Annotated in this window: 67 protein-coding genes (2 of these 67 only partly in view); 9 read left to right on the top strand and 58 right to left on the bottom strand. The window is 36.4% G+C overall.

Annotation, left to right across the window (positions count from 1 at the left end; translation table 11 throughout):
• On the bottom strand, nt 1–782 hold the 5' portion of the coding sequence (locus HY04AAS1_RS01635) for an aspartate/ornithine carbamoyltransferase (RefSeq protein ID WP_012513367.1). The gene continues 85 nt to the left of window position 1, outside the view; the window shows 782 of its 867 coding nt (coding positions 1–782); the start codon lies at nt 780–782; its stop codon lies beyond the left edge, outside the window.
• Nucleotide 783: 1 nt separating this feature from the next.
• Nucleotides 784–1,095, bottom strand: a complete 312-nt coding sequence (locus HY04AAS1_RS01630) for a rhodanese-like domain-containing protein (protein WP_012513366.1) — start codon at nt 1,093–1,095, stop codon at nt 784–786.
• A 315-nt stretch (nt 1,096–1,410) separates the two neighbouring features.
• On the opposite strand from HY04AAS1_RS01630, the gene HY04AAS1_RS01625 reads away from it, so the two are divergent.
• Entirely contained in the window at nt 1,411–2,892 is a 1,482-nt protein-coding gene (locus tag HY04AAS1_RS01625; protein WP_012513365.1) for a hypothetical protein, read from the top strand.
• Nucleotides 2,893–3,048: 156 nt separating this feature from the next.
• Here the strand turns inward: HY04AAS1_RS01625 and HY04AAS1_RS01620 are convergent, their stop codons facing one another.
• Complete coding sequence (locus HY04AAS1_RS01620) at nt 3,049–3,393, bottom strand: c-type cytochrome (protein WP_012513364.1); 345 nt, start codon at nt 3,391–3,393, stop codon at nt 3,049–3,051.
• Nucleotides 3,394–3,568: 175 nt separating this feature from the next.
• On the opposite strand from HY04AAS1_RS01620, the gene HY04AAS1_RS01615 reads away from it, so the two are divergent.
• The 5 genes from HY04AAS1_RS01615 (at nt 3,569) to rlmB (ending at nt 7,462) form a co-directional block, all read left to right on the top strand.
• On the top strand, nt 3,569–4,237 hold the full coding sequence (locus tag HY04AAS1_RS01615) for a hypothetical protein (protein ID WP_012513363.1): 669 nt from the start codon (nt 3,569–3,571) through the stop codon (nt 4,235–4,237).
• Between the two features lie 70 nt (nt 4,238–4,307).
• Complete coding sequence (locus HY04AAS1_RS01610; RefSeq protein ID WP_012513362.1) at nt 4,308–5,642, top strand: MATE family efflux transporter; 1,335 nt, start codon at nt 4,308–4,310, stop codon at nt 5,640–5,642.
• On the top strand, nt 5,635–5,985 hold the full coding sequence (locus HY04AAS1_RS01605; RefSeq protein WP_012513361.1) for a hypothetical protein: 351 nt from the start codon (nt 5,635–5,637) through the stop codon (nt 5,983–5,985). The genes HY04AAS1_RS01610 and HY04AAS1_RS01605 overlap by 8 nt, the downstream gene beginning before the upstream one ends.
• Nucleotides 5,982–6,713, top strand: a complete 732-nt coding sequence (kdsB, locus tag HY04AAS1_RS01600; protein ID WP_012513360.1) for a 3-deoxy-manno-octulosonate cytidylyltransferase — start codon at nt 5,982–5,984, stop codon at nt 6,711–6,713. The genes HY04AAS1_RS01605 and kdsB overlap by 4 nt, the downstream gene beginning before the upstream one ends.
• Nucleotides 6,707–7,462, top strand: coding sequence for a 23S rRNA (guanosine(2251)-2'-O)-methyltransferase RlmB (gene rlmB, locus HY04AAS1_RS01595; protein WP_012513359.1), 756 nt, complete (start codon nt 6,707–6,709; stop codon nt 7,460–7,462). Before kdsB ends, rlmB begins: the two co-directional genes overlap by 7 nt.
• Here rlmB and HY04AAS1_RS01590 read toward each other — a convergent pair.
• The 10 genes from HY04AAS1_RS01590 to HY04AAS1_RS01545 form a co-directional block, all read right to left on the bottom strand.
• The gene (locus HY04AAS1_RS01590; RefSeq protein ID WP_012513358.1) at nt 7,432–8,322 is read right to left on the bottom strand and encodes a hypothetical protein; all 891 of its coding nucleotides are present in this window, start codon (nt 8,320–8,322) and stop codon (nt 7,432–7,434) included. The genes rlmB and HY04AAS1_RS01590 overlap by 31 nt on opposite strands.
• Nucleotides 8,319–9,980, bottom strand: coding sequence for a methyl-accepting chemotaxis protein (locus tag HY04AAS1_RS01585; protein ID WP_012513357.1), 1,662 nt, complete (start codon nt 9,978–9,980; stop codon nt 8,319–8,321). The genes HY04AAS1_RS01590 and HY04AAS1_RS01585 overlap by 4 nt, the downstream gene beginning before the upstream one ends.
• Before the next feature lie 62 nt (nt 9,981–10,042).
• The gene (locus tag HY04AAS1_RS01580) at nt 10,043–11,008 is read right to left on the bottom strand and encodes a 4Fe-4S binding protein (protein WP_012513356.1); all 966 of its coding nucleotides are present in this window, start codon (nt 11,006–11,008) and stop codon (nt 10,043–10,045) included.
• Entirely contained in the window at nt 11,002–11,901 is a 900-nt protein-coding gene (gene nrfD / locus HY04AAS1_RS01575; RefSeq protein WP_012513355.1) for an NrfD/PsrC family molybdoenzyme membrane anchor subunit, read from the bottom strand. Before nrfD ends, HY04AAS1_RS01580 begins: the two co-directional genes overlap by 7 nt.
• A gap of 12 nt (nt 11,902–11,913) precedes the next feature.
• Nucleotides 11,914–12,585 carry a 4Fe-4S dicluster domain-containing protein gene (locus HY04AAS1_RS01570; protein WP_012513354.1) on the bottom strand — a complete coding sequence of 224 codons (672 nt, stop codon included), beginning with the start codon at nt 12,583–12,585 and terminating at the stop codon, nt 11,914–11,916.
• 18 nt (nt 12,586–12,603) lie between these two features.
• Complete coding sequence (locus tag HY04AAS1_RS01565) at nt 12,604–15,420, bottom strand: molybdopterin-dependent oxidoreductase (RefSeq protein WP_012513353.1); 2,817 nt, start codon at nt 15,418–15,420, stop codon at nt 12,604–12,606.
• A 126-nt stretch (nt 15,421–15,546) separates the two neighbouring features.
• Nucleotides 15,547–16,020, bottom strand: coding sequence for a pantetheine-phosphate adenylyltransferase (gene coaD, locus HY04AAS1_RS01560; protein ID WP_012513352.1), 474 nt, complete (start codon nt 16,018–16,020; stop codon nt 15,547–15,549).
• On the bottom strand, nt 16,017–16,667 hold the full coding sequence (locus tag HY04AAS1_RS01555) for a succinate dehydrogenase/fumarate reductase iron-sulfur subunit (protein WP_012513351.1): 651 nt from the start codon (nt 16,665–16,667) through the stop codon (nt 16,017–16,019). The genes coaD and HY04AAS1_RS01555 overlap by 4 nt, the downstream gene beginning before the upstream one ends.
• Nucleotides 16,664–18,877, bottom strand: a complete 2,214-nt coding sequence (locus tag HY04AAS1_RS01550; protein ID WP_012513350.1) for a methyltransferase domain-containing protein — start codon at nt 18,875–18,877, stop codon at nt 16,664–16,666. Before HY04AAS1_RS01550 ends, HY04AAS1_RS01555 begins: the two co-directional genes overlap by 4 nt.
• A 1-nt stretch (nt 18,878) precedes the next feature.
• Complete coding sequence (locus HY04AAS1_RS01545; RefSeq protein WP_012513349.1) at nt 18,879–19,583, bottom strand: SapC family protein; 705 nt, start codon at nt 19,581–19,583, stop codon at nt 18,879–18,881.
• A gap of 67 nt (nt 19,584–19,650) precedes the next feature.
• Here HY04AAS1_RS01545 and HY04AAS1_RS01540 point away from each other — a divergent pair, with 67 nt between their 5' ends.
• From HY04AAS1_RS01540 to thiD, 3 genes are read left to right on the top strand one after another with little or no spacing between them, the layout of a single operon-like run.
• On the top strand, nt 19,651–20,214 hold the full coding sequence (locus HY04AAS1_RS01540; protein WP_012513348.1) for a nitrous oxide reductase accessory protein NosL: 564 nt from the start codon (nt 19,651–19,653) through the stop codon (nt 20,212–20,214).
• A gap of 5 nt (nt 20,215–20,219) precedes the next feature.
• The gene (gene lptB, locus HY04AAS1_RS01535; protein ID WP_012513347.1) at nt 20,220–20,936 is read left to right on the top strand and encodes an LPS export ABC transporter ATP-binding protein; all 717 of its coding nucleotides are present in this window, start codon (nt 20,220–20,222) and stop codon (nt 20,934–20,936) included.
• A complete protein-coding gene (thiD, locus tag HY04AAS1_RS01530; protein ID WP_012513346.1) occupies nt 20,933–21,712 on the top strand; it encodes a bifunctional hydroxymethylpyrimidine kinase/phosphomethylpyrimidine kinase in 780 nt (259 codons plus the stop codon). Before lptB ends, thiD begins: the two co-directional genes overlap by 4 nt.
• A gap of 132 nt (nt 21,713–21,844) precedes the next feature.
• On the opposite strand, the gene HY04AAS1_RS01525 is transcribed toward thiD, so the two are convergent.
• From HY04AAS1_RS01525 to rplA, 45 genes are all read right to left on the bottom strand, one after another.
• Nucleotides 21,845–22,939 (bottom strand): DEAD/DEAH box helicase, encoded by a 1,095-nt coding sequence (locus tag HY04AAS1_RS01525; RefSeq protein WP_012513345.1) that lies wholly within the window; start codon nt 22,937–22,939, stop codon nt 21,845–21,847.
• A 123-nt stretch (nt 22,940–23,062) separates the two neighbouring features.
• A complete protein-coding gene (locus tag HY04AAS1_RS01520; protein ID WP_012513344.1) occupies nt 23,063–23,302 on the bottom strand; it encodes a KH domain-containing protein in 240 nt (79 codons plus the stop codon).
• A 13-nt stretch (nt 23,303–23,315) separates the two neighbouring features.
• Nucleotides 23,316–23,567: a 30S ribosomal protein S16 gene (rpsP, locus tag HY04AAS1_RS01515; RefSeq protein ID WP_041307968.1), complete on the bottom strand. Its 252-nt coding sequence runs from the start codon at nt 23,565–23,567 to the stop codon at nt 23,316–23,318.
• Between the two features lie 102 nt (nt 23,568–23,669).
• A complete protein-coding gene (ffh, locus tag HY04AAS1_RS01510; protein ID WP_012513342.1) occupies nt 23,670–24,977 on the bottom strand; it encodes a signal recognition particle protein in 1,308 nt (435 codons plus the stop codon).
• A gap of 26 nt (nt 24,978–25,003) precedes the next feature.
• On the bottom strand, nt 25,004–25,240 hold the full coding sequence (locus HY04AAS1_RS01505) for a YggT family protein (protein ID WP_012513341.1): 237 nt from the start codon (nt 25,238–25,240) through the stop codon (nt 25,004–25,006).
• Nucleotides 25,237–25,593 carry a 50S ribosomal protein L17 gene (gene rplQ, locus HY04AAS1_RS01500; protein ID WP_012513340.1) on the bottom strand — a complete coding sequence of 119 codons (357 nt, stop codon included), beginning with the start codon at nt 25,591–25,593 and terminating at the stop codon, nt 25,237–25,239. Before rplQ ends, HY04AAS1_RS01505 begins: the two co-directional genes overlap by 4 nt.
• A gap of 4 nt (nt 25,594–25,597) precedes the next feature.
• The gene (locus HY04AAS1_RS01495) at nt 25,598–26,557 is read right to left on the bottom strand and encodes a DNA-directed RNA polymerase subunit alpha (protein WP_012513339.1); all 960 of its coding nucleotides are present in this window, start codon (nt 26,555–26,557) and stop codon (nt 25,598–25,600) included.
• Between the two features lie 10 nt (nt 26,558–26,567).
• Complete coding sequence (rpsD, locus tag HY04AAS1_RS01490) at nt 26,568–27,191, bottom strand: 30S ribosomal protein S4 (RefSeq protein ID WP_012513338.1); 624 nt, start codon at nt 27,189–27,191, stop codon at nt 26,568–26,570.
• Between the two features lie 3 nt (nt 27,192–27,194).
• A complete protein-coding gene (rpsK, locus tag HY04AAS1_RS01485; protein ID WP_012513337.1) occupies nt 27,195–27,587 on the bottom strand; it encodes a 30S ribosomal protein S11 in 393 nt (130 codons plus the stop codon).
• A 12-nt stretch (nt 27,588–27,599) separates the two neighbouring features.
• Nucleotides 27,600–27,980 carry a 30S ribosomal protein S13 gene (rpsM, locus tag HY04AAS1_RS01480; protein ID WP_012513336.1) on the bottom strand — a complete coding sequence of 127 codons (381 nt, stop codon included), beginning with the start codon at nt 27,978–27,980 and terminating at the stop codon, nt 27,600–27,602.
• A gap of 14 nt (nt 27,981–27,994) precedes the next feature.
• A complete protein-coding gene (gene rpmJ / locus HY04AAS1_RS01475) occupies nt 27,995–28,108 on the bottom strand; it encodes a 50S ribosomal protein L36 (RefSeq protein ID WP_012513335.1) in 114 nt (37 codons plus the stop codon).
• Between the two features lie 9 nt (nt 28,109–28,117).
• Nucleotides 28,118–28,360 carry a translation initiation factor IF-1 gene (infA, locus tag HY04AAS1_RS01470; protein WP_012513334.1) on the bottom strand — a complete coding sequence of 81 codons (243 nt, stop codon included), beginning with the start codon at nt 28,358–28,360 and terminating at the stop codon, nt 28,118–28,120.
• Nucleotide 28,361: 1 nt separating this feature from the next.
• The gene (gene map / locus HY04AAS1_RS01465) at nt 28,362–29,135 is read right to left on the bottom strand and encodes a type I methionyl aminopeptidase (protein ID WP_012513333.1); all 774 of its coding nucleotides are present in this window, start codon (nt 29,133–29,135) and stop codon (nt 28,362–28,364) included.
• Nucleotides 29,132–29,767, bottom strand: a complete 636-nt coding sequence (locus HY04AAS1_RS01460) for an adenylate kinase (protein WP_012513332.1) — start codon at nt 29,765–29,767, stop codon at nt 29,132–29,134. The genes map and HY04AAS1_RS01460 overlap by 4 nt, the downstream gene beginning before the upstream one ends.
• The gene (secY, locus tag HY04AAS1_RS01455; RefSeq protein WP_012513331.1) at nt 29,767–31,059 is read right to left on the bottom strand and encodes a preprotein translocase subunit SecY; all 1,293 of its coding nucleotides are present in this window, start codon (nt 31,057–31,059) and stop codon (nt 29,767–29,769) included. Before secY ends, HY04AAS1_RS01460 begins: the two co-directional genes overlap by 1 nt.
• A complete protein-coding gene (gene rplO, locus HY04AAS1_RS01450; protein ID WP_012513330.1) occupies nt 31,052–31,510 on the bottom strand; it encodes a 50S ribosomal protein L15 in 459 nt (152 codons plus the stop codon). The genes secY and rplO overlap by 8 nt, the downstream gene beginning before the upstream one ends.
• Nucleotides 31,507–31,686, bottom strand: coding sequence for a 50S ribosomal protein L30 (gene rpmD, locus HY04AAS1_RS01445; RefSeq protein ID WP_012513329.1), 180 nt, complete (start codon nt 31,684–31,686; stop codon nt 31,507–31,509). The genes rplO and rpmD overlap by 4 nt, the downstream gene beginning before the upstream one ends.
• A 3-nt stretch (nt 31,687–31,689) precedes the next feature.
• Nucleotides 31,690–32,259, bottom strand: a complete 570-nt coding sequence (gene rpsE, locus HY04AAS1_RS01440) for a 30S ribosomal protein S5 (RefSeq protein WP_012513328.1) — start codon at nt 32,257–32,259, stop codon at nt 31,690–31,692.
• Between the two features lie 9 nt (nt 32,260–32,268).
• On the bottom strand, nt 32,269–32,637 hold the full coding sequence (gene rplR, locus HY04AAS1_RS01435; protein WP_012513327.1) for a 50S ribosomal protein L18: 369 nt from the start codon (nt 32,635–32,637) through the stop codon (nt 32,269–32,271).
• A gap of 11 nt (nt 32,638–32,648) precedes the next feature.
• Nucleotides 32,649–33,194 carry a 50S ribosomal protein L6 gene (gene rplF, locus HY04AAS1_RS01430; RefSeq protein ID WP_012513326.1) on the bottom strand — a complete coding sequence of 182 codons (546 nt, stop codon included), beginning with the start codon at nt 33,192–33,194 and terminating at the stop codon, nt 32,649–32,651.
• Nucleotides 33,195–33,206: 12 nt separating this feature from the next.
• Nucleotides 33,207–33,617, bottom strand: a complete 411-nt coding sequence (gene rpsH, locus HY04AAS1_RS01425) for a 30S ribosomal protein S8 (protein ID WP_012513325.1) — start codon at nt 33,615–33,617, stop codon at nt 33,207–33,209.
• Nucleotides 33,618–33,628: 11 nt separating this feature from the next.
• Nucleotides 33,629–33,817 carry a type Z 30S ribosomal protein S14 gene (locus HY04AAS1_RS01420; protein WP_012513324.1) on the bottom strand — a complete coding sequence of 63 codons (189 nt, stop codon included), beginning with the start codon at nt 33,815–33,817 and terminating at the stop codon, nt 33,629–33,631.
• Between the two features lie 9 nt (nt 33,818–33,826).
• A complete protein-coding gene (gene rplE / locus HY04AAS1_RS01415; protein WP_012513323.1) occupies nt 33,827–34,390 on the bottom strand; it encodes a 50S ribosomal protein L5 in 564 nt (187 codons plus the stop codon).
• A gap of 5 nt (nt 34,391–34,395) precedes the next feature.
• A complete protein-coding gene (rplX, locus tag HY04AAS1_RS01410) occupies nt 34,396–34,752 on the bottom strand; it encodes a 50S ribosomal protein L24 (protein ID WP_012513322.1) in 357 nt (118 codons plus the stop codon).
• Entirely contained in the window at nt 34,752–35,117 is a 366-nt protein-coding gene (gene rplN / locus HY04AAS1_RS01405; RefSeq protein WP_012513321.1) for a 50S ribosomal protein L14, read from the bottom strand. The genes rplX and rplN overlap by 1 nt, the downstream gene beginning before the upstream one ends.
• A 52-nt stretch (nt 35,118–35,169) precedes the next feature.
• Complete coding sequence (rpsQ, locus tag HY04AAS1_RS01400; protein WP_012513320.1) at nt 35,170–35,448, bottom strand: 30S ribosomal protein S17; 279 nt, start codon at nt 35,446–35,448, stop codon at nt 35,170–35,172.
• Nucleotides 35,445–35,645, bottom strand: a complete 201-nt coding sequence (rpmC, locus tag HY04AAS1_RS01395) for a 50S ribosomal protein L29 (protein ID WP_012513319.1) — start codon at nt 35,643–35,645, stop codon at nt 35,445–35,447. Before rpmC ends, rpsQ begins: the two co-directional genes overlap by 4 nt.
• A complete protein-coding gene (gene rplP, locus HY04AAS1_RS01390; RefSeq protein ID WP_012513318.1) occupies nt 35,642–36,067 on the bottom strand; it encodes a 50S ribosomal protein L16 in 426 nt (141 codons plus the stop codon). The genes rpmC and rplP overlap by 4 nt, the downstream gene beginning before the upstream one ends.
• A gap of 4 nt (nt 36,068–36,071) precedes the next feature.
• Nucleotides 36,072–36,767, bottom strand: a complete 696-nt coding sequence (gene rpsC / locus HY04AAS1_RS01385; protein WP_012513317.1) for a 30S ribosomal protein S3 — start codon at nt 36,765–36,767, stop codon at nt 36,072–36,074.
• Complete coding sequence (gene rplV / locus HY04AAS1_RS01380; RefSeq protein ID WP_012513316.1) at nt 36,767–37,132, bottom strand: 50S ribosomal protein L22; 366 nt, start codon at nt 37,130–37,132, stop codon at nt 36,767–36,769. The genes rpsC and rplV overlap by 1 nt, the downstream gene beginning before the upstream one ends.
• 9 nt (nt 37,133–37,141) lie before the next feature.
• A complete protein-coding gene (gene rpsS / locus HY04AAS1_RS08470; protein WP_198002731.1) occupies nt 37,142–37,438 on the bottom strand; it encodes a 30S ribosomal protein S19 in 297 nt (98 codons plus the stop codon).
• Between the two features lie 164 nt (nt 37,439–37,602).
• Nucleotides 37,603–38,469 carry a 50S ribosomal protein L2 gene (rplB, locus tag HY04AAS1_RS01370; RefSeq protein ID WP_012513314.1) on the bottom strand — a complete coding sequence of 289 codons (867 nt, stop codon included), beginning with the start codon at nt 38,467–38,469 and terminating at the stop codon, nt 37,603–37,605.
• A 10-nt stretch (nt 38,470–38,479) separates the two neighbouring features.
• Entirely contained in the window at nt 38,480–38,779 is a 300-nt protein-coding gene (gene rplW / locus HY04AAS1_RS01365) for a 50S ribosomal protein L23 (RefSeq protein WP_012513313.1), read from the bottom strand.
• Complete coding sequence (rplD, locus tag HY04AAS1_RS01360) at nt 38,776–39,378, bottom strand: 50S ribosomal protein L4 (protein ID WP_012513312.1); 603 nt, start codon at nt 39,376–39,378, stop codon at nt 38,776–38,778. The genes rplW and rplD overlap by 4 nt, the downstream gene beginning before the upstream one ends.
• A gap of 1 nt (nt 39,379) precedes the next feature.
• The gene (rplC, locus tag HY04AAS1_RS01355; protein WP_012513311.1) at nt 39,380–40,078 is read right to left on the bottom strand and encodes a 50S ribosomal protein L3; all 699 of its coding nucleotides are present in this window, start codon (nt 40,076–40,078) and stop codon (nt 39,380–39,382) included.
• 4 nt (nt 40,079–40,082) lie between these two features.
• Nucleotides 40,083–40,397: a 30S ribosomal protein S10 gene (gene rpsJ, locus HY04AAS1_RS01350; protein WP_012513310.1), complete on the bottom strand. Its 315-nt coding sequence runs from the start codon at nt 40,395–40,397 to the stop codon at nt 40,083–40,085.
• A gap of 10 nt (nt 40,398–40,407) precedes the next feature.
• A complete protein-coding gene (tuf, locus tag HY04AAS1_RS01345) occupies nt 40,408–41,625 on the bottom strand; it encodes an elongation factor Tu (protein ID WP_012513297.1) in 1,218 nt (405 codons plus the stop codon).
• Nucleotides 41,626–41,638: 13 nt separating this feature from the next.
• Nucleotides 41,639–43,717 (bottom strand): elongation factor G, encoded by a 2,079-nt coding sequence (gene fusA, locus HY04AAS1_RS01340; protein ID WP_012513309.1) that lies wholly within the window; start codon nt 43,715–43,717, stop codon nt 41,639–41,641.
• 14 nt (nt 43,718–43,731) lie between these two features.
• Nucleotides 43,732–44,214, bottom strand: coding sequence for a 30S ribosomal protein S7 (rpsG, locus tag HY04AAS1_RS01335; RefSeq protein WP_012513308.1), 483 nt, complete (start codon nt 44,212–44,214; stop codon nt 43,732–43,734).
• Nucleotides 44,214–44,621, bottom strand: a complete 408-nt coding sequence (gene rpsL / locus HY04AAS1_RS01330) for a 30S ribosomal protein S12 (RefSeq protein ID WP_012513307.1) — start codon at nt 44,619–44,621, stop codon at nt 44,214–44,216. Before rpsL ends, rpsG begins: the two co-directional genes overlap by 1 nt.
• Before the next feature lie 64 nt (nt 44,622–44,685).
• Complete coding sequence (gene rpoC, locus HY04AAS1_RS01325; protein ID WP_012513306.1) at nt 44,686–49,377, bottom strand: DNA-directed RNA polymerase subunit beta'; 4,692 nt, start codon at nt 49,375–49,377, stop codon at nt 44,686–44,688.
• Complete coding sequence (locus HY04AAS1_RS01320; RefSeq protein ID WP_012513305.1) at nt 49,377–53,789, bottom strand: DNA-directed RNA polymerase subunit beta; 4,413 nt, start codon at nt 53,787–53,789, stop codon at nt 49,377–49,379. The genes rpoC and HY04AAS1_RS01320 overlap by 1 nt, the downstream gene beginning before the upstream one ends.
• 109 nt (nt 53,790–53,898) lie before the next feature.
• Entirely contained in the window at nt 53,899–54,282 is a 384-nt protein-coding gene (rplL, locus tag HY04AAS1_RS01315; RefSeq protein WP_012513304.1) for a 50S ribosomal protein L7/L12, read from the bottom strand.
• Between the two features lie 26 nt (nt 54,283–54,308).
• A complete protein-coding gene (rplJ, locus tag HY04AAS1_RS01310; protein ID WP_012513303.1) occupies nt 54,309–54,845 on the bottom strand; it encodes a 50S ribosomal protein L10 in 537 nt (178 codons plus the stop codon).
• Between the two features lie 13 nt (nt 54,846–54,858).
• Nucleotides 54,859–55,334, bottom strand: the 3' portion of a protein-coding gene (gene rplA, locus HY04AAS1_RS01305; RefSeq protein WP_012513302.1) for a 50S ribosomal protein L1. Its footprint extends 250 nt past the window's final position; the window shows 476 of its 726 coding nt (coding positions 251–726); the start codon falls outside the window, past its right edge — the gene reads right to left on this strand; its stop codon occupies nt 54,859–54,861.

The raw sequence follows: 55,334 nt of genomic DNA, 5'->3' as shown, positions 1-55,334 counted from the left end.
AACAAATCACCATCTATATCAACATCCCTATTTACAGGGCCAGGATGCATCAAAAATCCTCTTATCTTATTATACCTTTCTTTTGTTATACCATACATGTCAAAATAACTTTCTAAATTGTAAGCTTCTTTGTGTCTTTCTTTTTGAATGCGTAGAGCTATCACATGATGAGCCCAATCAATCGCCTCATCCAAATTTGTAAAAGCTTTGTCCATAAAAGGATAATCTTTTGGTATAAAGCTTGGATATCCACAAACACCTATATTTGCCCCTTCTAACTTGAAAAAGTAAGCTCCTGACCTAAACACTCTACTGTGGTAAACATCTCCTACGTATAGTATATTTTGATTTTCCAAACTATTTACTTTTTCTAAAAGCGTAAAAACATCAAGAAGACCCTGAGACGGATGCTCGTGCGTACCATCTCCAGCATTTATAAGGCCTATATCTATATTTAGAAGTGGCTCATAATCAAATACGATATCAGATGTACGAAAAACAACGATATCTATGTCAATCTTTTTAAAAGATAAAAGCGTATCAAAAAAACTTTCACCCTTTACAGCCGATGAAAAATTACCTTGTATATAATAAGTCTCACAACCCAAATTCTTGGCGGCTTTTTCAAAAGAAAGCCTTGTTCTTGTGGATGGTTCTTCAAAAAAAAGAGCACAAGATGCTTTGTAAGTGGGATATATCCTTTTTTCCTTAAACTCTTTAGCCCTATTTAATATAGTTTTGTATGTATCTTTTATGTTTTGGGCTTCTATTATATATTTCATATTAGCCTCTTTCTGTTTCGTAAGGCCAATTTAATATACCACCTATCATATTAAAAGCATCAAAACCAAGCTGTCTCAAAGCGTAAGTGGCAAAAGCGCTTCTGTTTCCACTTCTACACATTACAATATACTTCTTGTTCTTATCAAGCTCTTTAAACTTAAACCTAAGATCATCCACCGGTATTAGCACACTACCCGGTACCCTTATCTGTCTATACTCTTGAGGCGTCCTTACATCCAAAAGTACAGCGTTTGGATCTGATTCCAATATCTTCTTAGCTTCTTCAGGTGTAATCTCTGGTATATTAAACATCCACATTAAACCTCCAATTTCAAATATTATAATATACCTAAAGCCACAATAAATCAATCTGATAAATAAAATATTTTAAACCAAAATATGCAGATTTCATAGGTTTTAAAGATTAAATCCATCAAGCATAGATTTTTAGTTAGTAAATATAAACTTTTTTAAAATGAGAAACATAAGTAATAATTGTTATTAATTAATATCTGTTAGAAATTACAATAAAAGTAAATATACATTTACATGAAATATATAAATTTTATACTTTTTTTATAATTTAAGAGTAAAATGAAGTTATAGTGAACTTCAAAGGAGGTAGTTATGGATGGCAAAAAGTTGAAAAAACGGATGGTTTACGGGGCCTTGGGCCTTCTCTCGCTGGCGGTATTTGCGCCAAAATCAAGCTTTGCGATACCATCTTTTGCAAGACAGACAGGGCTTGCTTGCGATGTATGCCATACAGTATTCCCACACCTTACCCCATTTGGTAGAGAATTTAAACTCCACGGCTTCACCTACGATTACTCAGATCTTATCAAAATGGTAAGACAAGCTGCCAAAAAAAGAGCTGCAGAAGAGGGTGGTATGCCAAACCTAGTAATAAACAAGATACCTATGATAGCTGTTAGAATAGCTGGTATGTGGGCAAACCAAGATGGTGGTTCTGTGGTTCCTCACGGTAGAATAACTGATGGACAAGGTGCGTTTTCACAACCAGCTGGATATCCAACAAATGATACATTTAATCTTGTAAAAGATGACTCTTTGTATATAGCCGGTGAAATAACACCTCATCTTGGTGCATGGGTGGAAATAGGTGGATGGAACGATCACGGGGATGCTGCATCATTGGCAGGATATGACGCAATATTGAATGGTGGTGATCATACCGTTGATAACAAAAATTTTACTTACGGACTAAGCTTTGAAAACGTAGTAGGATTTGATGATGTAGGCCAAGCTGGACCCGGAAACTGGGGCGTACCGCTCATGAATCCTTTATCCACACACGGTACACTTTTTGATCCATTTAATGGTACGCCCATAGAAGGTGTCGAAGCTTACGCTATGCTTGGAGATTTTACAAACGGTGGTATATATGGCAACATAGGATTGTATGCTCCATCAACTGGAAATGATGAGGGAACAAACCCAGTTGCAACCGCAGGTAGTCTTCCTGCAAGCACTAGCTACAGCTGGGCCGGAGCAAAACATGTTGATGCTTATGTAAATGCAGAGTATTGGCTACCAGGGTTTAAAAACATATATTCTATGGTAGGTGCTTTTGGATACTTTGGTCAGGAAAAGATGGAAGGAGGCACAAATCCTTATGAATATAGCGATAACGTAAATGATTATGGCTTGGAAGCTCAGGCTCAGTATATAGGTGGTAAAAACCTTGTGGAGTTTTTTGGTGAAGTGCAAAAACAACACGATAGCGAATTTTATGGTGAGGATTATTGGACTGGCCAATTATATTCTACAGACGGCACTTCTGTAAATAGAACTGGTATAGCGTTAAAAGCTGATTATTACTACAAAAGAACATACGGTGTATATGTAAAGTATATGTATGCTAATTCAAGCCAAGTTCAAGACGTAGATTATTCAGGATATATAGTAGGTGTGTCTTGGTATCCATGGCAAAATGTAAGTGTCAAAGTTGAACGTATGATGTGGTCTAAATACCATCCAGGACAAGCAAATCCACAGTATAACAATGGAAATGTGCCATCTAATGGAAGTGCGCCATCTGCATCTGATTTTGATGTAACAGCTGTAAAAGTAGAGTATCTATTTTAACGTTGTTAGGGCTCTCAAAAGAGAGCCTTTTGTCTTTTCATAGCTTTATCCTCCTTGTAAAAGCCCTGTCCCATAGGGGGCTTTTGCAGCTTTTATACAACGTTATTGATATATATTAATATTATTATAAACCCCCAAAAAGGGGGCTCTTGGTGATTAATGAAGAGATAAGATAAATCTTGCAAGCTCTTCAGCTTGGGCTTGGGTAACGTTTTGAGGTGGCATAGGCACTGGACCCCATATGCCAGCATTTCCATTTTTAATCTTTTTTGCAAGGTCTGGGACGTATTTTAGGTTGTGGTGATATTTGGCTGCCACATCTTTCCAAGCGGGTCCTACTACTTTGTGGTCAATGGCATGACAGGCAAAACATCCCTTTTCCTGAGCCAGAGCTTGTGGGCTTATAGACCGTGGCAGACTTGTAGCCATTGCGCTTACCTGAGTTAATACTACTCCGGCCAAAGCCAGCAAACCCATCTTGGGTCTTAAAAGATTTTTCATAACATCTACCTCCTTTACTGGATATATAAATTATTTTATACCAAAATCATGAAAAAATGATGAAGATTTTAGAAAACGCATATGTGAATATTTACATATCACACTATAATTAGTATGTCATGTATCATTTATAATTTAGTAAATTAAGATTTATAATATGTGAAGGAGGTTTATTATGAAAAAAATATTAGCCTTATCATCTATCGTAGTTTTAGGGTCTTTGATAAGCTCTTGTGCCAGCACGGATGTGCAAAGTTTAGAATCAAGTGGATTTTTGTATCCTCATTCACAATCTAAATATATCATGGGAGCTCCAGCAAAAGCTTATAGCCCCAATCAAACCAAAATGGCTTCAACGACAAAACCCACATCCATAAACCCAAACGCTATAAACAACACAAAAACAGCCTCCACAAACAACAAACAAACACCGGTTCATTTAAAAAGAGAAATAGCTATTATAAATGCACCTTATCAAAGGGTATTTCAAGAGCTAATAAAGTTTTGCTCTTTAAACAACTATCATATACTAAAACAAAGCTATAAAGAGGGTCTTATAAAGTGTGATATCACTACAAACACAGCGCAGTTTTATGAAAATCAAACACCAAAAGAGGTATCGAAGTTTGTCTTAAATGCGCCTTCTTTGGGTGGTTTGGCAGCTTGGACACTCACTATGGATATGTTTATAACACCCGGCAACAATAAGACGATGATAGAGTTTGTACCAAAGTATTATGCAGTTAGCATGAATTCAAAAGGTAAACTTGTCTTGACATCAAACGGATATTTTGAAAACAGCGCTATAAGTTTTATAAATCAAGATTTAAAAAATTTCCCTTAGGTTTATAAGCTTTTAGAAAAAGCTAAATTCCAATATACTAAAAACGTTGCTATGCTATACTATTAAAATCTTGGAAGCAAACCTTATTGTTGATGAGTCTAAAAAATCAAGAGATATATTAAAGGCGGTGCTTAATGTCGCCACACCGGTAATTATCTCAAATTTACTTTACACCGTTGAAACGCTTGTATCGCTTCTTTTGGTGTCTCATCTTGGTAAAAGCGCTATAGCCGGTGTTGGTTATTCGATATCCATGATGTGGTTTGTTTATTCTTTGATGGCTCTAACTTACAACGGTACATCTATTATGGTGTCCCACAGAGTAGGAGCTGGTAAGCCGTTTTTTGATGTATTTTTAAGCGGTATGGTTTTATCGCTTTTATTATCAATACCAATTGCTCTTTTTGGCACAAAGTTTATACCAGAGCTTATGCTTTTGTTTGGGGCTAAAAAAGACATAGCAAACATAGCCACGATATACTTAAAACCCATATTTTTAGCGGCTTTTATACAGTTTGCCACAGAGGTGTTTTACGCTACATACAGCGGTATGGGTCAAACAAAATTTCCCTTTAAAGTATCTGTAATTATGAATATAACCAATATAGCAAGCTCTTATGTCCTTATAAACGGCAAGCTTGGTTTTAAGGCTTTTGGCATAGAAGGTGCTGCTTTTGGTATTGTGATATCTGAAGTGGTTGGATTTTTTATTTACGCTTATGTGCTCTTTGTTAATAAACCTTTTGGTAAACTTTCTTTTAAAAGCCTAAAAACTATTTTAGAGATGTTAAAACTTGGGATACCTGTTACAGTAGATAGGGGTCTTACAAGTTTGTCCTTCAATCTTTTTGTAGGGTTTGTAGCAAGATTTGGCAATACCATTTTGGCAGCCTATCAAATAGGCCTTAGATTAGAAAGCATATCTTTTATGATAGGTTATGCTTTAAGTATATCGGCAAGTGTATTGACTGGACAAAATTTTGGCGCTGGCAACATAAAAGGAGCTTTTAGAGGAGCTAAGGTAATTGCAAATTTTAGTGCTTTGGCAATGGGTATAGTTGGTCTTATGGTGATTATTTTATCAAAATATATGGCTATGATATTTACAAGCGATAAAAACATAATACACTATGCCGAAATATATCTTATTATGGTAGGTTTAACACAGGTGTTTTTGTCTTATAGCTTTGTTTTATCTGGGGCTATAAAAGGCTTAGGCAAAACTTACATACCTATGATTGTCAATATAGTATCGTTTTGGGTTTTTAGAATAATACCTATAGTTGTTATGTTAAAATATATCTTTAATCCATTCGTACCTTGGGTGTTTATGAGTGTTGAAACCGTAGCAAGGGCTATTTGTTTTTTGGTAGTATTTAAATATTTGGAGAAAAACTATGGATAATACACCAAAGATAAATGCAGAATTGGCGAAATTAACACAAACAATAGAAGAACAAAAGAAAATCATAGAAGGAAAAGACAAAACCATAGAAACGTTGAATAGAGAGCTTGTAAAGTGCAAGACTGAATATGAGCTTTTAGAAAAAAGATACAAAGAGACAAAACAAGAGCTCGACAACATACTAAAGATAGTAGAAGATGTAAAAGCTCTTATAAAATCAAAAGACCAATATATAAAATCTTTGGAAGAAGAGAAGAAAGGGCTTACTATCTTAAACATTGGGTTTTTTATCGCGGTACTTATCTTAATAGCCATCTTTATAGTCTTTTCTTTAAAATCATGAAAACGCTTATAGTAGTACCGGCTCGTATAAAATCCACAAGACTTAAAGATAAACCCCTTTTGAATATATGTGGTAAACCCCTTATAAGATGGGTGATTGAGCATCTCAAAAAAACAGGATTTGATATACTTCTTACATCAGACAGTGAAGAGGTTTACAACGCAGTAAAAGATTTGGATATAAACTTTGTAAAAACAAAAGAAGATTTACCCTCTGGAAGCGATAGGGTTTATGAGGCTTCAAAAGATTTTGATGTGGATTTTATTATCAATCATCAAGGGGATGAGATATTTTCATACAAAGAGGATATAGAAGCTCTTCTTAAAAGCCTACAAAACGCTCCTGTTTCAAGCTTATACACAAAGCTTGATATAGACTCACCAGCCAATGTAAAGCTTGTGCTTGATAAAGACTCAAACGCCCTTTATTTTTCAAGGGCTTTGATACCTTACAAAAGAAACGATATAACATCTATTTATCCACTCAAACATATAGGTATCTATGCTTTTAGAAAGAACATATTAGAAATGTTTGTAAAATTACCCCAAAGCACGTTGGAACAAATAGAGGGCTTGGAACAGCTTAGACTCTTAGAAAACAATATACCCATAAAAATGATTTATACAAAAAACTTTTACCACGGGATAGATGTAGAAGAAGACATAAATATTGTAAAGGAGATGTTAGAGTGTTTCAACGTGTTTCGGAAGGAGGTTGAAAAATGCTAAAGCACACTATGCAAAGTTATGTAATATGGGGAAGAAATCCAGTCATAGAAGCCCTTGTAGCTGGTCAATCTATGGAAAAAATACTTATAGCGCATGATTCAAAAGCACCAAAAGAGCTTTTAGACCTTGCCAAAGAAAGAGGTATAAAAGTCCAGATTGCACCAAGGCAAAAACTAGAGGAGCTTGCAAACACCAAAAAAACTCAGGGAGTTGTAGCCATACTAAGCCCTATCACCTATGTGCCAGAAGAAGAGCTTTTTAGAAAAACGATAGAAGAAAAAGGCTTTTTTGTAGTGCTTGATCATATAACAGACCCACAAAACGTAGGTTCTATAGCAAGGACTGTTGAAGTGTTTGGAGGTATAGGGCTTTTAATACCAAAAGATAGAAGTGCTCCTATAAATGCCGTTGTTGTAAAGTCTTCATCTGGTGCTATATTTCATCTTAAAATCTCAAAAACCCCAAGTATCAGCAAAGCTATAAAAACCTTTAAAGAGATGGGCGGATGGGTTTACGCTCTTGAAAAAGGCGGAAAAGATATAACGAAAGTAGATTTTGCATATCCTATGTGTATAGTGCTAGGTTCTGAAGGTGAAGGCGTATCAAAAAATGTATTAGAGCATTCGGATGTTAGAGTCTCCATACCCATGAAAGGCAAAGTAACATCTCTTAATGTAAGTGCAGCTGGAGCTATATGTTTATGGGAAGTTTATAAAAATCAAGAAAACACCGGAGCATCGAAAAAGTAATATCCAAGATAAGCTCTAAGATAGCGTTCCAAAGCGCTTATGGGGGCTAAATTTTGAGGAGCTCTTTGTTCATACAATGGACTTGATGCAAACTTTCTTAAAATAACACAAATTGCGTTAGCCAAATAAGAGGCTTCTTTTATATCCATACTTGCCAGCGTCTCAATTCTAACAAGCCCAGTTATATCGTTGTTTAATGTGGTATACCAAGTGTAGTAAAAGTTTTTTTGGTCTTGACTTGTGTAGTGTATAATAGGTGTTCTTTGAAAAGCCTTTATTTCATACAAAAGCTCCAAGTTTTGAGGATTTACAAAATATTTTCTGTGAGATTTAATAAACCCAAACACCAGCTCATTGCCCAAGCCTGAAAATGTAATAGGTAACGAGCCATCCCATATTATAAATCTTGTATGTGAATGCTTTATATAATCTATTAAAGTTTCGTATTCTAATTGTTTTAACAAAATAAGATGGTCCTGGTCTTTAGATACCAAATCGTATCTTGCGTTTTTTACAATGATTTGGTTTTTTGGTATTTCTTTGTCTGGTATTGCTATTTTCTTTGTTTTTATGCTTTTAAAAGCCTCAAAATCGTTATAAAAATTGGGCTTCATCTCACATATACCACTTGCCAAACTAAACAACCTACACCTAGCCTTGTTTTCTTTATAAAAAATTTCACTATCAAGTCTTACTATACCATCAAGAAAAGCTATGTCATCGGAAATATCAAAATCTTTAACCTCTATAAGAGTCCAATGAGAGGTCTCTATATATTCATCTATACCTTGCGCTGTCTCTTCCCATTGGTTTTCGTTTATTTTATCGCTGTCCCAAGAAGAGTTAAAAGCATCAATCATAGCTTAAATCTGTTAATAAATTGCTTTGAGCTATCTACAATGTTTTTTACAAACTCTGATTTGGTTTTTATATTTAAAATCTTTGCGGTGTTTCTTTCCGAAGATTCCTTTATGTTAAATACAGCATTTACTATTGCATTTAAAGCCACGTTTTGCTGCTCTATAGCTTTCGCTATCTGGCTTATGAGAATAGACATACTTTCAAAACCAGTTATTATAGTTTTAAACTCTTCTGTAGATTCTTGTGTAGCTTTTACCGTATCTTCGATAGCTTTTATAACTTCGTTTACCATAGAGCTTATTTCAGAAGCAGCTTCTTGAGTGTTGTTTGCTAGTTTTCTCACCTCATCGGCTACTACCGCAAACCCTCTTCCTTGTTCACCAGCACGGGCAGCCTCTATTGCAGCGTTTAAGGCTAAAAGATTTGTTTGCTCTGAGATATCTATTATTTTTTCTATAAATTCGGATATCCTTTTACCAGAATACATAATCTTTGAAGAAGCTTGACTTAAGGTTTCCATCTTTTCTTTGCTAGAAGCTATAGAATCATTCATAGATTTTGTAGAATTATCAAGTTTTTCTGTGTTATTTGATATATCCTTTAAAGTAGCGGAAAACTCCTCTATCATAGAGGATATAGCGTTAATCTCTTGGTTTTGTAAAGATATGTTTTCTGTTATATCTTTTATATCCCCTTCAAAAGACTCTACATGTGAAGCTATTTCATTAAAACTATCAACAGCTTTCTTTAAGCTTTTAGAAAGTTCATCTATGGCACTGTTTAGATTGTTTTTGATATTTTCAAATTCACCAGAGAAGTTTGACGATATTCTATATCTTAGATCACCTTGAGACAGATGTTTAGCTAAATCAAAAAGTTCACCAAAAATAGTTTTTAGCACGTTAGCCAAATTTCTATATGAAGATATAATGTTGCCTATTTCATCTTTAAAGTTAACATTTTTCAAGGCTTCAAGAGCCCCTGAAGAATCAGAAAAATCGCCATTAGACAAATGTGTTATAGAAGTGTCCATTTTAGAAAAAACATAAATATATTTTGAAAAGAACCTACTCATTATAAAAAATACCAAAACTATTACAATTAAATAGAGCGATGAAATAATGGCACCCAGAAAAAGACCTACGTTTCTAAATTTGTTCATATCCAATTTTAAAGTTATAGCTCCCAACACCGTGCCTTCTTTGACCTGATGGCACTGCAAACAGTTTATACCTTTATAAGGTCTTGCTATATAAGGTATTGTGATTCTAAAAGATGCGTTTTTTAGATTTTCGTCAAAAACATACATTGGCTTTCCCGCTTTAAGCACTTCATCATCTATTCTATCTCTTGGATTCTCGTTTTTAAAGCCGGGTCCAAACTGCTTGTCTACAGCTTCTCCTCTTATTACATAAACATCTTTTATACCCTTTATATATTTTGTCTCTTTTAATATAAACTCTCTATTTGCCATAGTTCCGTTTAGCATTTCAGAGTTTAAACCTATCCTTACAGTGTTTGCAGCTATGTTGGCAGTTTGTTTTGCAGCTTTTATAGATAATACTCTAGTGCTGTAAAGTGAAGCCACCGTGCTAGCTATCCATAAGAAAAGAAGCGCCAAGACTATCCTTATGTTTACTTTCGTCTTAAATTTCATAGAGATAATTTTACACTAAAAATTTGATTATTGTCAATGATTTGATTATTGTCAATGACAATTTATTTCAATAAATCAAGTATCATATTTTGAAGGTTTTTCTCTTTTTGACAGATTATACATAAGCTTTGATCATCTTCCTTTGTATAAAATACTTTGCCACAGTTTTCACATGTATGTTTGTGAGATATGGATATCGGTTCATAATCTTTTGTATATTTTGATGGTATAACAGCTTTTCTTAAAGTTAGAGGTCTTGAAGAATGGCTTAAACCGCAAGCGTATTCACACAAGCCACATGCTATACAAAGTCCATGAGAAAAGTTTATAAAAGCGTTTTCTATCTTTATAGCTTTTTGGGGGCATATGGCCTCGCAAGCTCCGCAAAGATCGCAACCTTCAGATATTTCTATGTGGCCAAACTTCCCTTCAAAAGGTATTTTATTAGAACATAGTTCTTCTTTGTTTAATACTGAAAATTCTTCTTTTTGTTTGTTTTTAAAAGAAGTATGTCTAAACTTTGGCTTATAATCTTCTTCCGCAAAAGAAGGTATATTGCCTATTCTAAATACTTTTGATAGGTATATGGCTTTTGATACCAAATTTTTAATATCTTCTGAAAAGCCATAAACACAGCTCTCACAAGGGCTTATATCAAAATAAACCTTTTTCTTTGTAGATATATTTAAAATATCTTTTTCGTTAAGATTTGCTATACATGGCAATATAACCTCGGCTTTATCTGATCTTACACACCCTATACATATTTCTTTAGCTTCAAAATCCTTTATAGCCCCTGCATAATCTATTTCAACGCTTATAGCCTCAGTAGGGCATACTAAAGAACATGCACCGCAAAGGGTGCATGAAGAGGCTTCTACGGAAGCATTTTGTAAATCAATAGCGTTTGTTGGACATATCTTCTCACAAGCATCACACTCTTTTTTTGATTTTATCACATTGATACACTTTTTTTCGTCAAAAACAATAGGAAATTTTAGTTCTAAAAGCCCAAAAACATTTACCATGGGTATGTGTAATATCCAAATTTTAGAATGTAAAATCTAAGCAAAAACCCGCCCATCAAAACGAGTAAAGAAGCCAATATTACTAAAGATTTTGAGTGCTTTTTGATGGCATAAATTTCAAGCAAAAACGGCACCAAAAGACCAAGTGTTACAAAAAACCCCATGAAACCAATAGAAGAAAGCATTTTGGAGATTATAAATTTACCAGCGGCACTTGATATAAATAGGTAGTTAAAGAAAGCGGATATTATGATAATCTCTAATGCAAGTAAAGCTATATCAAGTTTTTCATTTTCATGAGCTATATGAGAAGGAGATACCAGCATAAAATAAGCTGTAGCAGTAGAAAGAGCAGATACCATAAAAAGTACCGGTAAGCCAGGATTTGACCAAAGCGTTATGGCTGGTGCAGTAGAAAGCAAAAGCCCAGTATAAACAGCCGTTAAAAGTCCCATAACACCGCTTATATACCCAAGTTTATCCACTAAAGAAGTGTTTAGGTTTTTAAGCTTTTGAGAAAAAGGAAAGTTAATATGAGCTGATATAAGCGAAAGTCCCCAAATGGCACCTGTGATAGTGTATATCATAATAAAGGATGCACCCCAAAATATCCAGCTGGTAGGATGAGTCCATACAAAAAACGCAAACCAAGGTTTGAGCATATGTATAAGCAAAAATATACCACCAAAGTTTACAAGACCTATACCAAGAAGTGTAGAAAGCCCAAATAGCACCGGGTTATTTTCTTTTTTTATAAGGTAAAAATAAGAAGACAAAGCACCCATGGCACCACCAAGGCCACCTAAGAAAAGATAAACAGCTATCATCCATCCCCAAGCTGTTTGATGCACAAAGTGCTGATAGTTACCAAAATACATAGTAAGTCCGTCCATGTTTTACCTCCTTTAAATAGTTTGTTTGTATGGTGGTTCATCAAGGTGATGAGAGGCAACGCCTATTGGTGTTTCTTTTGAGGTTACATAAAACACTTTTGGCTCTGTACCAAGCTGAGGGCTTAACGGTATAGCCTTACCTTCTAATACAAGCCTAGATACGTAAGAATCTACGTTTAAATCTCCAAACATACGGCAGTTGGTAGGACATGTTTCTACACAAGCTGGTTCTAAACCTTCTTTTAGCCTATGATAACACCATGTGCATTTGTCTATGTGAGGTGTGGTATGCCTTGCCTCTTCACCGTACAACTTTTCACATTCGTCTACATCATCAGATTCATAAGGATATCTTGCTCCATAAGGACAAGCTATTACACAAGCCTCACAGCCTATACATCTTTCGTGGTTTACAAGCACAATACCCTCTTCGGTTTTGTAAGTGGCACCAGTAGGACAAGCGTAATAGCAAGGAGTGTTTTGGCACTGCATACAAAGATGTGGGAAAAATACACGTTTTGTCTCCGGAAACTCGCCTATTTCTATTTGCTCTACTTTTGTTCTCCACTTTTCTGACCAATAAGGCGTTTGATTTTCTTGGGCGCAAGCTGCCATACAAGCATTGCATCCTACACAAGAGTTTAAATCCACCACGAACACCCATTTTGGTATAACCTTTTCCATAAAAGCCTCCTAAAACATTTAAGCCTTCACAACTTTTACAGTAAATTCGTTTGCTCTATATCCACCTATAACCGGTTCTGGTCTATAGGGTATCAGATCATTTAACGGAGTTCCCAAACCATCGCCGTATGTTAGTTTTTTAGAAGAAGCTCCAAAAGCCCCCGGTATAAATATCGTATCTGGTCTTATTAGTTTTGTAAGATGCGCTTTACCTTTTACTTTTAAATTTGGATACATAACGTTTGTCACCAAAATATCATCGCCTTCTTTTATACCAAGAGACTTAGCCTTTTTATCGTTAATCCATATACCATAATAAACACCTTCTCTCCACTTTCCTATGCTTACTAGTATAGGGTTGTCTACCGTAGCAGCACAAGTATGAGATTGTATTGGTACTTTACCATGTGTTATAAAAAATTCGTTTTCTTCAAGTTTCACATCTTCTGGGGCTATATCACCTTTCCATTTTGGTGGTATATATGCTATCAAAGGATCGTAATTTGGCTTATAACCAAACATGTTCTGAAGTGTAGCAAATACATTTGAATAGATTTCCATGCGTCCACTTGGAGTAGGCACTGGTTGATGCCATGGCACAGAGTATTTAGCCATAAGCTCTTCTCTATACATCGCCGTTATCACACCTTTTTTAGATATCTCTTCTTCCAACTCTTGTACTGTTTTTGATATACCTTTATATTCTTTTAACTCAGGAGCTACTTTGTTTTTAAGCTGAAGCTCTCTTATAGCTGGTACTATGGTGCCGTATTTGTTCCAAGATTCTTCGCATTTTTGATTGAGCTCTTTTTTATCCCACTTCCAGTACTGATAAAGCTCTGCCATCGTATCAAGCCAAGGTACATTCATGGCTTTTGATAGCATGTACATAAAATCTAAAGCGTGCATTTCATCGCCGTCTTTTGGCATAGCAGCTTCTCTTGTGCCAAAACTATAATCGTGAGATGTGTTTAAATCAAAAATAACATCTTTTTTTAGTATATAAGGAATATCTGGGAATATTACATCTGCATAGAGCATGGTATCTGAAGGCATCGTATCAAAACCCACCACCAAATCAAGATTTGTTAAAAATTCTTTCCATCTTTGAGTTTCTACGTCACCTCTTACTAAGTTAAGGGCGTATACGAAAGCTGCTTTTAGCTGATAAGGCTGGCCTTTCCAAAACACCTCTTTTTTGGTAGATTCGTAAAAACCGTTATCTGTAATAAAAGGAAATACCGTTGCTTCTTTGCCTTTGGAAAGCTCGGTTTGCAAATAAGCCCATTGTACGGATGGATATTCGTGTGCCCAAGCTTTTGGATTAAAAAAATATTTAAAGCCAACGTCCAATACCCTAAGCATGCCAGGTATGTCTACATCTGGATATCCTTTTACGGGAATGGTGATCTTATTTCCATTTTTCTTGGTAAACTCAAAAAAGTCTTTTATAAGCATCTTATAACTTCCGCCTGTAACCCAAGTACCCGGTTTATCGTATCCACTTGTTATAGCCTGTATGATAGCCAAGGTTTTCCTTAGCTGGATAGTGTTTTCATATCTAGAGTCGTAAATCCCTGGCTCTACAATGGCTGGTTTCATAGTGGCAAACTCCACGGCAACCCTTTTTATAGTGGATGCTGGTACATCGGTTATCTTAGAAGCCCATTCTGGTGTAAAGTTTTGCGTATAATCCATAAGATACTCAAATACAGTTTTTACATTTTTGCCGTTTACGTTGAGATTTTTTGTAAATAGAGCTGGTTTTAACACTTTGTTGTCTTTAGATATTTTATTTGTATTATAAAAGCCAAATACTTTCTGGACAGAGTTTGAGAGTTCATCGTAAACGTACCAAGCCTCCACAGCCCCGTCTTTATCTACATCAGACAATAGTTGCAGATTTCCTTTTTCATCCTTATAAGCCAAAAAAGGAGCGTTTGTAAAAAATCTAAGGGTTTCTTCATCGTAAAGTACTTTTCCATCTTTTTGCTCTCTTAAGATCACATGAAGCATAGCCAAAGCAAAGGCGTTGTCGGTGCCTGGTCTTATGGGAATCCATTCATCTGCTTTGGCAGCAAGCTCCGATGCTCTTGGGTCTAATACCACCACTTTAGCACCGTTTTTAATGCCTGCTCCAAACCTATGAGCTCTTCCAGTGGAAATACCGGCCAAAGAACCGTTGCTTCTTACTGCCAATATATATCTTGCTCTATCGTAATCGCACACCACCTCATCGTGGGTGTTATAATTGCCAAACACAGTATGAAGACCTAAATGCTCAGAACCAACACAATGCTGTATCGGAGAGCCATAAAGCGTTGGGATTTGAGCAGCTACCACAAAAGGAAGCAAATAAGTACCATAAAAAGCACATCCTTGCCATCCTCCCATAAGAGCCATTTCATAAGGTTTTATATTTTTTAACTTGTTCATCATATAATTAAAAGCTTCTTGCCAAGAAGCTTCTTTAAATTTCCACTCGCCTTTTTTAGAGCCTTCAATTCTTATAAGGGGTTTTTTAATGCGGTCTTTATCATATATGTAAGATATACCACTTTGACCCCTAGCGCAGGCAACACCTCTATTGTAAGGATGATGTATATTACCCTCTATCTTCATAAGTCTATTTGGTTTACCGGAGATAGAAGCGACCCTTACTTGTATACCACAGGCATTTGCGCAAAAGTTACATATGTTTGGTTTATAAGCGTATTGGATGTTTTTTGTTTGGATTGCCTTTGCCTGTTCTGGCGTCAGTAACTTTTTACCAACCAGTGTAGCAGCACCAGTTGCAGCCATTCCTTTTAAAAATCCACGCCTTGTAATGTTCATAGTGAACCTCCAAGTTAATACTAACTAAATAAAACTATAATAATATAATGACACCAAATAGAAGAAAAGTCAATATGTTTGTTTAAAGATAACGATAAAACAACATTTTTATAAAAATTTTATATTTTAAGATAAAAGGACATCTTTTTCTATAATAGGGTGCACAAAACCTTTTAAAGAGGCTTTATACTTTATCAGATCCCTAACTATAGTGGAGCTTATATGTATGTACTCTTGGCTTGGCATCATAAAAAGCGTTTCAAGACCACCCAATATATAATTACTCATCGATATTTGAAGCTCGTACTCAAAATCCGTAAAAAGCCTCACACCTCTTATCACAAGCTTTATATCTTTTGATTTGGCATATTCAACCAGTGTAATATCAAAAATCTCTACATAGACATTTTTTAAATTTTCTGCTTTTAGTATTTTATCAAAAAGATTTTTCCTGACATTGGCTTCAAACATAGGGTTCTTATGAGGATTTTTCGCTATCGCTATAAATACCTCATCGAATATATAAGAGGCTCTTTTTACTATATCAAGGTGCCCTAAATGAGGTGGATCGAAAGTCCCTGGATATATAACTTGACTCAACTATCCAAAAGCTCCCTTATCAAAGTGGCAGGTTTTACCTCTTTAGGACATGCGTTGTTACACTTGTTGCAAGAAAGGCAGTGCAATATTAAAGTATCTTTTGCTTCTAAAAGCCTAATACCATGTTCACGGTCTCTTGGGTCTATAAAGAGTCTGTAGAGTTTAGCAAAAAACAGCGGTCCTGCATAATCTTTATCGGCTACTTCTGGACAAAAGCTCTGACAAGCATAACAAAGTATGCAATCGGATGACTCTTCTATTTTCTTACTAAGCTCTTGATCTATCTTTAAATTGGTTTCAATGGGGGTTATCCAAGCTTTATAAGCTTTTATTCTATAAGACATATTTGAGATATCTACCACCAAATCTTTTACAACTTCAGCGTTGTTTAAAGGTTCCAAAACCGTTGGATTTTCATCTAAAGCATAGGACAACGCCTGTTCTTTGCATATTAGCTTAGGAAAACCGTTAACGTTTACAGCGCAAGTACCACATATACCAGCCCCGCAAAACTGCCTAAAAGCCAAAGAAGGGTCCAAATACTCTTTTATATACTTTAAAGCGTCTAAAAGCGTCATACCCTCTTTGTAGGGCACTTCGTAAGTTTCAAACCTATCCTGTCTTTTTATCTTAAGCTTTATCTTCATCGCTCTAAATATGTATTTACTATATACTCTCTTCTCATAACGTTTGTTTGGATAAGTTCCCACAATACATCAAGCCTTTTAAACCAGTAGTTGTTTATAGGCTTTTTAGAAGCTAGCACTATACCAAATTGACCATGTAGGGAAAAAGCGTTAAATATAGGTTTCATGTAGTTATAAATATATGTCTCCATGCCAGCTGGGTTTATGTTCATTTGTTGGTTGTTGCCAGTATTTAAAGTCAAAACTGGGGGTGGACCCATGATTTGTACTATATCACCCGGAAAAATCGGGGTAGCATTGCCATAAGTATAATTCCATCCCGCTTTTCTCAAGGCTATCTCTAACCCTCTAACGCTTACTCTATTAAGAGTATAGTTATAATCATTGTCTTCCACAGACCAGTCTAAACCTTTTCTAACTTTTATATAAGGTCTATCTTTGTTAGGAAATGTAAATATGACAATTCCATCTTCTTCCATCAAATCTTTTACAGCTTTAAAAAATTCGTATGGATATTCCAAGTTTCCTATTATATTTTCTAAAATCACAATACCAAAGCTTCCCCATTTTTGCTTTAGGTTTTTAATATATTTATGATCCAGGACTTTAGCAATATCTATTTTTATATCTTTAAGAGCTTTTTTAACCTTTTCTACTTGGTTTTCTGAGCGTTCTACACCATATACATCTAAGTTTAGAAGTTCGTGGGCTACAGCCAAAAGCCTACCGCTGTTAAAACCTATATCAAGCATTTTTTTGCCTTTTAGAGCAGGTTCTATATCCAACAAAGCTCTTATAGTAGGGTAGGTGTATATGGTATATATATTTGAAATACCAAGCTTTTCTTTGTTATCAAGCTCATCAATCTGCTGTGTATCTTTTGTATCGTAAAAAGGTTGAATCTGTTGGGAATTTGGGTAGTCTTCTTTCAATAGATCATCCAGGGTTTTTTTGGCTTTTCTTGGCAAAGAGAATATAGAACCACAAACGCTACATTCCCAAAGTCTATATCCCCAGGAGATCTCCACTTCTTCAAAAAATACATTTTTTTCCTTACAAATAGGACACTCATCTGGTATGTCTTTATCTTTGTTTTCTATGTAGTAAACGAGGGTTTTAAACTTTTCCACCACTTCTTCTACATTTATGTTGTCAAAACAAGGGCTGTAAAATTTTTGTTTTATTTGGGCCTCTTGGCAAGGACCTGCTACAGCATGCATTATACAAGGAGCAGAACATGTATTACCGATATATCTTGCGTAAACTGGTTGTGCCGTAGTATAACTCATTTTAGGAAAATGCTGAGACTCTGGGGCGACACCACCAGATATTACTACACATGGTTTTTTTAACGCCGCTGCTATGTGTGGTACAACTGTATCCGCTGAAATAACTCCATCTACTTCTTGAATTGCCGCTACAAGGTACTGGGGTTTTTCCATATAAGGGGATAAATTCTCCACATCCATCATATAAAGCTCTTTTGATATATCTACAGCTGGAGCTTCCCATTTTGGATGGGCGGTAATAAAAACATACTCATCTTTCATTTTATCTATTATTTTTGATACAAGATAAGGAGGCAAGCTTCTATGTATAGATGAAGCCACCATATGTGCCATAATTATCTTTTTACCAGGATTTTCATCTTTTATCTTTTGAACAATAGACTTCATGTAATCTATAGCTTCTTGCTGCGGGACTACCACAGGGTCTTTATCTTTTATGTCAAACTGTCTTAACTTTGCAGCCCAAAAATCCACCAAATTCATATAGTTGTAGAAATAAGAACCAACGTACTCATAGCAATCGGTATAATAATCTACTTCTTTAAATCTTGTGTAAGAGACCGGTGTGTATATAAACTCGTCCACATAAGGATTACCTTCTAATAGGTTATACCCTTTTCTTGTTTCCATTATTATGTAGCTTTTAGGATACTTAGTTTTAAGATGCTTTAAGATTGGTGTAAACATTAAAGAGTCACCAAGAGCAAACAAGTTCAAAACGAGCAAACTTTTCCCATTTAAATCTTCACCGTAATATTCTTTTGGTAGTTCTGGAACTTTGGTTTGTTCGTAGTTATCTCTTGGAAGCTGAGCCATTAGGTCTCTTGCTATCACATACCTGCTTTTTTCCATGAATGTGTGAAAATCTGCACCACCGGCGTAAGGATGCTTAAAAGTCTTTTTTACTCTTATTATCTCCATATCAACCCATCCTCTTTAAATATCTTATAAACTCTACATTCATCAAAGAAGATGCAACGTTGTATATTACCGGCGTCACACCCCTTCTGGTAAGATCGTAAAGCTTTTCTGGAGAAATGCCAAGAAGCACACCAGGGTCTGGCATCACTGCACCTTCTATAATAAACTTTTCATCATTGTCTATCTTTAACTCTAAATCCGTCTGTCTTAAGATTTTAAGATCATGCATTTCTTTTATAAGATTTGCCGCTATTTCAAAATCCTGATAAAAACCAACAGCCATTTGAGATATTCTTTGAAGATGTTCTGTAGCCTCGCCAAGCACATTTATAAATTCCATCTCCTCACATTCGGTGGACTCTTCTGGCATCTTATCGTAAAAGACCACTATGTTGTTGGTAGCCCTATCCCTTATAGCACCAAAAGGATAAAAGTCAAGCACCTTTGGCTTATGGTCTATCTTCCATTTGCCATCTTTTGTGAGATAGTGGTTTGTATCGCCTCCTAAAACAGCAAACGCTGCAAAAACCCCTTCATGATGAGCGAATACAATAGGATAAAGAGCCGCTAAATAAACCAACTCAGACATGCCCACCGGTACTATCGTAAAATCTCTACTAAAAGAGTAGTTTTTTGGCATGCAAATTTCTAAAGGTTTATCCTCCACCGTATTGATAACTTTTGGATAGTTGTATATACCTAACATAAAACAATTATATCATATATATCGTAAAAGCTTGAAAAATTCAAAAAATTTTTATATTTAATATGATATGAGAAAGGTAAATCCATTATGGCTTCTAATGCTTGCACAAATAGGACTTATACTTTATGGCTTTTATAGACTCACGCTTACAAGGCTAAACGTAAGATGGTTTGAAGTGGCTTGGGTTATTGTAGGCCCAGTGATACTGATGTCTTTTTTTGGTATCTATACATATTACAATATAAAAAACGCATACAAAGAACCTTCTGAAGTAAGGACATCAGACAGATGTCCCGTTTGTGGGGCTTTCGTATATTCACACCCAAACGCCATAACAGAAATTTACTTAGATGGTAAATATATGTATTTTGACTCCTTTAAGGATATGTTAAAATTTATTAAAGATATGGATTTTTATATATCTTACAGAAAGCTAAACATAAAAGATAAAAACATCAAATCTATTTATACAAAAGACTTCCAAACAAAGCAGTGGATAGATGGTAAGAAAGCTTTTTACGTCAGCATAAACGACGACATATATGCATTTTCATCCTTAGAATCTGCCAAAGATTTTGCAGCATTAAACAACGTCCAAGAAATAAAGACCTTTGACAAACTGCTGGCATAGATTTTATGATAGAAGTATCAAATATTTCTAAAAGCATCAAAAACAACCCTATAATATCCAATGTATCGTTACAAATACACCCAGGTGAAATAATAGGGCTTATGGGTCCAAACGGTGCTGGTAAAACCACGATATTTAATGCTATTTCTGGCTTTATAAAAGTTGATAAGGGAACTATAAAAATAGACGATCAAGAAGTAACCCATTACCCACCTTACAAAAGAGCGACATTTGGTCTTTCTTTCTTGCCTCAAGAGCATTCTTTGTTTGAAGAGATAACAACCTGGGAGAACATGCTTATGTTTGCAGATTTTATATACAAAAACAAAAAAGATGCACAAAATATATCTGAAGAACTCCTTCAAAGTTTCGGGCTTTTAGAACACAAAGATAAAAAAGCAGGTGAATTATCCGGTGGTATGAAAAGAAAATTAGAGGTGGCAAGATGTCTTTTGATAGAACCATCTTACATAATGCTTGACGAACCGTTTGCTGGAGTAGATCCAGTGGCTATTTCAGATATAAAAAAAATGCTTTTAGATCTAAAAGAAAAAAACATCGGTATACTCATTACCGATCACAACGTCTTTGAGCTTTTAAGATTGATAGATAGAGGTTATATAATAAACCACGGGAGCGTGTTGGCAGAAGGGACTCCAAAAGATTTGTTAAAAAACAACAAAGTAAGGGAAGTATACATAGGATATGAAATAGAGCTATGAAAAGTATAGTGCTTGTATTTGCAGGATATGATCAAACCTCTGGAGCAGGAGTTATAGCAGATGCCAGGACAATAACTTGTATAGGAGCGCATCCAGTTTGCATAACCACCTCTTTTGTGATTCAAAATACCAAAGGGGTAAAAGAAGTAATATTTTTAGAACCAGATATTATTAAAAAACATATAGATATACTAGATGTAAAGCCTAAAGTTGTAAAAATAGGTGTAGTAGGAGATGACAAAGCCATAAGACTTATATCAAAAGCTATAGACACATTAAAGCCAGAACACGTGGTAGTGGATACGCCTCTTTTTTCCAAAAACGATACACCTCTTTTTAAAAGCTTAGAACTTTATAAAGATTTAATAGTATCAAAAGCCACCATCATAACACCAAACATAAAAGAAGCCTCTTTTATAACAGGTATTGATATAAAAACTAAAAATGATATAGAACAAGCGGCAAACGTCTTTCTTGATATGGGAGTAAAGCATGTAGTCATAAAAGGTGGACATAGAGAAGATGAGCCAGGCGTTGATTTTTACAAAAGTATGGAAGAAAGCTTTGAAATAAAAAAAGATTTTATAGAAACAAGAACTACACATGGCACGGGATGCGTCTACGCTTCTTCTATAGCATCTTATTTAGCCATTGGAAACGACGTAAAGGCTTCCATAATAAAAGCCAAAGATTACGTAGATAGAGCGATAAAACAAGGATATATGCTAAACAATGACAAAGATAGCTGGGGCGTACTTAACATAAGCACCCCATAGTTTTTATTTTTCAGCTTTTATCAAAACAAACGCCACAAACAACACAGCGCTTACAAAAATCGCAAAAGCGAACACATAAAGTAAAATAGTCATGAATATATTTTACAGCATAAACATAAAAATAAAATAAAATTACACCGATATTTTTGACCTAAGCTTCTTTATGCGCCACAACGCTTTGGAGTCCTCTGGACATATTAAAGAGAACGCTTTACCGCTTTTGCCTATTCTACCAGTTCTTCCTATTCTATGTATGTAAAGCTCTGGGTCTTCTGGTATGTTGTAGTTTATTACAACTCCTACATCTTTTATATCAAGACCTCTGGCGGCTACATCGGTAGCTATCAATATACTAACGGCACCAGATTTAAATGCACTTAGAGCTTTTTCCCTCTGTCTTTGTGTGAGATCTCCATGAAGAGCTTGAGCTCTTATGCCTTTTTTTGTAAGCAAGAAAAATAAATCTTTTGCATCTTTTTTAGTTTTTACAAAAATTAACATTTTTTCCATAGGATGGGTGTCTATTATATGCATAAGTTCGTGTATTTTTTCTCCAGGTGAAGATAGCTTTATCATCTTCTCTTCTATGTTTGGTTTTAACTCTACCGACTGTACCTTCACAAATTTGAAATCACTCTTTAAAAATCTTTTTGCTAAAAGCTCAATACGGCTTGGTACAGTGGCAGAAAACATATAAGTGGTCCTTTCTTTTGGCAAAAAGCTTATTATATATTCTATGTCTTCTATAAAGCCCATATCAAGCATTTGATCAAATTCATCTAAAACAAGATATTCTACTTTTGACAAATTTAAAGCCTTCCTATCGATGAGATCTTTTATACGTCCAGGAGTTCCTATCAAGATATCCACGTTTTTATTTTGCAAAATATCCAAATTTTGTTTTACAGAAGTCCCACCGTAAAATACATAAGAAGAAAGCCTTTTATATTTGGTAAGCATATATATTTGCTCTTTTACCTGTATAGCCAACTCCCTGGTAGGTGTCAGCACAAGAGCTTTGACATCTGGTTTCCCCTTTTGAAGCTTTTCCACTATTGGTATAGCAAAGGCCCCTGTCTTCCCTGTCCCGGTGGCGGCTTGTCCCAAGATATCGTAACCTTCCAACGCTAAAGGAATAGCATCCCTTTGAATGGGTGTTGGTTCTTTGTATCCAGCATCCTCCAAAGCTTTTTGTAGTTCTAAACTAAGTTTTGAGAATAATGACATTTTGTTTCTCCTTATAAATCTTTTAATATAAATATAGTAAATTTTATAGAATAGGCAACGTTTATTTTTATTATCAACAAACACCGCCCACACAAGTAATGGGCGAATCGTCTTATAAAATTATTACTCTATAATCTCTAACATATATTTTTTGCCGCTTTTTCTACCCATAGCCGATACAAGTGTTCTCAGAGCCTTGGCTATGCGCCCTTGTTTACCTATAACCTTACCTATATCTTGAGGGCCAACCCTTAACTCTATAACAACGGTTTGTTCTCCCTCGACTTCAACTACGTTTACCTTTGATAAGTCCTCTACTAGGCTTTTTGCGAAGATTTCCACAAGATCCTTAGCTTGGCTCATACATTACCTCCTATTAAGAATTTGCATTAACGTTAGCGTTGGCTTGTTTCAAGATAGCTTTCACCCTATCGGAAAGCTGAGCACCCTTTCTAATCCACTGATCTATGGCTTCTTTGTTTAAGTTTATTACATTGCCAGATTTTGGATCATAGGTGCCTAAAATATCCAAATAATGCCCCTCTCTTGGAGACTTCGAGTCCATCGCCACTATCCTATATATAGGATTATGGGTTCTACCAAATCTAGCCATTCTTATCTTTACCAAAGCTCAGTACCCTTTTATTTGGCTTTTAACAACCAAATAGAGTGGATATTTATAATCGCCTACCACTCCGGCGATATTTATATTTGAAATATTCTTCATAGGTTAAAACGGGAGCCCTAAACCACCAAACGGTGATTTCTGATTTTTTAGTTTTCTAATCATCTTTTTCATATCTTGATACTGTTTTAAAAGCTTGTTAACATCAGAAACAGTGGTACCGCTACCTTTCGCTATTCTTTGTTTACGACTTAAGTTTATAACGTTTGGATTTGCCCTTTCCTCAGGAGTCATAGAATCTACCATAGCTATAATACGTTTAAATATCTTTTGATCAACCTTTATATTTTTCAACTGGGAACCAACTCCTGGTAACATTGAAAGCACTTTATCAAGAGGACCCATGTTCATCATAAAACTTATATTTTTCTTCAAGTCATTTAGATCAAACTCACCTCTCATCATTTTATAGGTTATAGCTTGAGCCTCATCCTCACTAATAACCTGTTCAGCTTTCTCTATAAGACTTTGCAAATCACCAAGACCTAATATTCTTTGGGCGATTCTATCTGGATAAAATTGATCTATATCCTCTAACTTTTCACCCACACCTATATACTTTATGGGGATACCTATGGCATCTTTTATAGAAAGCGCTACGCCACCTCTGGTATCACCATCCATTTTGGTAAGAATAGCTCCAGTAAGCCCTACAACTTCGTTAAAAGTTTTAGCTACAGAAAGAGCTTCTTGTCCTTGCATGCTATCGGCTACGTATATAACCTCAGATGGTTTTACGGCTTCTTTGATAGCTCTTAACTCTTCCATTAGTTCGTTATCTATATGAAGCCTACCAGCGGTGTCTAAAAACAAATAATCGTATTTTTTGCTTTTAAAAGCCTCAAACGCCTCTTTGGCTATATCAACAGGGTTTTTGTCTGGACTAAACTCTAAATATTCTACACCCGCTAACTCAGATACACGCTTTAATTGAAGCATGGCTGCTGGTCTTCTTACGTCTGTAGATACTGTCATAACACTTCTACCGTTTTTCTTCATAAGATTTGCTAGCTTACCTATTGTTGTAGTTTTACCAGTACCTTGAAGACCAACAAACATTACCACCCCTTCTTCTAAAGGAGAAGCATTTCCACCAAGCGTTTTTACAAGCTCATCGTAAACGCTCATTATAATCATATCTGTGGGGGATAGGTGGGTTTTTATCTCTTCAGAAAAGATACGCTCTCTTAACCTTTTGATAAAATCTTTTGCTACATCGTAATCTACATCAGCTTCCAACAAAGCGGCTCTAATATCTCTAAGAGTATCGTTAACTAACTTTTCATTTAACTTTTTAGCGCCTTTTAGCTTCTCTAAGCTTCCACTAATCTTTTCCGTTAAAAGTTCCAGCATAGCCTATATTATACCATAATATAACACTATCTCAAAATATGCTGCAATACCACCAGTATAAATATAAGCACCGCTGGAGATAAATCAAGCCCAGCTACAGGTGGCACAATCCTTCTTATAACATCAAGAGGTGGCTCTATTATCCTTGCTAAAAAATCAAAAAAACTATTGTTTGTAAATTGCGGAAACCAAGAGCCAAGCGAATATATAATTATCAAAATTATATAAACCTCAATAAAAGCGTCTACAAGTCTTGCTATCATTCAACAAACTCTATTATGGCAAGCTCTGTGCTATCTCCTGGCTTCCGGTTTGGTAGCTTAACGATCCTTGTATAACCACCGTTCCTTCCTTCGAACCTAGGAGCTAATTCTGTAAAAAGCTTTCTAATTGCCTCTTTATCTGGAAGGAGCGACAAAGCTCTTCTTCTAGAAGCCAAGTCACCTTTCTTAGCTAGTGTTATAAGCCTTTCCACAAACGGTCTTAAAGCCTTTAACTTGGCTTCAGAGCTTTCTATCTTTTCAAATAATATAAGAGACCTAGCTAAAGACCTCATCAAAGCAACCCTTTGTTCAGCAGTCCTACTAAAATGTTTTTTCTTAACTCTATGTCTCATAACATCACACCTCTGAACTTCTTTGTTCTCCTATGTTCATGCCTAGAGAAAAACCCATGTTTTTAAGAGCTTCTTTTATTTCAGTCAAAGCTTTTCTGCCTATATTTTTAGAGCTTTTAAGCTCATCCTCTGTAAGCTGTACAAGTTCTCCTATGGTTGTTACCCCTATCCTTTTCAGCGAGTTTAAAGCCCTTTGAGAAATATCAAGCTCTTCTATAGAAAATGTAAGCTTTTCCATTAACTCGTCGGGAGGCATCGGCTCTGGTAAGGTTGGTACTTCATAAGATATATTTGTAAGCATATTCATATGTTTTACTATAAGCTCTACAGCTTGCTGAATAGCCGTATCTGGAGATACAACACCGTTGGTGGTAAGCTCGAAAGTAAGTTTATCATAGTCTGTTCTGTCACCCACTCTAGTAGCCTCTACTCTAAAAGCTGCAACTTTTATAGGAGAAAAATCAGCATCAAGCACTACCCATCCGGCTTCTCCTATTTGCTCCATTTCATCAGACATAACATAACCTTTGCCTCTTTCTATACGTATTTCCATTTTAAGAGTTGTATTAGCAGAGTTTATCGTAGCAATGTAAGCATCTTTGTTTATAATGGTGACATTTGGAGGAGTTTTGATATCAGAAGCTAAAACAACACCTGGCGCATTTTTTTCCAAATACAAAATCTCTAAATCAGAATCTTTCAAGTCAAATCTAACATTTTTAAGATTTGCTATAATCTGTAAAACATCTTCTTGGACACCTTCAATAGTAGAAAACTCGTGTTGAACACCTTCTATCTTTACAGCGGTGATAGCACTACCGTATATAGAAGAGAGTAAAACCCTTCTAAGAGCATTGCCTATTGTAGTGCCATAGCCCCTTTCTAAGGGTTCCACAACAAACCTACCATAATTTTTATCTTTTTCTTCCCAATATATTTTCATCGGAAAAATAAACTCTTTCATATCTTTCCCCTTACACCCTTGAATAATACTCAATGATGTACTGCATGTTTATAGGCACTTCCAAAACAACATCCTTAGGTTTATCCACAACCTTACCTCTAAAATTATCTTTATCTATTTCAAGCCAGTGAGGTACGCTTCTTGGATCAAGGTTTTCAAGGTTTTGCCTTATCTGAGGTATATCTTTAGAGTACACCTCTATTATATCTCCAACGTTTACCTGATAGGATGGTATGTCAACTTTCTTTCCGTTTACCATTATATGGCCATGTACTACAAACTGACGAGCTTGCCTTCTGGTACAAGCTATACCCAATCTATAAACTACGTTATCTAAGCGTCTTTCTAAAAGCTCTATCATTACAGAAGCTGTATTACCTTTTGCCTTTGAAGCTTTATCAAAGTACTTTCTAAATTGAGACTCTCTTAAACCGCCGTACAACATTTTAAGTTTTTGTTTTTCATTTAACCTAAGCCCAAACTCTGTAGATTTAGCCCTACGACCTTTGGTTCTACCGTGTTGACCTGGTGGGAAATTTCTTCTGGTTAAAATCTTGTTGCCGCTTAACTTCCCTGAAACAACGACGCCGAATCTTCTGTCTACCTTAGACCAAGCTTGTATCTTTCTTCCCATATATCACACTCTCCTTCTAGAAGTTGGTCTACAACCGTTATGAGGTATAGGGGTAACGTCCCTTATAGCTTTTATTTTAACGCCGGCGGCCTGAATAGATCGTATAGCAGATTCTCTACCAGCACCTGGGCCCTTTACCCAAACCTCTGCTTCCTGTAAACCGTATTCGTTTACAGCTTTTTTTATAGCCTTCTGAGCAGCTACTTGAGCAGCATAAGGAGTACCTTTTCTAGTGCCTTTAAAACCAGTGGTACCACCAGATTCCCAGGCTAGAGTATTTCCAAGAGAGTCAGTTACAGTTATTATAGTGTTGTTAAATGTGCTGTAAATATGTACTATTCCACTGCTTACATTACGTTTTTCTTTCTTTGCTTCTTTAGTTCTTTTCTTAGCCATTGTAAAACCTCCTTACTTTGATACCTTCTTCTTGTTGGCAACGGTACCTTTTCTCCTTCCTTTTCTCGTTCTAGCGTTTGTCTTTGTTTGCTGACCTCTTACCGGTAGCCCTCTAACATGTCTGAGACCTCTATAGGTACCTATATCTACCAACCTTTTTATATTCAACTGCACTTCTCTTCTCAAATCACCTTCAACTTTTATATTTTGCTCTATATACCTTCTCAATTGATTCAACTCTTCTGGTGTAAGTTCACCAAGCTTCTTTATAGATGGTATGCCAGTTTGTTCACAAACCTCTCTAGCCTTAGACCAACCTATGCCATAAATGTATGTCAACGCCACTTCCAATTTCTTATGATCTGGTAAATCAACACCTGCTATTCTAGCCATATAAAACCTCCAACTTAACCTTGCCTTTGCTTATGCTTAGGATTTTCACAAATCACCATAACACGTTTTTTCCTTCTTATAATTTTACACTTTGGACATATCGGTTTTACAGATGGTCTTACCTTCATAAAAGCCTCCTAAACTCTATAAATAATTCTACCTTTTGTAAGATCGTAAGGTGTCATTTCCACCTTAACTCTATCACCTGGTAAGAGCTTTATAAAATGGATCCTCATCTTACCAGACACATGAGCTATTATAGTATGTCCATTGTCCAATTTAACTCTAAACATAGCGTTTGGAAGAGCCTCTTCTATAACACCTTCAAACACTATACCCTTTTCTTTTTCCGGTTCTTGATTCTTGTTCTTCTTTGCCATATCACCACTCCGTTAACACTACAGGACCGTCTTCAAGTATAGCTACCGTATGCTCGAAGTGACAAGCGTACTTACCTTTTGCTTTTACAGTCCAACCATCGTTTGATTTATAAACAGCGCCATTACCAGTGGTAAACATAGGTTCTATAGCTATCACCATACCAGGCCTTAACTGTGCGTTCATTTTAGAAGTAATAACCTCTGTACAATTGGCTACAAAAGGTTCCTCATGGCTGTTTCTACCTATTCCATGACCACCGTATTCGCACACTACACCAAAACCATACTCTTTTGCTACGGTTTCTATGCTTTTAGATATATTATAAAGGTAGTTTCCCGGTTTACATTGTGCGATAGCCTCATATAACGCCTTTTTTGTAGCCTCAATAAGTTTCCGATTTTCTAAAGAAATATTACCAACCCCTATCGTCATGGCCGCATCACCTGCATAACCATCGTATATAGCGCCAAAATCAAGACTTACAAAGTCACCATCCTTTATCTTTTTTGTTTTTGATGGAATACCGTGCACTACTTCATCGTTTATAGAAACACACAAAGCAGCCGGGTATTTTTTTTTGGAAAATGGCGGTTGATAATTCAAAAAAGCCGGTATACCACCAAGCTCTTTAGTCTTTTCTCTAGCTGCCATTTCCAAATCGTAAGTTATAACTCCTGGTTTTACCATAGAAGCTATATATTTTAGCACATCACTAACTATTTGACAAGCTTTTTTTATCTTTTCTATCTCAGATTTTGAATAAAGCTCTATCATAACATACTTTTTAGTTTTTCGAAGACCTCTTCCTGAGTACCATCAGCAGACACTACAAAAAGCTTGTTTTTATATTTATAATACTCTATGAGCGGGAAGGTTTGTTCTTTGTAAACTCTCAATCTATTTACTATAACCTCTTCCTTGTCATCATCTCTTTGAATTAGAGGTGTGGCATCGTTATCGCATAGAGTATCATTCTTTGGCTTTTGATAATAAATATTGTAAGTGGCACCGCACTTTGGACATACTCTTCTACCAGAAAGACGTTTTATAATAACATCATCCTCTAAATCAAAGTAAAACACCTTATCCACTTGTAGCCTCATAGTATTAAGCATTGTTTCAAAAGCTTCTGCCTGATTTACATTTCTTGGAAACCCATCAAAAACATAATTTTTATGAGGAGCCTCAGTTAAAATATTTTTTATCATAGCTATAATTAAATCATCCGGCACCAAAAGTCCCTGCTTCATATACTCTTCAGCCTTTAGACCAAGAGGAGATTTCTTAGAGACTTCTGCTCTTAGCATATCACCAGTAGATATGTGCTCAAAACTAAGCTCACTTTTCAAAAGAGCCCCTTGCGTACCTTTACCAGAACCAGGAGGACCCAACAACACCAAAATCATCACTTTTTCCTCGTATAAGCTTTATACTTTTTAGTTATTATTTGAGCATCTATTTGATTTAGAGTATCTAAGGCTACTCCAACCACTATAAGAGCGGTGGTACCACCAAAGTAAAAAGGTACTTTTAACCAAACAGTCAAAAACAAAGGCACAATAGCCACTATGGATAAGAAAGCAGCTCCTATGATAACTAACCTATTTATAACACTTTCAAAAAACTTTACAGTTTGTTGACCTGGCCTTACACCTGGTATGAAACCATTTGCTTTTTTCAAGTTCTCAGCCACATCGTAAGGATTAATCAAAACAGCTGTATAAAAATATGTGAAAAATATTATTAGCACCACGTAAGCAAAATTGTAAGGCAAAGAAAGAGGATTAAAAGCATCATGTATAGACTGAGCTATGGGATTCTTTATAAATCCTAGTATTGTAGAAGGAACAATTAAAAGAGATTGAGCAAATATAATAGGTATAACACCTGCTGGATTTAGCTTAATGGGTAAATATGTAGCACCACCAACAAATTCTTGCCTTCCCACTTGCCTTCTTGGATATTGTATAGGTATTCTTCTCTCTGCTTCTTGAAATATTACAATAGCGGCTATTACAGCAATAATTATAAGTATAGCCCCTACGAAAGCAAAAGGACTAATATCTCCATGCCTAAGCATAGATACAAATCTTATGGTAGCCTCTGGAAAATTGGCAACTATACCGGCAAATATAAGCATAGACATGCCGTTGCCTATACCTTTTTCCGTTATCATATCACCAAGCCATACCAATATCATAGTGCTGGCTACCATTCCAAGTACCGCAACAACTACAAAAAGTATTCCACCATGAGGAACAACAGGATATCCGTGAGGAGAAGTCTGATGTTCCAACCAAGTAGCTATGCCCAGCGATTGGAAACCTGCAACAAACACTGTTATATATTTTGTGTATTCGTTTATTTTCTGCCTTCCGTAATCACCCTCTTCCTTTGCCAATTTTTGAAGTTCCGGTATTGCGCTTGATAAAAGCTGCATAACGATAGAAGCTGATATATAAGGCATTACACCAAGAGCAAACAATGTCATCCGCGAAAGATTACCACCAGAAAATATATCGTACAAAGAAAACAAAGACCCTTTTAAGTTGCTCATAAAGTCCGCTAGAGCTACAGGGTCTACACCAGGAATCGGTATATGGCTACCAAGTCTATATATAGCAAATACTATTAAAGTAAATACTACTCTTTTTCTTAAGGTTTCTAGTTCAAATATTTCTTTTAAAAAATTATTCACCTGCTGCCTCTAAAATCTCCACACTACCACCAGCAGCTTCTATTTTCTGCTTGGCGGATGAAGATATAGCATCTACTTTTACCTTAAATTTTTTAGTGACTTCACCCATACCTAAAATTTTTACAGGTTTACCCTTTTTTATCAAGCTTTTAGCAAGAAGAGTTTCTTTGGTAATCTCATCGCCATCGTTAAAATGTTTTTCTAGCATTGATAAATTTATTACAGAATATTCCTTCTTAAAAGGACTTCTAAAACCTACCTTTGGTACTCTCATATGTAGTGGTGTTTGACCACCTTCAAAGTAAGGAGCCACTCTGTTGTCACCAGACCTAGACTTCTGACCTTTATATCCTCTGCCTGCTGTTTTACCTTTACCAGAACCTAAACCCCTACCTATACGCTTTTTATCTTTTACAGCGCTTTCATTTGGTTTTAACTCATGCAAATTCATGACAGCTCCTCCACGCATACAAGGTGTTTTACCTTTTCAAGGTTTCCACATACCATAGGATTTTTCTCTAATATAACGGTTTCACCAACTTTCTTTAGACCTAAACTCCTAACAGCTTCTTTTTTTGCTTTATCTTTGCCAGCCAATCCTCTTCTCAAAACTATCTTAAGCTTCATAAATCACCTCGCGTATATGTTGTATCTTTCTCTCAAATCCTCTACAGTTGCACCTTTTACTTTAGCTATTGCATCTATATCTCTTAATTTTAAAAGCGCATCAAACACAGCCCTTACTACGTTATGATGATTTGAACTTCCCACTACCTTTGTAAGCACATCCGTATAGCCCGCCAATTCAAATATAGGCTTAGCAGCACCGCCAGCTATAACACCGGTGCCTCTTCTAGCTGGAAAAGCTATAATGCGAGCAGAACCATACTCTCCAACAACGTCATGAGGTATAGTGCCATTTACTATAGGAACTCTTATGGTTTTCTTTTTAGCATCTTCTATTGCTTTTGCTATAGAAAGTGGAACTTCTCTAGCTTTACCAAGTCCAAACCCTACATAACCTCTTTTATCACCTATCACTACCAAAGCGCTAAAAGAAAAACGCTTCCCACCTTTTGTAACACGGGTAGTTCTGGCAGCTTCTAAAAGCCTCTCTTCAAACTGAATATCATCAAGAGTGGTTATACCTTGCTCTATCCTTTTAGCGTCTATCCTTTGGTTTAAATCCTTAGCGCCCACGTTAACCTCCTAATTTATAAGCCCTAACTCTCTGCACTTTTCTGCAAAAGCCTTGACTTTACCATGATAAAGATAACCAGATCTATCAAAAACCGCTTTATCTATACCTTTTTCTTTGGCTTTTTGGACCAAAATTTCAGCTACTTTCTGAACAGCTTCTATAGACTTGCCACCTCTTTTACCAGTGGCATCCACATATTCTTTGCCCAAAGATGATACTGTAAGAATAGCGTTACCAGTAATATCATCCACCAAAGAAGCGTAAAAAGCGTTCAAGCTTCTGTACATACATAATCTTGGTCTTGAAGCTGTACCGCTTATTTTTTTTCTTATCCTTCTATGCCTTTTAATACGCTTTTCTTCTCTCGTAAGCTTCATACCTTAACTCCTTACTTCTTACCTTTACCTGCAGATTTCCCTGGTTTTAGTTTAAGCACTTGACCTTCGTATCTTATACCCTTTCCTTTGTAAGGATCGGGTTTCCTAAACTTTATAATTTCAGCAGCCACTTGACCCACTAACTGTTTATCTATACCGGATACTGTAATCTTATTTTCTTTAACCTCAAGCTTAATACCAGCAGGCGGTTTATAGTATATTGGATGTGAATACCCTAAATTTAACTCCAGTTCTTGACCTTTCATGGCCGCTTTATAGCCAAGACCAACCACCTCTAAAGTCACTGAGTATCCCTTAGAAACACCTTCTATCGTGTTTTTTATAAGAGCTGCAGTGGTACCATGCATAGCCTGAGCAAAAGGAGACTCTTGATTTTTTGATACCGTTATTTGATTGTTGTCTATCTTTACATTCACAATTTCATGAACAGGCATTGACAGTTTGCCCTTGGGACCTTCTATAGTTAACACATTACCATCTAAAGAAACCTTAACGTTGTTAGGTATAGCTATTGGTTTTTTACCTATTCTAGACATAGCACTCTCCTTTTAATAAACGTATCCTATAATTTCGCCGCCCTTTTTAAGTTTTCTGGCTTGAGCATCTGATATTATACCACTATCACAAGACACTATGGCCAACCCAAGACCCCTTCTTACATGAGGCATCTTCTTTATAGGTGTATAAACTCTTCTACCTGGAGTAGATACTTTTTCTATATTTTCTATTGCAGAACGTGTTTTTCTTTGATCAAGATACTTTAAATAAATCCTTATAGTAGGTTGATTACCCTTTTTATGGGCATCATCTTCTAAAATTTCATAATTTTGTATATAACCTTCTTGTTTTAAAAGCTCTAAAATACGTTGTTTTAATTTAGAGTGCGGTACATCCACAAAATCTCTTTTTCTTTGAATACCATTTCTAATTCTAGCAAACATATCAGCAATAACATCCATACATTACCACCTCACCAACTGGATTTTCTTACTCCGGTAATCTCACCGCTTAAAGCCATCTCTCTAAAACACAACCTACACATGTTGAATCTCCTTAAAAACCCTCTAGGTCTTCCGCATATAGGACATCTATTTTTTTGTCTAGTGGCATACTTAGGGAAATGCTTCAAATCCTTTACAACTTTCGCTTTTCTAGGCATACATCCTCCTTAATAAGCTCTTATGGGCAATCCAAGCAAAGCTAACAAATACAAGGCTTCCTCATCAGTTTTTGCGCTTGTATTAATAAGAATATCCATACCTCTTATGGCGTCTACTTTTTCATAATCTATCTCTGGAAACACTATTTGCTCTGATAAACCAAAAGCATAATTTCCTCTACCATCGAAAGACCTAGGATTTAAACCTTTAAAATCTTTCACACGAGGCAACGCTACAGATATTAACTTATCTAAAAAGTTCCACATTCTATCCTTTCTTAAAGTAACCTTTAAGCCTATTGGAAGTCCTTTTCTTAACTTAAAAGAAGCCTCTGATTTTTTAGCTTTTCTAACAGAAGGATATTGGCCAGTTATAAGCTTTAAATCTTCCATAGCTCTATCTAGATTTTTTATATCGCTTATAGCTTCTCCTACACCCATATTTACCACTATCTTTATTATCCTTGGAACTTCCATCGGGCTTTTATAATTAAACTTTTCCATCAATCTAGGTACCACAACTTTTTCAAATCTCTCTTGCAATCTTTGTTTTTGCTTCACATCTGTAGACATAAGTCTTACCTCTTCACCTTATTTTTCTCATAAACAAGATCTATGTTTTCATTACACTTTTTACAATATCTATATTTTCTAACTACACCATCTTTCTCTTCTATTCTAAAGCCTACTCTTGTAGGTTTTTCGCATTTTGGACATACAAGCATAACCTTAGATATAGGCATAGGAAGCTCTATTTCGTATATACCGCCTTCTCTTCTTCCTTCTATAGCCTTAACGTGCTTTTTAGCTATGTTGATGTTTTTAACGATTGCTTTACCGCTTTTGCTATCCAAAAATTCAACAGTACTGATTTTGCCTCTATCTTTACCAGCCAATACTTTTACTTTATCGCCTCTTTTTATCTTAAAAGCCATTATACAACCTCCGCAGCCAAAGAAGCAATCTTGGTAAAACCTCTATTTCTGACTTCTCTTGCTATAGGTCCCAATATACGAGTACCGAGGGATTCACCATACTGATTCAATAGTATGACGGCATTATCATCAAATTTTATATAAGAACCGTCGCTTCTTTTTAGCTCTTTGGCAACCCTTACCACTACAGCTCTATAAACTTTACCTTTCTTAGCTGCGCCGTTTGGGGTTGCTTCTTTAACGGTCACCGTTACAACATCTCCAACACTAACATACTGTCTTAGAGCATAAGGTATACCTATCATCTGCACCTTTTTTGCTCCAGAATTATCAGCCACATTCAAATAACTCTGCCTCTGTATCATAAGCTCTCTCCTGAATAAAGCATTCTAAAACGAATATTATAGCATAATTTATCTAAGACTGCAAAGAAGAATTTTTAGATAAAATTTTAACTACCACCCATCTTTTTGTTTTGGATATCGGTCTAGTCTCTCTGATAAGCACAACATCGCCGACAGAGCAAGCATTCTCCGGATCATGAGCATGGAATTTAGTAGATTTTATAACTCTTTTACCGTACAATGGATCTGGCATTTCTCTATTTACTTTTACAACTACAGATTTATCCATCTTGTTGCTAACAACAACACCTTTAAACTCTTTTCTCTTCTGATGCCACTTTTTCTCTTTCATACCGCTTGGCCTCTCCTCTTTTCGTTTATTACTGTCAAAATCCTTGCTATATCTCGCTTTGTATCCCTTATTTTAGAAGGCTCTTTAAGACCTTCGATCTTTTTTGTAATACGGAGTTTAAACAACTCTGTTTTCAACTCTTTAAGCTTAGCCTCAAGCTCTTGTATGCTTAACTGATGAAGATCTCTAGCTTTCATATGCTCATGCCTCCTGCCTTAACAAGTCTTACCTTTATAGGCAGCTTAGCGGATACTTTTCTAAAAGCTTCTTCGGCCATATCTTGAGGTACATCTGAGAATTCAAACATTATTCTACCAGGTTTTACAACGGCTACATAGCCTTCTGGATCACCTTTACCACCACCACCTCTAACCTCTGCAGGTTTCTTGGTATATGGCTTATCGGGAAAAATTCTAATCCATACCTTTGTACCCTTTCTTAGACTTCTCACCAAAGCTATACGAGAAGCTTCTATCTGTCTCTGAGTAATCCAATGGCTTTCCAACGCTTGAATACCGTATTCTCCAAAAGCCACCTGATTTCCTCTAAAAGATTTACCTTTTAAAGTACCTCTCTGGGTTTTTCTATATTTTTGTCTACTAGGTTGTAAAAAAGACATTTCCTTATACCTCCTTTGCTTGGCTTACAAGATCTTCTTCTATCTTTTTCATTATCTCTTCTTTTCCACCTTTTAGTATATCGCCTTTATAAATCCACACCTTTATACCCAAGATACCGTATTTCGTATAAGCAGTAGCATAACCATAATCTATATCAGCTCTTAGTGTTTGTAGAGGCATTCTACCCACCAAGAACCACTCAGCTCTAGCCAAATCAGCACCACCTATTCTGCCTTTTACTTGAACTTTTATACCTTTTGCACCGCTTTTAATAGCGTTATCTATAGCTCTTTTCATAGCTCTTCTATGAGATACGCGCCTTTCAATTTGAAGAGCTATATCCTCAGCCACAAGTTGGGCATCAAGCTGTGGTACTCTAACCTCATCTACGCTTAAGCTTATATCTTTGTTTTTAACAATTCTTTCCAAATCGTTCTTCAATTGATCAACTTCAGCACCTTTTCTACCGATTATTATACCTGGTTTAGAAGATAAAATCCTTACCCTTATCTTCTCTCCTGATCTTTCAATGGTCACCTTTGATATACCGGCTGATTTATATCTTTCTTTAATATATTTCCTAATAACAATATCTTCATGTAAAGTATTTGGATATTCTTTTTTAGAAGTGCACCATTTGCTTAACCAATCTTTTGTAACCCCTATTCTAAAACCTATTGGATGAGTTTTTTGACCCATTACTTAGCCTCCTCAGTAGCTTCTTGCAACTCTCCTAAAGCTATAGTGATATGAGATGTATTTTTTCTCATCATAGTGGCCCTACCATGAGCTCTTGGCATCCACTTTCTAAACATAATACCTTTATCAGCTTTCGCTTCCAATATCACTAACTTCGTAGGATCAATACCCTTTTGCTCAGCGTTTGCTACAGCACTCTTTAAAACATTTTTTATAATCACAGCAGCTTTTTTGTTCATAAAACTAAGCTGGTACATAGCATATTCTACGGGTTTTCCTCTTAAAAGCCTCAACACTTGAGAAGCCTTAAGGGGTGAGATCCTAGCGTTTTTATGAACAGCCTTACTTACTACTTCTATACTCATAATCTTACCTCACTTCTTCTTTACTACTTTAGCAGATTTTTCTGGGTGAGATCTAAAAGTCCTAGTAGGAGCAAATTCCCCCAACTTATGACCTACCATTTCAGGAGTTATATATATGGGTACGAAAGTCTTACCGTTATGAACAGCTATAGTATGGTTAACAAAATCGGATATTACTTGGCTATCCCTAGAATAAGTCTTAACTACTTTTCTATCACCGGTCTGATTCATTTTTCTTATCGTCGCCCATAGCTTTGGATCTACCCAAGCTTTTTTGTTTACAAAAGCTCTAAATTCATCCCAAATTTCCTGATATCTTTTTTTAGCATTTTCTATAAGTTCATCGTTGTTAGAAAATTCAACCTTTCTAACCTTTTTATAAGCTTTTTGAGCTTTTTTATAAAGCTTCAAAAATGTATCTAAATCCTCTATCAATCTATTTCTCTTATTCCAAGCACCTCTAAAACCCATTATACCTTACCTCCAGCATTCCTCTTAGATATTATGAACCTATCGGAATATCTCTTTCCTCTCTTGGTCTTATAGCCTTTAGTTTTCCAACCCCAAGGAGATTCTGGATGCTTACCTTTTGTTTTACCTTCACCACCACCATGTGGGTGATCCACTGGGTTCATAGCTGTACCACGAACATTTGGTCTCATACCTAGCCATCTAGATCTACCAGCCTTTCCCAGTTTAACAAGCTCATGTTCGGCTAGGCCTACAACACCAATGGTAGCCATACATTTATCATTTATAAGCCTTACCTCACCAGAAGGTAAACGCACTTGAGCATATCCTTCTATCTTACCTATAACTTGGGCTGATAAACCGGCGGCTCTTACAAGCTTTGCCCCTCTGCCGGGATTTAACTCTATGTTGTGAATAAAAGTACCCACAGGAATAAATCGCAAAGGCATAGCGTTGCCGGGCTTTATATCAGGAAGTTCCTTTCCTTTAATAGCGTCTTCATAGCTTATAGAAACCACCGTATCTCCTACGTTAAGTTTATCAGGCCACAAAATATACTTTTTTTCACCATCTTTATAATGAAGCAAAACTATACGAGCACTTCTAAATGGGTCATACTCTATTGAATAAACTTTTGCCGGTATAAGACTTTTGTCTCTCTTAAAATCTATCAAACGATATCTTATTTTGTTACCAGCGCCTTTCCATCTTGAAGTAATTTTACCCTGTTGCCTACTTCTACCCAAAGCCCTTTTATAGTAATAAGTAAGGCTTTTTTCTGGTTCTCTCCTGGTAAGCTCAGAATAATCGTAAAGTATAGCGTGTCTTTGTCCATTTGTTACAGGTTTTAACTTTCTTACACCCATATATATAACCTCACAAGCTCATAAAATCTATTTTTGAATTCTTATCAAGGGTAATAATGGCCTTCTTATAACCTCTTGTGGCACCGTAAACTCTGCCTCTTCTTGTTATTGTCCTTTTTACCCTTGGTCTTGCATAAAGAGTGTTAACAGCTTTCACTTTTACTCCAAACAGCTTTTCCACAGCATGCTTTATTTCATGTTTGTTAGCATCTTTGTGAACTTCAAATACATACTTATTTAAATCTTCCATCAATCTATTTGTCTTTTCAGTGATTATAGGACGTATAATAACTTCCTCAGGTGCTCTCATAAATTTACCCTCTCATAAATTTTTTCCAAGGCTCCTTGCTCTATCAACAAAGCATCAGCCCAAAGAATATCGTAAACATTAAGACCTACAACGGGTAATACTTTTGTATTTGGTATATTTTTAAAGCTTTTAGAAACAATATCGTTTTGATCTTTTGTCACTACCAAAACTTTCTTGTCAGATATACCTTTTTCTTTTAAAAGCTCAAAAGCCACCTTAGTTTTGGGCTTTCCTAAAGAAGATAACAAAGATTCTAATACATAAACAGAGTTGTTCTTAGCTTTTGTGCTAAGAGCCATAGCAAGAGCTATTTTTCTGTACTTTTTAGATAGCTTATATTCATAATCTCTAGGTGTAGGACCATGTACAACACCGCCACCAACAAATATATTTGCAGATCTGGCACCGTGTCTAGCGTTACCAGTACCTTTTTGAGGCATTATCTTCTTCTTGCTACAATTTACCTCAGCTCTAGTCTTTGTGGAATGAGTACCTTGCCTTCTTTTAGCAAGCTGCCATCTAACCACATCCCACAAAATATGCTTTTTAGGTTCTACATTAAAAACATCATCTCTTAGTTCTACACCATTCACCAACATATCACACTTCCTGCCTTAAAAGATTTGATGGTATAAAAGACAAACGATCCTGCTTCCTTTGAGCTTTCTTCCTAAAGGCAATATGACTCTTTTCTATATATACAATTCCATCTTTATGACCAGGCACAGAGCCATTCACAAGAATAATTCCTTTATCCTTTAAAACATCCACAACTACAAGAGCTTGAACTCTTATAGTTTCGTTACCATGTCTTCCAGCCATTCTTTTGCTCTTCCAAACTCTACCAGGATCAGTACGATTTCCCACAGAACCTACAGCCCTATGATATCTATGACCGTGAGATTTTGGAAAACCACCAAAATCCCATCTTTTCATGGTACCTGTAAAACCTCTACCCTTTGACCTTCCCACTATATCCACCAACTCACCAGGTGAAAATATATCAACACCTAGTTCCTGACCTAACGCGAAACTAGAAACATCATCTACTCTAAATTCTTTTAAATATTTTAAAGGTGTCAAATTGGCTTTCTTAAAATGACCAACCATTGGCTTTTTAAATCTACTTTGCTTTAAAGGAATGCTACCTACCTGTATGGCATTATAACCGTCTGTTTCAGAGCTTTTAATATAAACCACATAGTTAGGTTCTACTTTAATAGCCGTTACTGGAATAGCTGTGCCATCATTTAAAAAAACTCTCATCATTCCAAGTTTCTTACCTATAAGACCTATCATATCTTCAACCTCTCATCTTAACTTCAATATCAACACCAGCTGGAAGACTTATCTCCATAAGAGATTCTATAGTTTGTGGTGTAATCTTTACTATATCTAACATCCTCTTGAACTCTCTGATTTCAAAATGCTCCCTAGATTGATCAAACTTATGAGGTGAACGTAAGACCACCCAGCGCCTTCTAGAAGTGGGCAGAGGGATCGGCCCCTTTACGGAGCTTCCCGTTCGTTTAACTGTTTCCACTATTTGCTTGACAGATTGATCCAAAAGTTTATAATCGTAAGATTTAAGCTTTATACGTATTTTATCCTGCTCCATACTTTCTGCCTCACTCTATAATCTTGGTGACAACACCAGCACCAACTGTTCTACCACCTTCTCTTATGGCAAATCTAAGGCCTTCTTCCATAGCTACTGGATGTATTAGCTCTACTTCAAACTCTACGTTATCACCAGGCATTACCATCTCTTGACCTTCTGGAAGCTTTACCACTGTACCTGTTACGTCAGCGGTTCTTATGTAGAACTGAGGTCTGTAGTTTAGGAAGAATGGAGTGTGTCTACCACCTTCTTCTTTTGACAATACGTAAACTTGAGCTTTGAACTTTTTATGTGGAGTTATAGAACCTGGCTTTGCTAAGACTTGACCTCTTTCTACTTGGTCTTTACCTACACCTCTTAATAACACACCTACGTTGTCACCGGGTAATGCTTCGTCAAGGATTTTTCTAAACATTTCCACAGATGTGGCTGTAGTTTTTAGGGATTCTTCTTTTAGACCTACTATTTCCACTTCTTCGCCTGGTTTTAGCACACCTCTTTCTACTCTACCTGTGACAACTGTACCTCTACCAGATATGGTAAAGACATCTTCTATTGGCATTAGGAATGGCTTATCAGTTTCTCTTTGAGGAGATGGTATATAGTCATCTAAGGCTTTCATAAGGTCTACTATTGCATTGCACCATTTGTCTGGTTTGCCTTTGTCTAGTTCTTCAAGGGCTCCTAAAGCAGAACCTCTTATAATTGGCACATCATCACCCGGAAATTCGTACTTGTTTAGTAGGTCTCTTACTTCTAACTCTACTAGATCTAATAGCTCTGGATCATCTACCATATCGCATTTGTTCATAAATACCACTATGTAAGGGACGTTAACTTGTCTTGCTAGCAAAACGTGTTCTCTGGTTTGGGGCATTGGACCATCTGCTGCTGATACAACAAGTATTGCACCGTCCATTTGAGCGGCACCTGTAATCATGTTCTTTATGTAGTCTGCGTGTCCGGGACAGTCAACGTGAGCGTAGTGTCTTTTTGGTGTTTCGTATTCAACGTGAGTTATGTTGATGGTAATACCTCTTTCTTTTTCTTCAGGTGCTTTGTCTATTTCTTCATAACGGTAGCATTTTGCCTTACCGCCTGATAATACACCAGCACCTAACACACAGGTGATAGCAGATGTTAAGGTAGATTTACCATGGTCAACGTGACCTATGGTACCTACGTTGATGTGCTCTTTCTCTCTAACAAACTTTTCCTTTGCCATAAGCTACTCCTTTTTAAGTATGAGTTCTTTCTCCAACTACTTTCTCTGTAATACTTTGAGGTGCTTCACTGTAATGGGAGAATTTCATAATAAATGTACCACGCCCCTGTGTTAAACTTCTAAGGTTAGTAGCGTAACCAAACATTTCAGAGAGTGGTACATGGGCTTTTATAGAAGTGATAATACCTTTGTTTTCCATACCCATAATTTTGCCACGTCTTGAGTTTAAATCTCCTATAACATCCCCTACGTAATCATCTGGAGTTTCAACTTCTACTTCCATTATAGGTTCTAAAAGTACTACACTAGCTTTCTTAGCAGCTTCTTTAAAAGCCATAGAACCGGCTATCTTAAAGGCTATTTCAGAAGAGTCCACTTCATGGTAAGAACCATCAAAAAGTTTAACCTTAACGTCAACCACCGGATAACCAGCCAATACACCATTCTCCATGGCTTCTTTTATACCTTCTTCCACAGGAGGAATAAACTCTTTTGGTATAACACCACCTACTATAGCATTTTCAAATACAAAGCCGCTTCCTCTTTCTAACGGTTCTACCTCTATAACAACGTGGCCGTATTGACCTCTACCACCAGTTTGTCTTATAAACTTACCTTCAGCCACAGCTTTACCTTTTATAGCCTCTTTGTAAGCCACCTGAGGCTTACCTACGTTTACCTCTATGTTGTATTCCCTCTTCATCCTGTCTACCATTATTTCAAGATGAAGCTCACCCATTCCGTGTATCAACGTTTGCCCAGTTTCTGGGTCCATAGAGGCTTTAAACGTCGGATCTTCTTTCATGAATTTATTTAACACTTGAGAAAGTTTCTCTTGATCTTTCTTCGTTTTTGGCTCTATAGCCATAGATATAACAGGTTCTGGAAACTCGAGTTTTTCCAAAATAATAGGGCTCTTCTCATCGCATATGGTATCACCAGTAGCAGCATCCACACCTACAGCTGCAGCAATCTCACCGGCGGCAACCTCTGTAATATCTTCTCTTGTATTGGCATGCATCAAAAGTAGTCTTCCAACACGCTCTTTTTTATCTTTAGTAGAATTTAGCACATAAGAACCAGCCTGAACTTTACCAGAGAATACTCTAAAATAGCTTAACTGACCTGCATAAGGATCAGATACTACTTTGAAAATATAAGCGCAAAACGGTTGATCATCTTCTGGAAGCCTTGTTTCTTCTTGAACTGTTTTTGGATTTATTCCAACCACCGAAGGAACATCCAAAGGAGAAGGAAGATAATCTACAACAGCATCCAATAGAGGTTGAACACCCTTATTTTTAAAAGAAGAACCACATAAAACAGGCACTAACTGTTTATTTATAGTAGCTTTTCTTAAAGCTTGCTTTAGCTCATCTGTGCTGATCTCTTGACCTTCCAAATATTTTTCCATTAAAGTGTCGTCCGTTTCAGCTATAGATTCCACCATTTTTTCACGCCATTCTTGAGCCTTAGCTTTATATTCTTCCGGAATATCCCTTATTTCGTATTTCGCACCCAAGGTTTCTTCAAGCCATATAATGGCATTCATATTCATAAGATCTACGACACCAACAAAATTATCTTCTGTACCTATAGGTATTTGAATGGCTACTGGTTTTATCGTAAGTTTTTTTACTATCTCATCGTAAACTCTATAAAAATCTGCGCCTAATCTATCTAATTTATTTATAAAAGCTATACGAGCAACGTTGAATTTATCTGCCCATCTCCAGTTCGCTTCCGATTGGGGCTGTACACCTTCAACAGCTGAAAATATAAATATGATACCGTCCAAAACACGCATTGACCTTACAACTTCTACAGAGAAGTCTACGTGCCCTGGAGTATCTATTATGTTTATTTGCTTACCAGCCCAATAGCAAGCCGTAGTAGCTGCTGTAATGGTAATGCCTCTTTCTTTTTCTTGAGGCATCCAATCCATCGTTGCAGCACCTTCATGCACCTCACCTATTTTATAGGTTTTACCAGTATAATAAAGTATACGCTCCGTAGTAGTAGTTTTACCAGCGTCTATGTGGGCTACTATACCTATGTTTCTCAAATCTTGAATAGGAACTGTCCTTGGCATATTCTATCTCCCTATTACCACTTAAAATGAGCAAAAACTTTATTAGCTTCCGCCATTCTGTGAGTATCTTCTTTTTTCTTTACAGCAGCACCTTTATTTTCTATGGCGTCCATAATTTCTGCTGCCAACCTTTCTTCCATCGTATAAGAACCCCTGTGTCTTGCTCTTTCTCTGGCTGCATCCACAAGCCATTTTATACCCAAGGACTCTCTTCTATGTTCTTCTACTTCCACTGGTACTTGATAAGTAGCACCACCAACACGACGAGGACGCACTTCCCAAACTGGCTTGACATTTTCAAGAGCCTTTTCAAGCACTTCCACTGGCGATAAATTTAGCTTTTCAGCCACTCTCTCTAAAGCAGTATAGACTATATATTCGGCTGTACTCTTCTTGCCGTCTTTCATAACTTTGTTTATAAGTTTGTGAACTATAATACTGTTGTATTTAGCATCTGGCAATATCTCTCTTCTTGGAACTCTTCCTTTCCTAGGCATTACTTCTTACCCCCTTTCGTAGCTTGAGCGGCACCAGCTTTAGGCCTCTTAGCACCATACTTTGACCTAGACTGTCTTCTATTGGCAACACCGGCAGTATCTAAAGCTCCACGAATTATCTTATATCTAACACCTGGTAAATCTTTTACCCTACCGCCTCTTACAAGCACTATAGAGTGCTCTTGAAGGTTATGTCCTTCTCCTGGAATATAACAAGTAACTTCTATGCCGTTTGACAATCTTACCCTAGCAACTTTTCTAAGAGCAGAGTTTGGCTTTTTTGGCGTTACAGTATAAACACGTACGCAAACGCCTCTTTTCTGAGGATTGCCCTGCAAAGCAGGAGCCTTACTCTTTTTCTTTATCTTCTCGCGTCCTTCTTTTATAAGCTGATTCACAGTTGGCATTTACTTTCTCCTCCTAAACAATAAGCTAATATTTTAGCATAAAAGCTCAAAAAAAGCAAGCATTTTAAGTTTGCTTCTTAAACTGGGTGACATGCTCTGCAATCTCTATCTTTACATTTTTGTACTCTTCAAGACCAGTACCGGCAGGTATAAGATTACCAATTATAACATTTTCCTTTATACCTGACAAGTCATCAACTTTTCCTTCGCTAGCAGCTTCTGTCAAAACTCTAGTAGTCTCTTGGAAAGAAGCAGCAGATATCCAGCTTTTAGTAGACAAGGCAGCCTTGGTAATACCCACCAATATAGGCTCTGCTTTTGGTATTTTACCATCTTCTTTCCTAATTCTTTCCACTTCTTTGTTAAACTCTATTACATCAACTTCTTCGTTAGCCACAAACCTACTATCTCCTGGATCTACTATTACTCTTTTCCTTAGCATTTGACGAATTATTATCTCTATATGTTTATCGTTTATATCAACACCTTGAAGCTTATACACCATCTGAACTTCTTTTAACAAGAACTTTTGAAGCTCATCTATACCCTTTATCTTAAGTATCTCTTCAAGAAGCGGAGTTCCATCTGTTAATTGGTCACCAACTTTTACATAATCACCGTCCTTTACTTGTAAAAATTTACCTTTGGGCACAGAATAAACTTTTTCTTGGCCTGTTTGTTTATTGTAAACCACTATCTTACTACCCTTTGCTCTTACTATAGCTTTACCACTAACATCACTAACTATAGTATCTGTAATTTTGGTACCCTCTTTCACTTCTTGACCATGCTTAATCAGAATAAACTCATTTTTTATATCGTACTTCTTAGTGCCTTTTGGCGATATTACCATAACCTCATCTGCATCTTCATATATCTTAACTATACCATCTATCTCAGATATAATAGCGGGGTTTTTAGGCTTCCTAGCTTCAAACAACTCTTCAACCCTTGGAAGACCTCCTACTATGTCTCTAACTTTTGTAGTTTCTTTGGGAATACGCGCTATAATATCCCCTGGATGTACAACAAATTTATCTAAATAATAGTAATTGTGCTGAACATCATTCTTTTCAGCCTCAGAACAAGCTAAACACTTATCCCATATAGTTTTAAGCTTTTCAAACGGTATATTTAATATAGAGTTTACCGGTAAATCATAAGAATACTCATTACCATCTTCAGACTTTATAACTATTCTCGGTGAGTGCAGTTGAGCGTCTTTAGCTCTTAGGAAAGATACAACTATGGCTGTTTTACCGGTAAGAGTATCTTTTTCTTCTCTTACAGTAACATCCACTATAATATCCTTTAAAACAAGCTCTCCACTTGATTCAGCTATTATGTAAGTGTTAAACGGATCCCATTTTGCCACTATGTCACCTTGCTTTACCTCTGAACCATCTTTAAACAAAATCTCTGCAGCATAAGGGACTGTATGCCTTTCTATGGTCCTTCCGTTTGGATCCAATACAAATATTACACCTTCTTGAGATATGTTTATAAGTCCTCCATTTCTATTCTTTAAAAGCCTTAAACCTTGGAATTTTATAATACCACTACTTTCTATAATGAGTTCACTCTGGACCTTTTGAGCTGTAGCAGCACCGCCTATGTGGAATGTTCTCATTGTAAGCTGAGTACCGGGCTCACCTATAGATTGAGCAGCTATAATACCTACAGCCTCTCCAGGAGAAACAAGTTTTCTTTGAGATAAATCCCATCCATAACACATAGAGCATATACCGTTTTCAGATTCGCAGTTTAGTACTGATCTGGCCTTGACCTGCACTACACCAGCTTGCTGTATTCTAGCTGTAAGCTCTTCATCTAAAACATCGTTGGCTTTTGCTATAAGCTCTTTACTGTTTGGATCGTATATGTCCTCAGCTAAAACTCTTCCTATCAACCTTTCTTTCAAAGATATTTTTTCTTCACCACTTTCTACTATTGCTTCTATAACTTCATATTTTTTAGTACCACAATCATATTCGCTAATAACCATATCTTGAGCCACATCTACAAGCCTTCTAGTTAGATAACCAGCAAAAGATGTCTTTAGAGCGGTATCAGCAAGACCTTTTCTAGCACCGTAAGTAGATATGAAGTATTCTAATACAGATAATCCCTCTCTAAAGTTTGAAGTAATTGGCGTTTCTATAAACTCACCGGAGTGCTTTGCCATAAGACCTCTCATACCTGCTAACTGTCTTAACTGGTCTTTGTTACCACGAGCACCTGAGTTTGCCATCATGTAAATAGGGTTGAAAAGACCTGGCAGTTTTTTACCGTTTTCTATTTGTTCAGATTTTTCTATTTCAGAGAACATAGCCTTTGTAACATCTTCTGTGGTTTGTGACCAAATATCTATAGTTTTGTTGTACCTTTCTTTGTTTGTTATTATACCCTTTCTATATTGATCAAGCACTTCGTCCATTTGGTGAAAAGCTTTATCTACAAGACGTTTCTTGGCTTTTGGTATCTTCATATCTTCAATACCTATAGATATTCCAGCCCTTGTAGCCATTTCAAAACCAAATTCCTTGAGTCTATCAAGAGTTTGAGCAGTGATTTCTGAACCATAAATTTTGTGAATATCGGCTATAAGCTTTGATATGCTTTTCTTATCAAGAACTTCATTCACAAATCTATAACCCTTTGGCAATGCCTCATTTATAAGAAGTCTACCTATGTTTGTCTCTACAAAAGTATCCCCTATCTTCACCTTTATAACAGCGTGAATATCTATCTTTTTGTTTTCAAAAGCCAAAAACGCATCTTCTTTAGAGAAGAATACCTTACCCTCGCCTTTAGCACCTTTTACATAATTTGAAGCGTAGAAAAGTCCCAACACCATATCTTGAGAGGGCAACATAATTGGCCTTCCGTTGGCAGGTGAGAGTATGTTTTGGGTTGAAAGTATAAGTATATAAGATTCTAGCTGAGCCTCTATACCAAGAGGCACATGCACAGCCATTTGGTCACCATCAAAGTCTGCGTTAAATGGAGGGCATACCAACGGATGAAGTTGAATTGCCTTGCCTTCCACCAAAACAGGCTCAAAGGCTTGAATAGACATCCTGTGAAGTGTAGGAGCTCTGTTTAGCAATACTGGATGTTGCTTGACAACTTCCTCTAAACATTCCCATACTTCTGGCTGTTTTTGATCTACCATCTTCCTAGCATTTTTTATAGAAGTGGCATAACCTTTTTCCTCAAGTCTTCTATAAACAAAAGGTTTGAACAACTCTAAAGCCATTATCTTTGGCAAACCGCACTGGTGCATCTTTAAAGAAGGGCCTACCACTATGACAGAACGACCAGAGTAATCGACCCTCTTACCCAAAAGGTTTTGTCTAAACCTGCCTTGCTTTCCTTTGAGATAATCTGATAAGCTTTTAAGCGGTCTATTGTGTTGGCTTACTACCTTGCCTCTCTTGCCGTTGTCTATAAGAACATCCACTGATTCTTGGAGCATCCTCTTTTCATTTCTCACTATGATATCTGGGGCATCCAAGTCTATAAGCCTTTTCAAGCGATTGTTTCTATTTATAAGCCTTCTGTAAAGATCGTTTAAATCAGATGTAGCAAACTTGCCCCCATCTAAAGCTACCAGTGGTCTTAACTCTGGAGGTATTACCGGTAAAACTGTTAATATCATCCATTCTGGTCTATTGGAAGATTTCAAAAAGCCTTCTACAAGTTTTAAGGTTTTTACTAAATTTTTAACCCTTGTATCCGAGAAGTCCTTTAAAACTATATTTCTAACATCTTCTTGTATCTTATCAAAAACAGGGATATTTTGATTTTGTCCTCTTACATATTCAAATCTGTACCTTATAGCATCTTTTGAAGTATACCAATCGTCCCCTAAATCCTGATTGGATATTTCACCAGTTTTGATGTTTAAATATATTGACTCACTTACAATACCATGAATCACGTCTTCAATAGACATCTGAACACCGTTAAGCGATGTAGCGATACCTACGCTGTAAAGCTTTACCCTGTCTGCTAAAAACATTATTATCTTTTCGTAAAGCTTTTTATGCTCTAGCTCCATCTTTGGACCCAAATCTTCAAATCCAAAGGTGTAAGGCTTCAAAATTTTCTTTAGTTTAAAAGCAAACGTTTCTAAGTCTAAAATAGATAAAACATATCTTACAAATTCGGCTCCCATCCCACTTTCGTACCTGTTGTCTATACTGTAAGCAAACTCCTTCTCATATTGTTCTTCCGTAACAACGTGCAGTTTTACATGATGAGTAACACCATCTTTTATAACAGGGATAGTATTTTCTGAATTTGAGAAAGTAGCCTCCATGTCAGGAGTTGGATATTCTACCACTAAGTAAGACTCAAAATATATAACCTTTTCTATATCTCTAGCGGACAAACCAAGCAATGCACCTATCTTAGACGGAGAAGATTTTAAAAACCATATATGAGCACAAGGAGTAGCAAGGGTTATATGGCCAAATCGTTCTCTTCTAACGTAAGCTTTCGTTACTTCAACACCGCATCTATCACAAATAGTACCTTCAAATCTCTTACCTTTATATTTTCCACACAAACATTCGTAATCTTTCAAAGGTCCAAATATTTTTGCACAGAAAAGACCTTCCTTTTCGGGTTTCAGAGTGCGGTAATTTAAAGTCTCAGGACGCTTAACCTCTCCATGACTCCAACTAAGTATTTGCTCTGGTGAGGCAAGCAAAAGCTTTATCTTATTAAAAGGTAACAAACCTCTCTTCATCAACGTTCCTCCTCTTTCTTATCCAAATCAACACTATCGCAGCTTTTAGCCTCTCCATTCTCACACACAACGTTTAGTCCCAACGATTTCAATTCTCTTACTAAAACTTTGAAAGATTCTGGTATACCAGGTGAGTAGAAATATTTACCTTTTACTATAGATTCATAAGCTCTATTTCTACCTTCTATATCATCGGATTTCACCGTTAGCATCTCTTGTAACGTATAAGCTGCACCGTGAGCCTCCAACGCCCACACTTCCATTTCACCCAAACGTTGACCACCAAATTGAGCCCTACCTCCAAGAGGCTGCTGCGTTACTAAAGAGTAAGGACCAGTGGAACGAGCATGTATCTTATCTTCTACCATATGTATCAACTTCAACATATGCATATAACCTGTGGTAACTCTAAAATCAAAAGGCTCACCAGTCCTACCGTCGTACAACACAAATTTACCATCCTCTGGCAAACCAGCTTCTTTGAGTAGCGTTTTCAAGTCATCTTCGCTACAACCTTCAAAAGCTGGAGTAGCTATAGGAATGCCGTTTTGAGCAACAAAACTCACAACGTTTTTAAACTCTTCATCGGATAAGCTTTTTAGCATGTTCTTGATGAAATTTTTATTCTCGTTGTTCTTATCACCTATGGCGTAAATACTAGCTATATACTCCGTTATTTCGTCTCTATTAAAATATTCGTCTATCATCTCTTGAACTTTCTTACCTATGTATTTTGAAGCCATTCCAAGATGCGTTTCCAAAATTTGACCAACGTTCATACGAGATGGCACACCAAGAGGGTTCAACACTACGTCTACGGGAGTACCATCTGGTAAAAATGGCATATCTTCGACTGGAAGCACTACAGATATAACACCTTTGTTCCCGTGTCTACCAGCCATTTTATCCCCTACCCTTATTTTACGCTTTTGAGCTATGTAGACTTTTACCATCGTTATCACACCGCTTGGTAAATCGCTTTGTTTTCCAACATTTTCTATCTTTTCTTCGTATATCTTATCTATAACCTTACGTTGAGCTTGAGCTTTATCTCTTATTTCTTCTATCTTCTTTATAAGCTTCTTATCGGAGAAAAAGTTTTCTGGCTTCGTTATAACAAAATTGGCTATGTTGTCAAAAAGAGCTTCATCTATTACAGTGCCCTCTTCGTAAGTCTTTTTAGCCAACTTTATAGGTTTGTTTATAACCTTACCAATGACAAGGTCTTTTACTATCTCGTTACGCTTTTCTATAACTAGGTTAAGCATGAACTCTTTCTCTTTCTTTATGCGGTTTTTCTCTTCTTGCTCTACATGCTCTACTAGAGGGTTTTTCTTGCTTTCGCTTAACTTTCTGGTAAACACCTGCACATCTACCACAACACCTTCAATACCCGGTGGGCATCTTAGAGAGGAGTCTTTAACATCTCTAGTCTTTTCACCAAAGATAGCTTGTAAGAGTTTTTGCTCTGGAGTTAACTGAGTTTCTCCAATGGGAGTAACCTTACCCACCAATATATCGCCTGGTTTTACATATGTACCAACCTTAACTATACCGTACTCATCAAGATAAGCCAACGCTTTTTCTGATACCCCAGGCACTTGTCTAGTTATCTCTTCATCACCTATCTTTGTTTCCCTGGCTTCTGCCTTAAGTTCTTCTATATGAACAGAAGTAAGCACATCTTCTTTCACCAATCTTTCCGATATTACTATAGCATCCTCAAAGTTATAACCACGCCACGGCATAAAACAAACAAGCAAATCTTTTCCAAGAGCCAACTCACCCATAAAGGTAGATTGACCATCTGCTATACAATCGCCCTTCTTTATCTTTTGACCTTTATATACTATTGGTCTTTGATTTACAGATGTGTTTTGGTTTGTTTTTGTAAATTTTAAAAGCTTATAAACATCTATACCCATATCAAGAGGGTCTTTTTCATTTATCTCATTCGGATTTACCCTTATAACAATACGATTTGAATCTACCTCTTCTACCACACCACCTCTTTTGGCTAAAATGGCAGCACCACTATCTATAGCCACTTTTGATTCCATTCCTGTACCTATCAAAGGAGCTTGTGTAAATATAAGAGGTACTGCCTGTCTTTGCATGTTGGAACCCATCAAAGCTCTATTTGCATCGTCATGTTCTAGAAACGGAATCAGAGAAGCCGATACCGATATTATTTGCCTTGGAGAAACGTCTATATAGTTTACGTCGGATGGTTTTACAATCTGAATATCATTTTTATAACGAGCTATTAACCTATCGCCCAATATCTTACCTTTTTGATCTGTAGGGGTGCTTTGCGCTATTACAAAGTTTTCTTCTTCATAAGCAGCTAAAAACTCTATTTGATCTGTCACAATACCGTTCTCAACTTTCCTATAAGGAGTTACCAAGAACCCGTACTCGTTGGTTTGAGCGTAAGTGGTCATAGAAGTCACAAGACCTATATTCTGACCTTCAGGGGTCTCTATAGGGCAAAGTCTACCGTAGTGAGAAGGATGAACGTCTCTTATTTCAAATTTAGCACTCTCTCTGGTTAAACCACCAGGTCCCAAAGCAGATAATCTTCTTCTATGCGTTAAGGAAGATAAAGGGTTTGAATTATCAAGATATTGAGAAAGTTGACCACCTTTTAAAAATTCAAACATAGAAGATACAAGATATCTAGAGTTTACCAAGTCTTGAGCTTTTATCGTAGGATCTTCTGGGTTTATCGTAGCAACTTTATCCCTAAAGGATTTCAACATTCTAGCTATGCCTATGCGAGCTTGGTTTTCTAAGAGCTCGCCTATCGGTCTTACTCTTCTGTTGCCGAGGTGAGCAATATCATCTTTCTTTTCCTTACCAAACCTTACCTTTAACAAATATTTAATTGCATTTACCAGATCTTTATGATTTAAGAACCTTGCTTCTAAGCCAGTATAATCCCTTACCTCTATAGTTTTATGAGATTTTAAGATATACTCAAAAATATCCTTTGTTAAGATGGTGCCTTCTTTGTAGTTATCATAATCTTTAGCCAACTCTAAAACCGGAAGCTCATCAAAAATTTCCAAGTCTTTTTCTGTAAGCTCTCTTTTGTGTATATAGATTTTGGCGTTTATTTTAACCCTACCTACTTTAGACAGATCAAATCTTGCGATATCCTGGAAGTAAGCTTCAAAGTAGGCTCTAGAGCGCTGTATGATATCAGCCATTTCCTGAACGAGACCTTCCATAGATCTAAGCTTTACATATATATCTCTTAATCCTATGTCTCTTAAAGTAAATTGAGAATTGGTTCTTACCAAGCTCTTACCATGCTGATCCTTTGCTTTTGTATCGTTTATGAGAGTTTCAAGAATTATCTTTCCATAAAAGCTTTTGGTGGTTTTCTCTGATTGGACTGCGGTCAATAGCTCTATCTTTACTCTTTCGTCTTTTATTAACCTATTTAGTACATTTAAATCTTCAATATACCTTTCTTCTATAAACTCCTCTTCTTTCTCAGTGCCTTCTATCTTGGCGGTATATCTTAAAACCGCAAAAAGATAATGAGATTCCAAGTCCTCCGGTTTATATACTTCTCCAGTATTTTTATCGATTATAAGACCATCTTTCACATTAAAAGCCTTAACATCTTCATAAAACTGAGACAATATATCGTAAGCGGTTTCCAAACCAAAAGCCCTCAATATCGAAATGGCACTTATACGCTTTTTATCTATTCTTGCAGATATTATATCTGAATTAGTAGACAATTCAAACTCTATACGAGAACCTTTGTCTGGATGTATGCTAGCTGTAAAAATTGTTCTTGATACAGTACCTTCTTTTTGCCTATCTTCCTTATCAGAATAGAATATACCCGGTGATCTTATAAGCTGGTTCACAACGACTCTTTCACTTCCATTTATAACAAAAGTGCCTATAGGTGTCATCATTGGCATTTCGCCAAAGTATATTTTCTTTGGTGTATCTACAAACTCCCCTGATTTTGTCTTCTTTCTAAGTCTTAACATTATCCTTATAGGAGCACTATAGGTTATTCCTTTTTCTTTACATTCTTCGGGCGTATATTTTTCTTTATAAGAAAGAATTGTTTTACATTTTGGACATTCCGTATCAGCACCAGCTAAAAAATCCGTTTCCGGTTTATATCCGCACTTGTTACATTCCCAATTTCCAATCTCATATCCTATATATTCCACAGTAATATTTTTATTGGTATCTTGAAAAGGAAATGAAGTTCTAAGTATATACTCAAGACCCTGTTCCTTCCTTTTGGTCGGGGGCACGTTAAATTGAATAAAATTTTCGAAAGATTCTGTGGGGACCTTAACTAAAAATGGTAAATCTAAAAGCTCACTACGTCTACCAAAAAATTTCCTTGGTATAGCATGCTTTAATTTAAGCATAACTTCACCACCTTATTAAAATTTTTAAACATATTGAAAAAAGCAAAATGCACCCCTAACATGGGGTGCATCACCTTCTTTTAATAAAACCCTTAAAGTTGCCAAAGCTTTATTTTACTTCTACTTTTGCACCAGCTTCTTCTAGCTTTTTCTTTATATTTTCCGCTTCTTCTTTAGATACACCTTGCTTAATTGGTTTTGGAGCTCCGTCCACTAAGTCTTTAGCCTCTTTAAGACCTAAACCCGTTAGCTCTCTAACAACCTTTATAACGTTGAGTTTGTTAGCTCCAGCATCTTGTAATATCACATCAAACTCGGTCTTTTCCTCAGCTGCTGGTGATGCTGCAGCTCCTCCGGCTGCTGGTGATGCTGCTACCATAGCGGCCGCCGAAACACCAAATTTTTCCTCGAGCTTTTTCACAAGCTCTGCAACTTCCAACACTGTCATGCCGCTTATAGCGTCCACAATTTCATCGATTGTAAGTGTAGCCATCTCTACAAACCTCCAAAAAAAATTTTTTAAGAATTCTTAGTTTCTACAGCTTTTAAAGTAAGTACAAGCTTTTGGGGAACAGCTTTTAACGCCATTATAAAGCCAACCACAGGGGCCTGCAATACACCCATAAGCTTAGATACAAGCACTTCCATACTTGGTAAATTGGCAAGAGCTTCAATATCTTTAGGCGTAAGGTATTTATTGCCTAGCATACCAGCTTTTACAAATCTGAGCGGGTTATCTTTGTCAATGCTTTTACATGTATCAAAAACAATCTTGGCAGTTTTAGCCAGGTCTTTGTATGAAAAGATAACAGCCGTTGGTCCCACAAAGATTTCTCTGTGATCATGTATTATCGTATTCTCAAAAGCCCTAAAAAATAGCGTAGTCCTACCCACCAACATCTCAGAATCTACAGATTTAAGCTCTCTTCTTAGAGAAGTAGCCACATCCGCAGGTAATCCGTTGAAGTTGAAAAACAATACAAAATTGCTTTTGGTAAGCTTTTTCTTATAACCTTCTACCGTTTCTATCTTCTTCTGAAGCGTCTCTTTGTTCATAACTTCACCTCACTTAAGCTACAGCTTCTTGCAATTGTTTTAGCGTTGTTTGTATATCAAGTTCAACAGAAGGGCTCATCGTTAAAGATATAGCTATATTCTTCACATATTGGCCCTTGGCACCTGGAGGCTTTGCTCTTACCACAGCATCTATAGCCGCATAAGCATTTTTCATAATATCTTCTGGTTTAAAGCTTATTTTACCTATAGGCATATGAATATTACCGGTTTTATCTACTTTGAACTCTACTCTACCCTTTTTAGCTTCTTCTACAGCTGCTTTTACGTTAGGTGTCACGGTACCGGTTTTTGGGTTTGGCATTAGGCCTCTTGGTCCAAGCACTTTACCAAGCTTACCAACCTTTGGCATTATCTCTGGTGTAGCTATCACTACATCAAAATCTACCCAAGACTCTTTAAGGATTTTATTTATTATATCATCGCCACCAGCATAATCGGCCCCAGCGTTTTGGGCTTCTTTTATAGCAT

The sequence above is a fragment of the Hydrogenobaculum sp. Y04AAS1 genome (assembly GCF_000020785.1).
GTDB lineage: Bacteria > Aquificota > Aquificia > Aquificales > Aquificaceae > Hydrogenobaculum.
Note: the sequence above shows the minus strand (reverse complement) of the source record. Positions and strands in the feature narration are given on the sequence as shown.

What these genes read in the sequence shown, in the direction of transcription:
- fusA (WP_012513309.1), bottom strand. Translation starts at nt 43,717, where the DNA reads ATGCCAAGGACAGTTCCTATTCAAGATTTGAGAAACATAGGTATAGTA.
- rpoC (WP_012513306.1), bottom strand. Translation starts at nt 49,377, where the DNA reads ATGAAGAGAGGTTTGTTACCTTTTAATAAGATAAAGCTTTTGCTTGCC.
- HY04AAS1_RS01460 (WP_012513332.1), bottom strand. Translation starts at nt 29,767, where the DNA reads ATGATTTTGGTGTTGTTGGGTCCTCCTGGTTCTGGTAAAGGTACGCAA.
- lptB (WP_012513347.1), top strand. Translation starts at nt 20,220, where the DNA reads ATGATAGAAGTATCAAATATTTCTAAAAGCATCAAAAACAACCCTATA.
- ffh (WP_012513342.1), bottom strand. Translation starts at nt 24,977, where the DNA reads ATGCTGGAACTTTTAACGGAAAAGATTAGTGGAAGCTTAGAGAAGCTA.
- rpmJ (WP_012513335.1), bottom strand. Translation starts at nt 28,108, where the DNA reads ATGAAGGTAAGACCATCTGTAAAACCGATATGTCCAAAGTGTAAAATT.
- rplX (WP_012513322.1), bottom strand. Translation starts at nt 34,752, where the DNA reads ATGGCTTTTAAGATAAAAAGAGGCGATAAAGTAAAAGTATTGGCTGGT.
- HY04AAS1_RS01520 (WP_012513344.1), bottom strand. Translation starts at nt 23,302, where the DNA reads ATGAGCCAAGCTAAGGATCTTGTGGAAATCTTCGCAAAAAGCCTAGTA.
- rpsH (WP_012513325.1), bottom strand. Translation starts at nt 33,617, where the DNA reads ATGGATGTTATTGCTGATATGTTTGCTAGAATTAGAAATGGTATTCAA.
- HY04AAS1_RS01550 (WP_012513350.1), bottom strand. Translation starts at nt 18,877, where the DNA reads ATGGAGATAATAAGAGTAAAAAAGACTTTTAAGCATCCTTACGCCGGT.
- rplR (WP_012513327.1), bottom strand. Translation starts at nt 32,637, where the DNA reads ATGAAGCTTACGAGAGAAGAAAAGCGTATTAAAAGGCATAGAAGGATA.
- rpsQ (WP_012513320.1), bottom strand. Translation starts at nt 35,448, where the DNA reads ATGAAAGAGAAAAAGTGGCATCAGAAGAGAAAAGAGTTTAAAGGTGTT.
- HY04AAS1_RS01605 (WP_012513361.1), top strand. Translation starts at nt 5,635, where the DNA reads ATGGATAATACACCAAAGATAAATGCAGAATTGGCGAAATTAACACAA.
- rplL (WP_012513304.1), bottom strand. Translation starts at nt 54,282, where the DNA reads ATGGCTACACTTACAATCGATGAAATTGTGGACGCTATAAGCGGCATG.
- HY04AAS1_RS01320 (WP_012513305.1), bottom strand. Translation starts at nt 53,789, where the DNA reads ATGCTTAAATTAAAGCATGCTATACCAAGGAAATTTTTTGGTAGACGT.
- rplO (WP_012513330.1), bottom strand. Translation starts at nt 31,510, where the DNA reads ATGAATTTGCATGAGTTAAAACCAAATGAAAGCGCTGTAAAAGATAAA.
- rplP (WP_012513318.1), bottom strand. Translation starts at nt 36,067, where the DNA reads ATGTCTTTTTTACAACCTAGTAGACAAAAATATAGAAAAACCCAGAGA.
- HY04AAS1_RS01565 (WP_012513353.1), bottom strand. Translation starts at nt 15,420, where the DNA reads ATGAACATTACAAGGCGTGGATTTTTAAAAGGAATGGCTGCAACTGGT.
- tuf (WP_012513297.1), bottom strand. Translation starts at nt 41,625, where the DNA reads ATGGCAAAGGAAAAGTTTGTTAGAGAGAAAGAGCACATCAACGTAGGT.
- rplE (WP_012513323.1), bottom strand. Translation starts at nt 34,390, where the DNA reads ATGTCTACAGATGTGAAGCAAAAACAAAGATTGCAAGAGAGATTTGAA.
- rplF (WP_012513326.1), bottom strand. Translation starts at nt 33,194, where the DNA reads ATGTCTAGAATAGGTAAAAAACCAATAGCTATACCTAACAACGTTAAG.
- rplC (WP_012513311.1), bottom strand. Translation starts at nt 40,078, where the DNA reads ATGATAGGTCTTATAGGTAAGAAACTTGGAATGATGAGAGTTTTTTTA.
- rplJ (WP_012513303.1), bottom strand. Translation starts at nt 54,845, where the DNA reads ATGAACAAAGAGACGCTTCAGAAGAAGATAGAAACGGTAGAAGGTTAT.
- HY04AAS1_RS01555 (WP_012513351.1), bottom strand. Translation starts at nt 16,667, where the DNA reads ATGAAGATAAAGCTTAAGATAAAAAGACAGGATAGGTTTGAAACTTAC.
- infA (WP_012513334.1), bottom strand. Translation starts at nt 28,360, where the DNA reads ATGGCAAAGAAGAACAAGAATCAAGAACCGGAAAAAGAAAAGGGTATA.
- HY04AAS1_RS01580 (WP_012513356.1), bottom strand. Translation starts at nt 11,008, where the DNA reads ATGGTAAATGTTTTTGGGCTTTTAGAACTAAAATTTCCTATTGTTTTT.
- rplW (WP_012513313.1), bottom strand. Translation starts at nt 38,779, where the DNA reads ATGAGAGCACCTGAGGAAGTTATTATACGTCCTATAATCACTGAAAAG.
- rpsG (WP_012513308.1), bottom strand. Translation starts at nt 44,214, where the DNA reads ATGCCTAGGAAAGGAAGAGTTCCAAGAAGAGAGATATTGCCAGATGCT.
- rplQ (WP_012513340.1), bottom strand. Translation starts at nt 25,593, where the DNA reads ATGAGACATAGAGTTAAGAAAAAACATTTTAGTAGGACTGCTGAACAA.
- rplD (WP_012513312.1), bottom strand. Translation starts at nt 39,378, where the DNA reads ATGTTGGTGAATGGTGTAGAACTAAGAGATGATGTTTTTAATGTAGAA.
- HY04AAS1_RS01620 (WP_012513364.1), bottom strand. Translation starts at nt 3,393, where the DNA reads ATGAAAAATCTTTTAAGACCCAAGATGGGTTTGCTGGCTTTGGCCGGA.
- rpsC (WP_012513317.1), bottom strand. Translation starts at nt 36,767, where the DNA reads ATGGGTCAAAAAACTCATCCAATAGGTTTTAGAATAGGGGTTACAAAA.
- rlmB (WP_012513359.1), top strand. Translation starts at nt 6,707, where the DNA reads ATGCTAAAGCACACTATGCAAAGTTATGTAATATGGGGAAGAAATCCA.
- kdsB (WP_012513360.1), top strand. Translation starts at nt 5,982, where the DNA reads ATGAAAACGCTTATAGTAGTACCGGCTCGTATAAAATCCACAAGACTT.
- HY04AAS1_RS01505 (WP_012513341.1), bottom strand. Translation starts at nt 25,240, where the DNA reads ATGATAGCAAGACTTGTAGACGCTTTTATTGAGGTTTATATAATTTTG.
- HY04AAS1_RS01570 (WP_012513354.1), bottom strand. Translation starts at nt 12,585, where the DNA reads ATGGAAAAGGTTATACCAAAATGGGTGTTCGTGGTGGATTTAAACTCT.
- HY04AAS1_RS01420 (WP_012513324.1), bottom strand. Translation starts at nt 33,817, where the DNA reads ATGCCTAGAAAAGCGAAAGTTGTAAAGGATTTGAAGCATTTCCCTAAG.
- HY04AAS1_RS01585 (WP_012513357.1), bottom strand. Translation starts at nt 9,980, where the DNA reads ATGAAATTTAAGACGAAAGTAAACATAAGGATAGTCTTGGCGCTTCTT.
- rpsK (WP_012513337.1), bottom strand. Translation starts at nt 27,587, where the DNA reads ATGGCTAAGAAAAGAACTAAAGAAGCAAAGAAAGAAAAACGTAATGTA.
- rpmD (WP_012513329.1), bottom strand. Translation starts at nt 31,686, where the DNA reads ATGAAGCTTAAGATAGTTTTGAGAAGAGGATTGGCTGGCAAAGATAAA.
- rplN (WP_012513321.1), bottom strand. Translation starts at nt 35,117, where the DNA reads ATGATACAGAGGCAGAGTTATTTGAATGTGGCTGATAATTCTGGAGCA.
- nrfD (WP_012513355.1), bottom strand. Translation starts at nt 11,901, where the DNA reads ATGGACGGACTTACTATGTATTTTGGTAACTATCAGCACTTTGTGCAT.
- thiD (WP_012513346.1), top strand. Translation starts at nt 20,933, where the DNA reads ATGAAAAGTATAGTGCTTGTATTTGCAGGATATGATCAAACCTCTGGA.
- HY04AAS1_RS01615 (WP_012513363.1), top strand. Translation starts at nt 3,569, where the DNA reads ATGAAAAAAATATTAGCCTTATCATCTATCGTAGTTTTAGGGTCTTTG.
- rpsL (WP_012513307.1), bottom strand. Translation starts at nt 44,621, where the DNA reads ATGCCAACTGTGAATCAGCTTATAAAAGAAGGACGCGAGAAGATAAAG.
- HY04AAS1_RS01495 (WP_012513339.1), bottom strand. Translation starts at nt 26,557, where the DNA reads ATGAAAGAGTTTATTTTTCCGATGAAAATATATTGGGAAGAAAAAGAT.
- map (WP_012513333.1), bottom strand. Translation starts at nt 29,135, where the DNA reads ATGATAGAGCTTTATTCAAAATCTGAGATAGAAAAGATAAAAAAAGCT.
- HY04AAS1_RS01625 (WP_012513365.1), top strand. Translation starts at nt 1,411, where the DNA reads ATGGATGGCAAAAAGTTGAAAAAACGGATGGTTTACGGGGCCTTGGGC.
- rplV (WP_012513316.1), bottom strand. Translation starts at nt 37,132, where the DNA reads ATGAGTATAGAAGTAGTAAGTAAGGCTGTTCATAAAAACGCTAGGATC.
- HY04AAS1_RS01590 (WP_012513358.1), bottom strand. Translation starts at nt 8,322, where the DNA reads ATGATTGATGCTTTTAACTCTTCTTGGGACAGCGATAAAATAAACGAA.
- rplB (WP_012513314.1), bottom strand. Translation starts at nt 38,469, where the DNA reads ATGGGTGTAAGAAAGTTAAAACCTGTAACAAATGGACAAAGACACGCT.
- HY04AAS1_RS01630 (WP_012513366.1), bottom strand. Translation starts at nt 1,095, where the DNA reads ATGTTTAATATACCAGAGATTACACCTGAAGAAGCTAAGAAGATATTG.
- HY04AAS1_RS01540 (WP_012513348.1), top strand. Translation starts at nt 19,651, where the DNA reads ATGAGAAAGGTAAATCCATTATGGCTTCTAATGCTTGCACAAATAGGA.
- rpsJ (WP_012513310.1), bottom strand. Translation starts at nt 40,397, where the DNA reads ATGGAGCAGGATAAAATACGTATAAAGCTTAAATCTTACGATTATAAA.
- rpmC (WP_012513319.1), bottom strand. Translation starts at nt 35,645, where the DNA reads ATGAAAGCTAGAGATCTTCATCAGTTAAGCATACAAGAGCTTGAGGCT.
- HY04AAS1_RS01545 (WP_012513349.1), bottom strand. Translation starts at nt 19,583, where the DNA reads ATGTTAGGTATATACAACTATCCAAAAGTTATCAATACGGTGGAGGAT.
- rpsD (WP_012513338.1), bottom strand. Translation starts at nt 27,191, where the DNA reads ATGGGAAGAAAGATACAAGCTTGGTCTAAGGTAGACAGAAGATTCGGC.
- HY04AAS1_RS01525 (WP_012513345.1), bottom strand. Translation starts at nt 22,939, where the DNA reads ATGTCATTATTCTCAAAACTTAGTTTAGAACTACAAAAAGCTTTGGAG.
- rpsM (WP_012513336.1), bottom strand. Translation starts at nt 27,980, where the DNA reads ATGGCTAGAATAGCAGGTGTTGATTTACCAGATCATAAGAAATTGGAA.